Consider the following 56200-nt stretch of genomic DNA (forward strand, 5'->3'; position numbering starts at 1 on the left):
TTCGCGCTGGTGCCCAGTTCGAGGATGGGGAACAGGTCGGTGAGGTAGTCACGCAGCACGTTGCCGGTGACCGAGATGGTGTCCTCGCCGCGGCGGATGCGCTCCAGCGAGAAGGCCGTGGCCTCCTCCGGCGTACGGATGGAGATGTCCAGGCCGTCGGTGTCGTGCTCGGCCAGGTAGGTGTTGACCTTGGCGATGAGGTTGGCGTCGTGCGCGCGGCCCTCGTCCAGCCAGAACACGGCCGGGTTGCCGGTCGCGCGGGCGCGGGTGACGGCGAGCTTGACCCAGTCCTGGATCGGCAGGTCCTTGGTCTGGCACATCCGGAAGATGTCACCGGCGCCGACGGTCTGCTCCAGGACGACGGCGCCCTTGGTGTCGACGACCCGCACCGTGCCGGTGGCGGGGATCTCGAAGGTCTTGTCGTGGCTGCCGTACTCCTCGGCCTTCTGCGCCATCAGACCGACGTTGGGTACGGAGCCCATGGTGGACGGGTCGAAGGCGCCGTTGGCGCGGCAGTCGTCGATGACGACCTGGTAGACACCGGCGTAGCTGCTGTCGGGCAGGACCGCGATGGTGTCGGCCTCGCCGCCGTCCGGGCCCCACATGTGGCCCGACGTACGGATCATGGCGGGCATGGACGCGTCGACGATGACGTCGCTCGGCACGTGCAGGTTGGTGATGCCCTTGTCGGAGTCGACCATCGCCAGGGCGGGGCCGTCGGCGAGCTCGGCCTCGAAGGACGCCTTGATCTCGGCGCCCGTCTCCGGCAGTGCGTCGAGGCCCTTGAGGATGCCGCCGAGGCCGTCGTTCGGGGTCAGGCCGGCCGCCGCGAGCGCGTCGCCGTACTTGGCGAAGGTGTTCGGGAAGAAGGCGCGGACCGCGTGGCCGAAGATGATCGGGTCGGAGACCTTCATCATCGTGGCCTTCAGGTGCACGGAGAACAGGACGTCCTCGGCCTTGGCGCGCGCGACCTGGGCGGTGAAGAACTCACGCAGCGCGGCGACGCGCATGACGGCCGCGTCGACGACCTCACCCGCGAGGACCGGGACGGACTCGCGGAGCACGGTGGTGCTGCCGTCGTCGCCCGCGAGCTCGATGCGCAGGGAGCCGGCCTCTTCGATGACGACGGACTTCTCCGTCGAGCGGAAGTCGTCGACGCCCATGGTGGCGACGTTCGTCTTGGAGTCGGCGCTCCAGGCACCCATGCGGTGCGGGTGCGCCTTGGCGTAGTTCTTGACCGACGCGGGGGCGCGGCGGTCGGAGTTGCCCTCACGCAGGACGGGGTTGACCGCGCTGCCCTTGACCTTGTCGTACCGCGCGCGAACGTCCTTGTCCTCGTCGGTCCGCGGGTCGTCCGGGTAGTCGGGAAGCGCGTAGCCCTGTCCCTGGAGCTCTGCGATCGCGGCCTTCAGCTGCGGGATCGAGGCCGAGATGTTGGGCAGCTTGATGATGTTCGCGCCGGGAGTCGTGGCCAGCTCGCCGAGCTCGGCGAGCGCGTCATCGATACGCTGATCGGCCTTGAGACGCTCCGGGAAGCCGGCGATGATCCGCCCCGCCAGGGAGATGTCGCGGCGCTCCACCGTGACACCCGCGGTCGAGGCGTACGCCTCGATGACGGGCAGGAACGAGTACGTCGCCAGGGCAGGGGCCTCGTCGGTGTGCGTATAGATGATGGTCGAGTCAGTCACCGGGTGCTCCGCTCCACGTCTGCAACATTGCTTGACATCAAGATATCTCGTGACCGGCCCCCTCTCCACAGTGGCCCGCGCCCGGTCCGCCGCAACCGGTCACCGATGCCGTGCGGGGCCCGGCGTGCCGGTGGCCGGGGGGCGGTGCTCGTGCCAGCGGCGGTCGGCCTCCAGCTGTGCGGCGAGCGCGATGAGGCGGGTCTCGCTGCGGGAGGGGCCGAGGAGCTGGGCGCCCAGTGGCAGGCCCTCGGGGGTGAAGCCGGCCGGGACGTTGATGCCGGGCCAGCCCAGGACGTTCCAGGGCCAGGCGTAGGGGCAGGCCGAGGTCATCGCGAGCTCGGTGCGCCAGGCGCTGAGGCCGTCGAAGGCCCCCACCCGCGGTGGCGGGGCGGCCGTGGTCGGGGTGAGCAGCACGTCGTATCCGCCGCGCGCGGTGTCGAAGAAGGAGCCGATCCTGGCGTGCTGGCGCACCTCGCGCAGGCGGGCCGCCCGCACGACCCGGCCGCCGAGGCGGGTCCCGGTGCGCAGGGCGCTGCGGGTGCGCGGGTCCAGGAGCCAGGGCTCGGGGTGCAGCGCGGCGAGCTCGGCGATGCCGGCGGTGGCCCGGGGGACGAAGGAGAGGCCGATCAGCCCGTAGCGGGGGCGGGCCTCCTCGACGTGGTGGCCGAGCCCGGCGAGTGCTTCGGCGAGCGCGGTGACGGCGCGCCTGACGTCCGGGTGGGGCGCGTTGCGCGTGAGGGTGGTCGGGGGCCGCAGGGCGAGGCCGATACGCAGCCTGCCCGGATCGCGGCGGGCCGCGCCGGAGGCGTCGACGGCGGGCGGACGGTGCGGGTCACCGGGGTGCGGTCCCGCGGCGGCGTCCAGGAGGAGGGCGGCGTCCGCGACCGTACGGGCCAGGGGGCCGTTGACCGTGAGCCCCTGGAAGGCGTCGCTGTGCGGGTGGACGGAGATCCGGCCGCGCTGCGGCTTGATGCCGACGAGGTGGGTCCAGGCTGCGGGGATACGGACGGAGCCCGCACCGTCGGACCCCAGTGCGGCGGGGACGAGCCCTGCCGCGACCGCCGCGGCTGAGCCCCCGGATGAACCGCCGGGGGTGTGCGCGGTGTTCCAGGGGTTGCGGGTGGCGCCGAAGGCGCGCCCTTCCGTGAAGGCCCACTGTCCCAGCTCGCAGGAGTTGGTCTTGCCGACGACGACGGCCCCGGCGGCCCTGAGCCTGCGGACGGCCTCGCTGTCGGCGGTGGCGGGCGGCAGCGTGCCGTCGCAGCCGAAGTAGGTGGGCAGGCCGGCCACGTCGGTGTCGTCCTTGACCGCCACCGGCACCCCGAGCAGCGGGAGCCGCTCCCCCGCTGCGAGCCGCCGGTCGGCGTCGGCGGCCTCGGCGAGCGCGGCCTCATGACGCAGTTGACGGAAGGCGTTGAGGCGGTGGTGGCTCGCCTCGATGCGCGCGAACGCCTCGGTGACCAGCGCGGCGGAGGTCGTCCGGCCATCGGCGAGCTCCCTGGCGCAGTCCGCGAGCCCTGGCTGTACGGGCGGCTCCACCGGCCTGAGGGGCCCGGTCCGCTCCGTGGGGTCTGCTGAGTCCGTGGGGTCTGCTGAGGACATCACCACCGCCTCCTCGCGTCCGCCGGGACCACCGGGTCCCAGGGGGCGCCCCGGATCCGCCCGCACGGGTCTACTGGAGAGTAACGAGGCGCGGCGGCGCGCTCAAGCACGCCGCACGCGGATCGGGGCGCCACAGCGGTGTGCTGCTGTTACGGCCGCACCTGGATCTCGCCGATGCCCGTGCCGAGCCCGGCACAGTGGGCGGTCGACTGCCCGGACTCGCCGGGCCGCAGCGTGACGTGCTCACCGTCCACGTCGGGGGACCAGCCGCAGACGAGGTGGACCCAGAAGGTCTGCGTGGCCGAGCCGTTGTTCGCGCACAGCGCGTACCCGGTGTAGTCGTCGATCGCGTGCTTGCCCGTGTCGCACGACAGTCCCGGCGGGATGGCCGCGGGTGCGGCGGCGGGTGTGGCGGCCATCGCGGCGGTGGCCGGCACGGCGAGTGCGACGGTCAGACCGGCGACGGCCGCACCCCGCGCCAGCGTGCGGACGGCGTTCCCCTTGAACAGCTTGTTCATTTCTCCCCTTTTCTACGGCGAGTCCGTTGATCCCGGTCGACTTCCGGTGATCTCCGGGGGCACCCCTCCCCCACGTTCCGTAGCCGAAAACAGCGCCGAACCTCACCCTCCGTACACCCCGTCCGCCGGGCAGGCAACCGTGCGCGGGCGTACGCTCACCGGGAGGGTGAATCCCGCTCGAGAGGGCCCTGCGCAGGGCCGTTTTCCGAGGAGGCGCCGTGGCAGGACAGCGCATCGCCGCACGTGCCGCCGCCTGCGCGGCAGTGGCAGTGACCGCGCTCGCCGTGACCGGCGGTACGGCGGCCCAGGCGGACGACGACATCGAATCGCTCCCCGCCGAACAGATCGCCGACCGCTCCCGGGACGCCTTGCTGGACGTCCGGTCGCTGCACCTGCGGGCGCAGGGCGACCTCGGGAAGAACCGCCCGCCCATGACGATCGACCTCAGCCTGGACCGGAGCGGCAACTGCGCCGGTGACGTGGACCTGGGCAGGAACAAGGGCAAGGCGGAGATCATCAAACGGAGCGACTCGGTCTGGCTCAAACCCGATGCGGACTTCTGGGAGAACCAGGTCCCCGTCGGAGGCTCCGCCTTCGAGGCGATCCTGGCCGGGCGGTACATGAAGGCCTCCGCCTCGGACTCCCGGCTGCGTCCGATCGTGCAGGGGTGCGATCTGGACACCTTCCGCGACCTGGTCTCCGACAACGCCGGCACATCCGCGGGGACGTTCACCAAGGGGAAGGTGACCAGGGTCGACGGCACCCGTACCGTTCCGGTCACCCGGACCCTGCACGGGCAGGAGCTGACGGCGTACGTGGACACCGAAGGCGTGCACCACCCGGTGCGGATCACCGTGCGGGGCGACGGGGCGGACGCGGCCGTGGACTTCTCCCGTTTCGACGAGCCGGTACCCACGGCCACGCCGCCCGCGGACGAGACCGTGGACATCAGCGCGGTGCTCGGTAGGGCCCCCGCACAGTCCTGACGAGGAGGGTGTGGACGACGAGCGAGGAGACCAGGCCGACGGCCCAGCCGTAGTCGGCCAGCGGTCGGAGCACCGGGATCAGACCGTCGGCGGGGAAGGGGCCCTTGCCGGGTGCCGAGTGGGAGCCGCCCACCGCGAGGACTCCGCCGATCACGAAGGCGACGACGGCACGCCAGTTCCAGCCGCGTGTGTACCAGTAGCGGCCTCCGGGGCGGTAGAGGTCCGGCAGTTCGAGCACGGTGCGGTTGATGATCCAGTAGTCGGCGATGAGGATGCCGGCCACGGTGCCGAGCAGACCGCCCACCAGGCCGAGCCAGGTGAAGATGTACAGCTCGGGAGTCTCGGTGAGCTTCCACGGCATGATCAGGACGCCGACGACCCCGGTGACCAGCGCGCCCGTACGGAAGTTGATGAGCTTGGGTGCGAGGTTGGCCAGGTCGTAGGCGGGAGAGACGACGTTGGCCGCGATGTTCACGGAGACGGTCGCGATCAGCACGGTGATCAGTCCGAAGAGGAGCCCGAAGACGTTGTCCGTCTTCGCCACGAGCTCCACCGGATCCCAGATCGCCTCCCCGTACACGGCCTGGGAACCGGACGTGACGAAGACGGAGAGCAGCGCGAAGAACGTCATCGTGGTCGGAAGTCCGAGCGACTGGCCCCAGATCTGGGCGCGTTGGCCGGCGCCGAAGCGGGTGAAGTCGGGGATGTTCAGGGAGAGCGTGGACCAGAAGGCGATCATGCCCATCAGCGACGGGAAGAAGACCGGCCAGAAGTCCGCGCCCCAGCCCAGTGCGGACGGCTGGTCGAGGAGCGGGCCGAACCCGCCCGCCTTGACCGCGACCCACACCAGCAGGACCACCGCACCGACGATGACGAAGGGCGCAGCCCAGTTCTCGAAGCGGCGAAGGGTGTCCATGCCCCGGTAGATGATGGCGAGTTCAAGGGCCCAGAAGAGGACGAAACAGAGCCAGAGCGTCCAGGGCTGCCCGCCGATCTCGCCGGCGCGCGCCCAGCCGCCGAAGATCTTGCCGAGCAGTGTGAAGATCCCGACGCCGCCGATCCAGGTCTGGATGCCGAACCAGGCGCAGGCGACCGCGGCCCTGATCAGCGCCGGCAGGTTGGCGCCGCGCAGCCCGAAGGAGGCACGGGCCAGGACCGGGAAGGGGATGCCGTACTTGGGTCCCGCGTGCCCGGTGAGCAGCATCGGGGCCAGCACGATCAGGTTGGCCAGCGCGATCGTGAAGACGGCCTGCTTCCAGTCCATGCCGAGCGCGACGAGGCCTGAGGCCAGCAGCCAGGACGGGATGTTGTGGGCCATCCCGATCCACAGGGCGGCGAAGTTGTACGTCGTCCACCGGCGTCGCTCAAGGGGCACGGGCAGCAGGTCGTCGTTGACGAAGCGGGGGTCATCGGGGACGGCGCCCGGGGCGAGTTCGATCCGGCCCGTGGGGTCGGACATCCGCTCGCCGGGCGGGGGTGGTGGGACGGTCGCGGTCATGGTGGCGTGACCCTTCGCTCGGGAGGTGTGCCGTGCGGGGTGCGGGTGTGCCGTGCGGGTGCGGGTGCGGATGTGCCGTGCGGGGTGCGGGTGGGGGCTGCGTGGCGTGCCGGTGGGTGGTCCGGAGCCGCCGCGTGCGGGATCAGGCGGACAGTGCGGGGATGACCGTGGAGCCGTAGGCGTCGATGGTCGCCTCCCGCGCGTCATGCATGTTGTAGACGGCGAACTGGTCGACACCCAGGTCCCGCAGGGCCTGGAGCTTCTCGATGTGGGCCTCGGCCGGCCCCAGCAGACAGAACCGGTCCACGATCTCGTCGGGGACGAAGGCCGTGTCCGGGTTACCGGTGCGGCCGTGGTGGCTGTAGTCGTATCCCGAGCGGCCCGCGATGTACGCGGTGAGGGCATCGGGAACCAGGCCGGAGTGTTCCCCGTAGCGGGTGACGAGGTCGGCGACGTGGTTGCCGACCATCCCCCCGAACCAGCGGCACTGCTCGCGCGCGTGGTCCAGGTCCTCGCCCACATAGGCGGGCGCGGCGACACAGATGGTGACGGAGTCCGGGTCACGGCCGGCCGCCGCGGCCGCGTCGCGTACCGCCTTGACCATCCATTCGGTGAGGTAGGGATCGGCCAGCTGAAGGATGAAGCCGTCGGCCTTCTCGCCGGCCAGCGCGAGTGCCTTGGGGCCGTACGCGCCCATCCAGACGGGCAGCCTGCCGTCCTTCACCCAGGGGAGCTGGACCGGCTGTCCGTCGACGGTGGCCTCGCGGCCCTCCGCGAGGTCCCGGATCACCTCGATGGCCTCGCCGAGCCGGTCCAGCGTGTTCGGCCTGCGGCCGGCCACCCGCATCGCCGAGTCACCGCGGCCGATGCCGCAGACGGTGCGGTTGCCGTACATGTCGTTGAGCGTGGCGAACGTGGAGGCGGTGACCTCCCAGGTGCGGGTCCCCGGGTTCGTCACCATCGGCCCGACGATCAACCGCTCGGTGTGCTCCAGGATCCGGCTGTAGATGACGAAGGGCTCCTGCCAGAGCACCGCCGAGTCGAAGGTCCAGCCGTAGCGGAAGCCGTTGCGTTCCGCGCGGCGCATGAGTCCGACGACGGCCGATGCGGGCGGGTCGGTCTGGAGGACGAGTCCAAAATCCATGACAGATGCTCCTGTTCGAAGTACTGACACATGGCGCGGGAAGGGGACGATGCCGACCTCTTCCCCGGCTTCGGGAGGGGAGTCCGGACGACGGCGCGTGACGTTCCTGCTGCCGCACCGGGACGGCCGTGCTGCCAGAGAATGAGAGTTATGTCGGCTGAAGGTATCGTTTATGGCGTTCGGTCGCGGTATCGACCTCTTCGGCAGTGGCGAATCTCCTCCCGGTGAGGCCGGTGAATTCCCGCACGTCTCACCGCGTAAGCGATTCAAGCGGAAGGATCGACCATGGGCACGGTCACGACGATCGACGGCACGGACATCTACTACAAGGACTGGGGCCCTCGCGACGCCCAGCCGATCGTGTTCCACCACGGCTGGCCGCTCAGCGCGGACGACTGGGACAGCCAGATGCTCTTCTTCCTCGCCCAGGGCTACCGGGTGATCGCCCACGACCGGCGGGGGCACGGGCGCTCCTCCCAGAGCGCCGACGGGCACGACATGGACACCTACGCCTCCGACGTACGGGCGCTGGCCGAAGCGCTGGACCTGCGCGGCGCGGTCCACATCGGGCACTCCACCGGCGGCGGCGAGGTCGCCCGCTACGTCGCCAGGTCCGAGCCCGGGCGGGTGGCGAAGGCCGTGCTCGTCAGTGCGGTGCCACCGGTCATGCTGAAGTCCGCGTCGAATCCCGGCGGCCTGCCGATGGAGGTCTTCGACGGGTTCCGCGCCTCCCTGGCCGCCAATCGCGCACAGTTCTACATCGAGGTGGCGGCGGGGCCGTTCTTCGGATTCAACCGTCCCGGTGTCGAGGTGTCGCAGGGGCTGATCGACAACTGGTGGAGGCAGGGCATGCGGGGCGCGGCCAACGCCCACTACGAGTGCATCAAGGCCTTCTCGGAGACCGACTTCACCGAGGACCTCAAGAAGATCGAGGTGCCGGTCCTGGTCGCCCACGGCACCGACGACCAGATCGTGCCCTACGAGGACGCGGGGCCCCTGTCGGCGAAGCTGCTGCCGAACGGCAGGCTGAAGACCTACGAGGGCTATCCCCACGGGATGCTCTCGACGCATCCGGACGTCATCAACCCCGACCTCCTGGCGTTCGTGAAGGAGTAGGGAACCCGTCAGCGATGGCCGGTGCGGACTCCCCTTCCGACGCTGGCCCCTGACATCCCGTCGGCAGGCCGGCCGACACGTCCGGCGGCCGCTCACAGGTACTGGGACAAGCCCCGGGGCACGTACGCCCCATGCCCCGCACGCCCGACGTAACCACCCTCCTCGATGACCGGGACTCCGCGCGACAGGACCGTCTCGACCCGCCCGGTGACGCGCTTGCCCTCGTACGCCGAGTAGTCGACGTTCATATGGTGCGTCCCGGCGGAGATGGTCTGCTCGGCCGCCGGGTCGTACACGACGACGTCCGCGTCCGAACCCGGCGCGATCGTCCCCTTCCGCGGATGGAGACCGAACATCCGGGCCGGCGCCGCACAGGCGATCTCGATCCAGCGACGGCGCGAGATGTGTCCGTCCACCACGGCCTGGTGCAGCAGATCCATCCGGTTCTCCACGCCCGGCATGCCGTTGGGGATCTTCGAGAAGTCGCCCCTGCCCAGCTCCTTCTGGCCCGAGAAGCAGAACGGGCAGTGGTCGGTGGAGACCACTTGGAGCTCGTCGTTCCGCAGACCGCGCCAGAGCGCCTCCTGGTGCTCCCTGGGGCGCAGCGGGGTCGAGCAGACGTACTTGGCGCCGTCGAAGCCGGGTTCGGCGAGGTTGTCCGTGGAGAGGAAGAGGTACTGCGGACAGGTCTCGCCGAAGACCGGGAGCCCCTTGTGCCGGGCGGCGGCGATCTCGTCGAGTGCCTCGTCGGCCGAGACATGGACGATGTACAGCGGCGAGCCCGCCACCCGGGCGAGCTGGACCGCGCGGTGGGTGGCCTCGGCCTCCAGGGCCACCTTGCGTACGTCGCCGTGGTGGCGCGGATCGGTGCGGCCCTCCGCGAGCGCCTGCTCGACGAGCACGTCGATGGCGATGCCGTTCTCCGCGTGCATCATGATCAGCCCGCCGTTGCCCGCGGCGCGTTGCATGGCGCGCAGGATCTGTCCGTCGTCGGAGTAGAAGACCCCGGGATACGCCATGAACAGCTTGAACGAGGTGACACCCTCCGCCACCAGCCGGTCCATCTCCTTGAGCGTGGACTCGTTGACGTCCGAGAGGATCATGTGGAAGGCGTAGTCGATCGCGCAGTTGCCGTCGGCCTTCTCGTGCCAGGTGTTCAGCCCCTCCTGCAGCGAGCGGCCCATGGTCTGGATGGCGAAGTCGACGATCGTGGTGGTGCCGCCCCAGGCGGCGGCCCGGGTGCCGGTCTCGAAGGTGTCGCTGGCGAAGGTCCCGCCGAACGGCATCTCCATGTGCGTGTGCGCGTCGACGCCGCCCGGGATGACGTACTTCCCGGTGGCGTCGATCCTGCGGTCGGCGCTCCAGCCCGCCGCGGCGTCGGTGCCGTGGGCGGCGAGGGCGGCGACGCGTCCGCCCTCGATGAGTACATCGGCGTGGATCTCGTCCGACGCGGTGATGACGAGACCCCCGTGGATGACGGTGCGGCTCATGACCCCTCCTCGCGGTGGCGGAACCGGCCTACGGGCGTGGGCGCGGTGCGTGATGACGTACGGGGAGCGGCCCGCCCCGCGGCGAGGCGGGCCGCGGGGCTGCGGCGCTCAGGTCGCCGCGTGCAGTGCCTCGCCCAGGATCTCCGCGCCCTGCTCGGCCTCGGCGACGGTCAGCGACAGGGGTGGCGCGATCCGCAGGACGCTGGTGTCGTGGCCGCCGCCCTTCCCGATGAGCAGGCCGCCCTCGCGGGCCGCTTCGAGTACGGCCGCCGCGGCCTTCGGGTCGGCCTCGCCGGTGCCGGGTCGCACCAGCTCGATGCCGATCATGAGTCCTCGGCCGCGCACCTCCCGTACGGCCGGGGAGCCAGCGGCGACCGCCCGGAGCCGCTCGATGAGCAGCCCGCCGACCCGCCGGGCGTTGCCCTGGAGGTCGTGTTCGAGCAGATACGTGAGGTTGGCGAGCCCGGCGGCCATGGTGACCGGGGATCCGCCGAACGTCGAGATGGAGTTCGCGTCCAGGCTGTTCATGACGTCGGCCCTGGCGACGACACCGCCGATGGCCATGCCGTTGCCGATGCCCTTGGCGAAGGTGAGGATGTCGGGCGGCCCGTTCGACGCGTGCGCCTGCCAGCCCCAGAAGTGGTCGCCTGTGCGCCCCCAGCCGGTCTGCACCTCGTCGGAGATCCACAGGACGCCGTGCCGGTCGAGGACCTCACGGAAGGCCGCGTACAGACCGTCGGGCGGCGCGGTGAACCCGCCGACGCCCTGCACGGGTTCGGCGATCAGTGCCGCGGGCCCCCGGGTGTGGCCGAGCAGGTCCTCCAGATCGGCCACACAGGCCTCGATGAACCGTTCGTCGCTCAGCTCCGCGTACGGTCCCCTGCCGCGGACCCCGCCGTGGACGTACAGCGTCTGGAGCGGCGAGAGGCTGGTGGGCGACCAGGACCTGTTGCCCGTGATCGACACGGTCGAGAACGATCTGCCGTGGTAGCTGTTGCGCATCGCCAGGATCTGGTTCGACCCGCGGTGGGCGGTGGCGAGCAGCAGGGCCGCGTCGTTGGCCTCGGTGCCGGATGTGGTGAAGAAGACCCGGGCGTCGGGGATGCCGGACAGCGCTGCGACGCGTTCGGCGAGTTCGACCATCGGGCGGTTGAGGTAGAGGGTCGAGGAGTGGATGATCCGGCCGGCCTGCTCGGAGACGGCCTTGGTCACCTCGGGCAGGGCGTGCGCGGTCATCGTGGTGAGGATGCCGCCGAAGAAGTCGAGGTAGCGGTTGCCGTCCGCGTCCCAGACATGGCGGCCGTCACCGTGGGTGAGTTCCAGGGGGTTCCGGTAGTAGAGCGTCAGCCAGTCGGGGCTGACGGCGAGGTGGCGTTCATGGAGTCCGCTCACGGTTCCACCAGCCCCTCGTACGCCTCCGGCCTGCGGTCCCGGTAGAACGCCCACTGCTGGCGGACCTGGTCGATCAGCCCGAAGTCCAGGTCGCGTACGACGAGTTCCTCCTCCTTGTCGCTCGCCACGTCGCCGACGAACTGGCCGCGCGGGTCGACGAAGTAGCTCGTGCCGTAGAAGTCGTTGTCGCCGTACTCCTCCTGGCCGACCCGGTTGATCGCGGCGATGAAGTACTCGTTGGCGACGGCGGACGCGGGCTGTTCCAGCTGCCACAGATAGCCGGAGAGGCCGCGTGACGTGGCGGACGGGTTGTAGACCAACTGGGCGCCGTTGAGTCCGAGTTGCCGCCATCCCTCGGGGAAGTGCCGGTCGTAGCAGATGTAGACGCCGACCTTGCCCACGGCGGTGTCGAAGACCGGCCAGCCGGCGTTGCCCGGCCTGAAGTAGTACTTCTCCCAGAATCCCTTGACCTGCGGGATGTGGTGCTTGCGGTACTTGCCGAGGTACGAGCCGTCGGCGTCGATCACCGCCGCGGTGTTGTAGTAGAAGCCGGACTGTTCGACCTCGAAGACCGGCACGACGATCACCATGCCCGTCTCCCGGGCGAGGTCCCGCATCCGGCGGACCGTCGGCCCGTCAGGGACGGGCTCGGCCCAGCGGTAGTGCTCGGGCTCCTGGACCTGGCAGAAGTAGGGGGCGTTGAACACCTCCTGGAAACCGATGATCTTCGCGCCCTGCCGGGCAGCCTCCCGCGCGTGTTCCTCATGCTTGGCGATCATGGATTCGGTGTCGCCGGTCCAGGTCGCCTGGACGAGTGCGGCGCGTACGACATGGGACATGAGCTGCTCCTTCGACGCGGCGTCAGAGAGCCTCTTCGTTCTCTACGCCCGTAGACACGGTGCATAGGAGGAGAACGTAAGCCCCGTCACACAGCGGGGCAAGACCATCGCCGTGAACCGGCGGAGTCGATCATGTTTCATACCCGAGCGGTCCACACCGTCCCGAAGGGCCGCTCGTCCAGCGCCCGAAGGGCCCCGTAGGCGGACTGGACGAACGGTGCGAGCGGCGTGGGAGCCGTGTTCGTGAGGGCCACGAGACCGGTGCCGGAGCCGGGCAGGAAGCCCGCGAAGGCGGTGAAGCCCCGGGTGCCCCCCGAGTGGTGGAGCAGCGCGCCGCCGGGGCGCGGACGGAGGTTCCAGATGAGGCACAGCCGGGAGCCGGTGCGGGGCACGCTCAGCCGGGGCCGTTGCACCTCGGTCAGCGCGGTGCGCAGCACGGCGTCAGGGGCGGTGTCCGGGTCGAGGAGCGCGGCCAGGACGCGCAGCAGGTCCCGGGCGCTCGATCGTACGGCTCCTGCCGCGGTCAGCCCGGGCATCAGCAGGGCGGGACGCGGACGGCCGTGCCAATGCCCGGTGGCCTGGGGGCGGTTGGGATCGCAGTCGGTGTCGGTGAGACCGAGCGGGCCGGTCACGCGCTCGGCCAGCAGGGCGGGGTAGTCACTCCCGGTGCCGCCCGCGGCCCTGGCGAGTACGTGGCCCAGCAGGCCCCCGCCGAAGTTGGAGTACAGGACCCGGCTGCCCGGCCGGTTCCGCAGCCGGGTCCTGCGCAGCGAGGCGAGCAGGTCGTCCTCGCGGAAGCCGGCGTACGGGTTGCTGAGCCAGCCGCTGCGTACGGCTCGGCCCAGCAGCCCCGGGGGCAGCCGGGGCAGGCCCGAGGTGTGGGTGGCCAGGTGGAGGAGGGTGAGCGGGGGCCCGGGGAGCCGGAAGGGCAGATAGCGGTCGGCGCGGTCGCCGTAGCCGACCTCGCCCCTGGCGGCGAGCTCGGCGAGCAGCAGGGCGGTGAAGGTCTTCGTCAGCGAGCCCGTCTCGAACCGGGTGCTCTCCCCCACCGGGCCGCGGCAGAGCACCGCGCGCTCGGTGCCCCGCACCGCCGCGACCGCCGCCGCCGGCCCGTCGGCGGATGCCAGGAGGGGCTGGAGGCGGTCGGTCAGCGGCGTCCCGGTCACACGCTCACCGCTGCTCCGCGGACCGGGCGAGAGCGATGGATCCGGCGACGGCCGCGACGACGACCGTGTGCTGGTGGTCCGTGAAGCGCCGCTGCGGGTCGTCGTCCACCGGGTCGCTGTCCCGGGGCACGAGTCCGTCCTCGTGCTGGAGCGCGGCGACGGCCTCCCAGTCCTCCGCCCGGCAGTAGGGCTCTTCGATCGAGGCGCCCACCACGAGCAGTTCGGTGACGAGGTCCCACTGCCCCACCTCGCGCCAGATGTCGATCCAGACGGGGAGCCAGGTGTGGACGTAGTCGGAGAGTTCGGGCGGCAGTCCGCCCGGGTTGCCGCCCCAGTCGGTGAGGTGGAAGACCGTGTGGGTCATCGCGTAGGCCGTGATCCAGTTGATGGCCCACGGTTCGGGACGCGCACCGAGCCAGGTGGCTGCGGCCAGCGCCTTCAGGTCCTCGGCGTGGTCCAGGCCCACGACCCGGGCGGCGTTGGCGACGGCGAGCCGCCGGTTCGGCAGGACCTCGACACTGCTCACCGACCGCACCCGGGAGCGGTGGACGAGCAGCCGGTCCAGCGCCTCGTGACGGTAGCCGCAGCGCACGAAGGGGGCGTACATCTCCAGCGGGTCCGTCATCAGGGTGTGGCGGAGCTGGCGTTCATAGATCATGTCGCCACGCCTGAACTGTTCCCAGGTGAAGTCCATCAGGCTCTGGGCCGCGGCCAGCCGCCCGGGTCCCGCGACACCGTCGCGCAGGATCAGGGAGGCCGCGAGGGTGGTCTCCCCCAGCGGCTTGTAGACGCTGTCGGGGTCGGCCATGGTCTCGGTCGTGCCCGGCGGCAGGCCGCCGAGGTCCCGGTTGGCGTGCAGCCATGACAGCGCCCGGTCCGCCATGCCGCGAGCGGCCCGGGTGACCGGCTCGGAGATCGTCGTCGTCATCGGTGTGCCGCCTTCCTGGGGGCCGTACCGGGCCGCTGTTCGAGGAAGTGCCGGGCGATGGCCAGGTCAAGGGCCACGCGCGGGCCGCCCCCGCCCACCAGCCATACGTGCTCGGCCGCGACCTCCGGGTCCAGGGGCGGCTCCACGCCCTCGTACCGCAGCCAGGCCAGCCAGCGGACGAGCCGCACCGCGGTGGGGAAGTCACGGCGCAGGATCGAGCGGCTCATGCCGCGGCCCAGCGAGAGTGCCTCACGCCGGGCCGCCTCGTGGACCGGGCTGTCGAGGCCGAGCGTGGCGAGCGGGGAGAGCTGGGCCATCCGGACGGACCAGCCGCTCCAGTCGCCCGCGGGTCCCGGCATGGTGTCGTCCGCCGGAGCCGGCGCGAGTGCGCGCAGTGTGTCGTCACCGGAGAGCCGGGCGAGCAGGACCGCGGTGGCGTGGTCGCGGCGGGCGACCGTCGCGTCGTCCGGGGCGCCGGACGCGGGGAAGGCGTCGAAGGCCTTGGCCACGACGGCCGCGTCCTGTGCCGGAAGGGAGTGGCCCGCCAGAAGGTGGGGGCTGAAGACGTCGGCTCCCAGTACCCGTACGGCTGCCAGCGCCGCGAGGGTGTCGGGGGCGTCGTCGGCGTACCGCGCCAGCTGCACAGCGTCCCCGGTGCCGTCGAGGGCACCGAGGACACTGCCTGCCAGGGCGTCGGCCGCCTCGGCGAATGCGGAGTGGGAACTCACTTGCCCCGGGGCTCCTTCGGCTCCTTGGGAGACAGGAGGAGGAGCGCGAGCAGGAAGCCCGCGGCCTCGGGGGTGTAGAGCGGGGCGTCGCTGACGGCTGCCTCGGGCTCCGCCATCAGGGCGCTCAGCGTGGTGGTCTGGGCCGGTGTCGCGGTGAGGGTGATCTGCTGGGTAAGCATGATGCCTCCACATCATCGGGGTGACATGGACCACTTGTGTGGCTATGCCTCGAACGACGATAAAGGGTGAAATGGGATTTATCTCTCCAAGTCCGCCCGGACTGGCATGTGCATGGGCCACGAGGTCGGCAACCACCGGAAGAACCTCGTACGGGCGGTGGAGGCGAGCCTGGAGCGACTGCGTACCGACCGCCTGGACGTCCTGTGGGTGCACGCACGGGACCACTTCACCCCGGTCGATGAGGTCATGCGCGCCCTCGACGACCTCGTGCGCTCCGGCAAGGTGCTCTATGTCGGGGTACCCGACTGGCCCGCCTGGGAGATCGCCCAGGCCAACACACTCGCCGAGTTGCGCGGCTGGACCGCCTTCACCGGTTCGCAGCTGCGCTACAGCCTGCTGGATCGGACGCCGGAGCGTGAACTGCTGCCCCAGGCCTACGGTTTCGACCAGGCGGTCTTCGCCTGGAGCCCGCTCGCCCGGGGCGTGCTCACGGGCAAACACTTCGATGCCCATGCCGATACCCGTGCCGATGCCGCGGGCGGACCGGGCGGGGCGGCCGACGAGACACAGCGCCGCGAGCACGAGACGGTCGGCGCGGTGGTGGAGATCGCGGCCCTGGGCGGCTGGACGCCGGCGCAGGTGGCGCTGGCCTGGCTGCGCGGGCGGCCGGGCAACATCGTCCCGATCATCGGCGCATCGACACAGGGCCAGCTGACGGACAACCTCGGCTGTCTGGAGGTGGAGCTCGACGCCGGGGCGGTCGAGCGGCTCGACCGGGTGAGCGCGGTGCCGCTCGGCTTCCCGCACGACTTCCTGCGGGAGCCTGCGGTCACGGAGACGGTGTACGGGGCGCGCTGGGCCGACATCAGGGACCGCCGGACCGGCCACCGCCGTACGACGCACGGGATGCCGGGGTAGGGGCCCTCCCGCCCTACGGTGCCGCGATGCCCGCCACCCGTAGCGCGTGGACCACGTCCCACTCCCGGGCCTCCGACACCTCGCGTGCCGCCGCGAGCAGGCGGGGGACGAGATGGCGGGGCCCGCCCTCGGCGACGCGGGCCGCGTCCTCGGGCGTCCGTGCGCGGACGTACGCGCCCAGCAGCGCCCGCGCCTCCGGCTCCAGACCCGCCAGATCGAGGGCGACGACAGCATCCGCGATCTCGCCGGCCGGCCGGGCCACCCCCTGCCGGAGCAGTTGCCCGCAGTCGTCGGCGCGGCCCGCGGCGGCCAGCGCGCCCGCCGAGGCGGCGAGTTCGGCCGGCGGCAGGGAGGACACCTCCCACAGCAGGGTCGCCCAGTCGGCGTCGAGGCCGGCCCCGTGCAGGGCGACGGCGAGCACCGGCAGATGCCCGGGGGGCCACGCCGCGGCCTCGCAGAGCACGCCGTGCGCCTCACCGCTGCGGCCCTCGGCGCGCAGCCGTACGAGCAGCGCGACGGCGTCATCGGCGGCCCGGCGCGTGGCGGGGTCGGGTTCCGTCGCCCGCCGCGCGGCCGGGCCTGCGCCGTCCTGGGCCCGGAAGCCGCTGAAGCGGGCCCCGTGCGGCACGGCATCGGACCGCGCCGCGACCGGCAGTCCGGGCCCATCCGAGGGGTCGGGACCGACCTCGGCGTCCTCCTCGATCTCCAGGCCGGCGAAGCGCGCCCCGCTCGGCTTCCTGCGCTTCCTCACGGGAGTGGCAGCGGGAGCGGGAGGGGGTACGGGACCGGGAGCAGGTGCGGATACGGGCTCAGGGCCGGAGCCGGGGCCGGGAGCCGTCCGCGTACTCCTGGCAGCGCCGGGCGCGCTCGCGTCACCCCGGCCCCGGAACCAGCTGTCCGGCACCGTCCTCTCCACCGCCGCGAGCCGCCCGCGCAGCTCGGCGCAGCGCGCCGTGGCACGGGCGTGGTCGTCCCGCGCCCAGGCCAGGACCTCGGTGTCCCCGTCCGGCGCGGGCGCCCCGTCCGCACCGGCCGCCCGCATCCGCCGGGCCGCGTACGACTGCTCCTGGAGCATCACGCCCAGCCGGTCGACGAGGGCCTGCTGTCCGCCGGGGCGTCTGTCGTACGCGGCGGACGCGGCGGCACACAGCTGCGCGGCGGTCACGGACTCCTGTGCGGCGAACTCCGTGCCGTGCACCGCGGCGAGGTCCTGGAGCAGCGACTCGACCACGTCCCAGGGCGGGACCTCCGCGCCGTCGAAACAGGCGCGCATACCGTCGGGATCGCGTGCGCAGAAGACTCCGTACCAGCCCTGCCCGGGATCGAGCCGTGCGCACAGGCCTCGCAGGTACTGCGCGAACGCCCTTATTTCCCACGGATCCTGATGCACCGTCACCATCGCCTCACCGGTCGCCCGGGACTGGGACATTCCAGTCCGCCGGGCATTCGACCGCAGGCGTGTTACGGAAGGACTACGCGCGCTTTTCCGGCACGGTCACGGTGCGTCCAGATCCGTGGCAGCCGGACCCGTGGCGGCCGGACCCGTCAGAACGTGACGGCGATCCCCGTGTGGCGGCCCTTGCCGCGCCACAGGATCTGGGCGGGCCAGTCCAGGAACCTGAACTTCCAGGTGTACTTGCGGGCCAGCACCTTCCGCACCAGCACCAGCCCGTCACCCTCGATCAACCGCGCCGTCCCCTCGGCACTCGGCGCACCCTCGGCGACGCGGCCACGAACATCACAGACGGTGACGCGTACCCGGCTGTCGTTGCGCAGCCGCTTGATCTTCCAGGAGTCGGTCCGGGTCCAGACGTAGAGCACATCGCCCTCGGCCCCGGCCCAGACGGGCGTGGCGACGGGGGTGCCGTCCTTCCGGTACGTGGTGAGGCTGATGTACTCGCTGCGGGCGAAGTCCTGGAGAGTCACGGGCGCGAGCCTACGCGGCCCTACGCGGTGAGCGGCAGCACACCCGCCTCCGGCAGCGGATCCGCGGCGGGGGCGGGTTCCGGCACGCAGAGCGTGAGCAGCTCGTCCATCGACAGCCCGAGGGCCCCCGCGAGCGCCGCGACCGTGAAGAAGGCGGGGGTGGGGGCCCGGCCCGTCTCGATCTTACGGAGCGTCTCGGCCGAGATTCCCGCGCTCGCGGCGACCGCGACCATGCTGCGGGCGCCACGCGCCTCGCGCAGCACCTCGCCGAGCCGCTCGCCGCGCCGGCGCTCTTCCGGGGTCAGGGGGTTCCGTACCATGCCGTCATTCTAATACCGATCGGGTCGGTGCCGGAATGACGGTCCTGAGCCTCTCAGGCGCCGCCCCGGACGAACTTCCGCGCCGCCGCCGCACCCACCTCGGCCGCTGCGGCGGAGCTCTCGATCGGTGACACCACGGAGTTCCTGAAGAGGATGTACGTGACACCGGACGCCACGCCGCCGGTCTTCGGGTCGGGATCGATACCGAGCGCATCGGCCAGGGCGTACGACCCCTCGCCGATGATCCCGCTGGGCCCCGTGTCCCCGACGACGGCGTAGCGCACCTTGCCCCGGTGGATGACGGCAACCACGCCACCGCCGGCGATCCCCGACCTGCTGCGGTCCCACAGCCGGCCGGAACCGGGGACCACGACGTACGGCAGCCGGGCGGCGTCCAGCGGTTTGCCGTCCGACGCCCCGAATGCCGTGTCCGGCTGGAAGGCCGGATCCGTCCTGGTGTTGCAGACGGAGGTGACCTTGCCGTCGCAGTCGATGTCCATGTCGGCCTTCCAGAACACCGCCTGGTCCGTCCCGCAGACCGGCACGGTGGCCGGCGCCCCCTCGTCCGTCCGGTACCTGCCGTGGGAGATCCGGGTGCAGTTCTTCACCTTGGCCAGCAGCTCCGCCGCGCCCACCGGGCCTGCCCTGTCGCCGGTGGCCGCGGCGGGGAGCACCGAGGCCAGCAGGGAGGCGCCGGAGAGCGCGGAGAGGACCAGCATGCGCGTACGCACCGTCGTCGTGCCCTTTCACCGGGTGCGAGGAGCCCGTGCCGGGCCCCTCCTGACCAACCGCTACCGCCGACCGGTCATGAACGCCCGCTCGGCTGCACCACCATGGCCGAGCCACCGCCGCGCCGCACCTTTTCCGCGGCCGCGAGCCAGCGCCCGTCCGGGAGCCGCTGGACGCCGGTGGCGGCGCCGATCTCCGGGTTCTCCGTGAACGCGTGCCCGAGCGCCTCCAGCTTCCCGCGCACCGGGCTGTCCCACAGTCCGGGTTCGATCTCGGTGGTGGCCGCGTTGCGCTGGCTGGCGCGCGGCTCGGCGATGGCGTCGACCAGGGGCAGCCCCCGGTCCAGGTGTCCGACCAGCGACTGGAGGACGGTGGTGATGATCGTGGCACCGCCCGGCGAGCCGAGGGCCAGCACCGGCTTGCCGTGCTCCAGCACGATGGTCGGCGAGATCGACGAGCGCGGGCGCTTGGCCGGTCCCGGCAGGTTCGGGTCGTGGACCGCCGGGTCCGCCGGTGCGAACGAGAAGTCGGTCAGCTCGTTGTTGAGCAGGAAGCCCCGCCCCGGCACGGTGATGGCACTGCCACCCGTCTGCTCGATGGTGAGGGTGTAGGCGACGACATTGCCCCACTTGTCGGCGGTCGTGAGGTGGGTCGTGTTCTCACCCTCGTACGTCGTCGGGGCGGCCTTGCCCCCGGTGGCGCAGCGGGCGGGGTTCCGTGGGTCGCCCGGTGCGAGCGGGCTGGTGAGGACCGCGTCGTCCTTGATGAGGCAGGCACGCGAGTCGGCGAAGCGCTGGCCGGTCAGCCCCCGCGTCGGAACGTCCTCGAACGCGGGGTCACCGACCCAGCGGCCCCGGTCGGCGAACGCGATCCTGCTGGCCTCGATGAGGTGGTGCAGATACTGCGTCTCGCTCGCCTTCGAGAGGTCCGTCGACTCCAGGATGTTGAGGGCCTCGGCCACGCTCGTACCCCCGGACGAGGACGGCGCGATGCCGTACACGTCGAGGCCTCGGTAGGCGGTCTTCGTCGGGGCCTGGCTCAGCACGCGGTACGCCTTCAGGTCCTTGGCCGTCAGGTCCCCCGGGCGCACCTCGCGCGTCGCCGCCGGGTCCACGGGAGGCTTCCTGACCGTCGACACGATGTCCCGGGCCAGCTCACCCCGGTACAGCTCGTCGACGCCCTTGCGGCCCAGCGTCCGGTACGTACGGGCGAGGTCGGGGTTCTTGAGCACCGATCCGGTCTCCGGCGGCTTCCCGCCGGGCAGGAACAGCTCGGCGGTCGCGGGGAAATCGGCGAACCGCTCCTGGTTGTCGGCGGTCTGGGAGCGGAAGGTCTCGTCCACGACGAACCCGTCGCTCGCCAGCCGCTCGGCCGGTTCGAGCACCCGCCCCAGCGACTTGGTCCCCCAGCGGTCGAGCGCCTTCTGCCAAGTGGCCGCTGTGCCGGGGGTGCCGACCCCGAGTCCGCTGGTGACGGCCTCGTCGAAGGGGATCGGCTCTCCGTCCTCCTGGAAGAGGGAGGAGTCGGCGCTGCGGGGCGCGGTCTCGCGCCCGTCGATGGTGCCCACCCGGCCCGACCTGGCGTCGTAGTGCACGAAGTACCCGCCGCCTCCGACACCCGCCGAGTAGGGCTCGGTGACACCCAGCGCCGCGGCGGTGGCGACGGCCGCGTCGACGGCGTTGCCACCCTTGCGGAGCACCTCGATGCCTGCGGCCGAGGCATCCGCGTCGACGCTGGACACGGCTCCCCCGTAACCCACCGCCACCGGCGACTTGGGAGGCGGAACGGGTGGCGCGGACGCCGCCGGGGCTGCGGCGGCGAGCGAACCGATGACCGCGAGCACGATGGGAAACGACACATTCCGGCCGACGGAACGACGCATCCGTACCTCCTGTGAAGAATCGTCCGCGCAGGGTAACGCCGCATCACCTCCGCCGTCAGGACCGCCTCGGCCAACCGTTCCGCCGACGGTGTGACGCCGACGTGTCCGGCTCCTGTCGCGGGAGCATCACCCAGGCGGCCAACCCTCCGAGTTCGGCCGTCCTCCCCAGCTGAGGCCGGCCATGCCCGGTTTCACGAACCGCGCGCGCGGTCACCGATCCGGAACTGATCCCGCTGTGGACGGCCACGGGCGCCGGCGCTCGAGCCCGAGGGGTTCGCCACCACGGTCGGCACCACGTTCAAGTTCATCGCGAAACCGAAGCCCGGCTGGAGCGGCGTCGTGGTGTGCGAGGTGCTGGAGGTGCTGGAGCCTGCGCTACTGCGCTACTCGTGGCAGGACGAAGGTGGTGGCGAGGTGACCGAGGTCGCCCACCGGCTCGAACCGTGCGGCAGTGGAACGCGCTTCACCTACGACCACACCGGCTTCACCGGCGCCGCAGGCTTCTTCATGGCCAAGATCCTCGGCTCCGTCCGCACCAAGATGCTCACCACGGGCCTGCCTGCCGTGCTCGACGACCTCGACGGCCAAGGCGCCCTGCGCCCGGAAAGCCCCTGAGCCCCAAGCGGCTCTTCGGACAAGGCCGGTGCGAGAGCCCGCCGAACAGCAGGCACCCACGAACGCACCCTTCCAGGGCGTCCCCCCAGGCGGGAACCGTCTTGAGCAGTGCGCGGGTCCCGGCAAGGACCCGTGCGTTGAACGCTGGGTCATGCACCCGTACGGAACCCCGCATGGGACGCGCGGCGTCGCCTGCCGGCAGGAAGCCGGATGCCGTCCAGCCTCCTGGGGCCATCGGGACGCTACCCGGGGCTCGGGGGCAGGTGGACGGTCATGATCAGGTGGCAGGTCCGGGTGCCCGTGCCGCGGTAGGTGTGGGTGGTGTCGGCGTCGAAGGTGGCGGTCTGTCCGGCGGCGACGGTGTAGTCGACGCCGTCGGCGACGAGCACCATCTCGCCCCTGGTGACGCTGATGGTCTCGGTCACACCGGCCTGGTGGGGGTGGCTGGGGTATTCCTCGCCGGGTTCCAGTGTCCAGCGCCAGACCTCGGTGGCCGCCGGACCGCTGGTGGTCAGCATGAGCCGGGCCTCACTGCCGTGCTCGCCCTTCCACAGGGGCATGACGGTGCCGGCGTCCACCACCCGCACCCGCTGTTCGGGGCGGCCTTCCATCAGAGCGGAGACGGAGGCGCCGAGGGTGTCGGCGAGGCGGACCAGGGTGGCGAAGTTCGGATTGCCCTGCGCTTTCTCCAGGGCTACGAGGGCACCCTTGCTGACCTTGGCCCGGCGGCCGAGTTCGTCCAGGGAAAGCCCGGCGCGGGTGCGGGCCGCGCGGACGTTGTGCGCGAGCGTCCGCAGCGCCGCCTCGGTCTCCGTCATCGCTGTCACCCCTTCAAGCAGGTGGGTCACCGTACTGGTCCGTGCGGTCGTTCGGTTGACGACTCACGGTCGGTGCGTTGTACGGTGTAGTCGTTCCATTGATAGTAAGGGATGTACTACCTGTGATCGCTCTGCTGCTGGCCCTGGGCAGCTCTCTGGCTTACGGATGCGCCGACTTCCTCGGCGGCCTGGGTGCCCGCAAGGCCCATGTCCTGCGCACCGTGATGATCGCGGCCCCGGCCTCGCTGACCGTCGAGCTGCTGCTGTGGCCCGTCCTCGGCGCCTCCTTCGCCCCGGCGACCCTGGTCTGGGGCGCCGCGTCCGGCGTGGCGTCGGCCGCCGCGTTCGCCCTGCTCTACAAGACCCTGGCGATCGGGCCGATGAACGTGCTGTCCCCGGTCACCGCGCTGGTGTCGGCGATGCTGCCGGTCGGCGTCGGGCTGGTGCAAGGCGAGCACCTGGGGGTGGCCGGGCTGGTCGGCCTGCCGCTGGCGCTGGCGGCCGTGGTGCTGGTCAGCGCCGGGCACGGCGCGAAGTCGGCCCGCCCCTCGCGCACCGCGCTGCTGCTCGCCCCCGGAGCTGGCGCCGCGATCGCCTTGCAGCTGGTCTTCCTGCACCAGGCACCCTCCGACAGCGGCGTCGGCCCGCTGATCGTCGGCCGCGCCGTCTCCTCCGCCGCCACCCTGGTCGCCGCCGCGGTGATGTTCCGCCGCCTGGGCACGGAGAAGCCCGCCTACGGGATTTCCGCGGCGGCCGGCGTGCTGGATTCGCTGGCCAACCTGCTGTTCCTGCTCGCCGCCCGCAGCGGCGACCTGGCCGTCGTCGCCGTGATCACCGCCCTGTACCCGGCCGGCACCGTACTGCTCGCCCGCAGCGTCCTGGCTGAACGCATCCACCGCAACCAGCTGATCGGCCTGGGCACCGCCGCCGTCGCCGTCAGCCTCCTCGCCCTCACCTGACCCTCCACCCGTACGGAAGGAGCCCGGCATGTTCATCCAGCCCTGGGACGCAGCCCTCGACGACGCCGAGTGGCAGACCTGGATCGCGGAGGGCCACGACTTCGGCATCCTCAGCGTCAACGGCCCGCCCGGACACCCACCGGCCGTCGTGCCCACCCACTTCACCGTCGATGGCACGGCCCTGCTCGTGCATCTCGCCCGGCCCAACCCCGTCTGGAAGGCGATCGAGGCCGACCCGAACGTCACCTTCACCATCACCGGCGACTACGCCTTCATCCCCGGGCCCTGGCGCGCCAAACCCGGTACCGAGCCCACCGACGGCGTCCCCACCAGCTACTACGCCGCCGTCCAGTTCACCTGCCAGGCCGGCATCATCGACGACCCGGCGGCCAAGGCCGAGCTGCTGCGCCGGCAGATGGCCCACTTCCAGCCCGATGGCGACCACGCCCCCATCGATCCCGACCAGCCTCCCTACGGGCGGATGCTGCCCGGCATCCGCGGCCTGCGCCTCGACGTCGCCGACGTCCGGGCGAAGTTCAAGTACGACGACCACAAACCCGTCGAGCAGCGCACCGACACCGCCCGCCGGGTCACCGAACGAGGCACCGCCCTGGACGCACCCACTGCAGCCCAGCAGCTCCGCCGCCTGGACCGCATCGGCACCTGGAAGTCCTGACCACTGCCACCCCCGGCCCGCTCACCGAACGGAAAACGCTCCCACGATGACCGCCTTCCTCATCAGCCCCGACGTCGCCGACGCCTTCCCCGACACCCTCATCGCGGTCGTCACCGCCACCGGCCTGAACGGCCGCGAGCCCTGGCCCCACACCATCGAGGCTCTGGGGAACCTGGAGACCCAACTCGCCGACGGCACCTGGGCTCCCACCGACGAGAGCGACCCGCGCATCAAGACGTGGCACACCGCCTACCGCTCCTTCGGCACCAATCCACGCCGTATCCGCCCGAGCGTCGACGCACTCGGCCGCCGCATGGCGAAGAAGGGGACCCTGCCCCGGATCAACCCGGCCGTCGACTCCTACAACGCCGTGTCCGTCCGCCACGGCCTGCCCGCCGGCGCCTTCGACCTCGACCGCGTCACCGGTGACGTCGAGATCCGCTACGCCAACGGCAGCGAGACCTTCACCCCGCTCGGCGAACCCGACACCGTCGAGCACCCCAAGCCCGGCGAGATCATCTACACCGACACCACCGATGTTCTCACCCGACACTGGAACCACCGGGATGCCCACCGCACCCGCGTCACCGAGGACTCCACCCACGTCGCCTTTGTCCTGGAAACCCTGACCGCTACCCGCGACGGAGACCTCCTGACCACTGCCGTCGAGGAATTGCAGGACCTGCTCACCGAACACTCCGCCCGGAGCGCCGTCCACTACCTCAGCCCCGCCCACCTGCAGGTCACCCTCTGACTCCACGCCCCTGTCATCCCAGCGGCAGCACAGGTTGAGCAGCACCTCGTTCGGGCGTGGCTCCGGCCATACGCCGGGCGTCGCGGTTCAGATGGGACTGATCGACGTAACCGGCCATCGCGGATGCCTCGCCGAGTGGCCTACCAGACCGGGCGAGATGAAGCGCGTGCTGGAGACGGTGGATCGACGCGAGCGTCTTTGGGCCGTACTCGAACACCATGTCGCAGACACGGCGCAAACTCCGCTCTGGAGGCCGTGCAGGTCCGCAATGTCGGACACGCTCAGACCGGCTCTTGCGGGACGGTCCAACGACGCCGCACGACACAAGGCAGAACGTTCGGGCGCCGCCTGCTCCCAGAGCGTGACGAACAGGTGCTCCAGCGCGGCGGCCACGCCTGGCCCTGTAACTGCCCGCACCCATCACTGCCCGTTGAATTGTCAAGATTCTACGCCGCAGGGGCTGTGCACATCACGGCTGCGCCGGACACACATCCTGTCGTCGAACGATCGAATGACGACAGGCGCGGCGGGCGTCCAATGAACCCAGTGATTCCGGAGCCTGACACCAATATTCCGCCTCGTGGGCGGCAACCAGCACATCCTCGACGTGCTCGACGTCCTGCACCGTGACCATCTCGCGCTGCGCATCCACGAAGGCGCGTTCTCCGCGATGGGCCTCACCGCCCGTCATCCGCGCACCGGCGAGCTGCTGTCCACGGTGAAGTTCATGGTGCAGACCCTCGCCGCCGCCGGCGAACTCCAGCGCGAGCTGACGTACGACGGACTGCGCGCCGCCGAGGCCAAGGGCAGCAAGGGCGGACGCCGCCCCGCCGTCGCGGCCGCGCAGACCGCTGACGTACGCACCGCGTACCTGGAAGGCCGCGGCAAGACGGTGGTCCACGAAGACCGGCTGGTGGCACGGCGGTTGTTTCATACGGTGCGGATCACGTGGTCGGAAATACTGGACCTCGGCCCCGAAAGGGGCCCCTCGTCCAGCCGCACGATGGTCCTGACCCGGGACGGCGAGCTGCTGCCGCTGATGTATGTCGGCGCCGATCAGGCGGAAGTTTCGTCGCTGACCGAGCTGTGGCAGCGTGGTCGCGGCGACGACTGGGCCCCACCCACCGATCACCTGGTCTGGCTCACCGAGAGCCGCCACCGGGCTCGTACGGCAGCAACAGTCACCGCAATCTTCTGGTACATCGGCTCGATGCTGCTGCTTGTCTTCGGAGGGGGCGCCCACGGCACCCTGGCACAACCGGACGAAGTGCCTCTGGCCTTCCAGGTCGCCGGCTTCATCCCTCCGCTGGCATCCTGGGCCGGCTATCGCTTCACCCATCGCCGCCGACTGCACGCCCTCACCGCTGTCGAGCTGGCGGGAGTGTTTAGGAGCGCAGTGCTGTCGTGGATGATTGCGGGGTGTTGGTCCAGGTGGAAGCGGTGGGGCAGCTCGCAGACGGGCGCGCGACCGTTCGGGTCCGCTCGGAGGTGGCTGCCGCCGCGGCGTTGTGGTGCGGCGGTCCGACGGGAGTGGGCCGCGAATATCACGTGGAGTGGACTGTTGAAGAGGACGCGGCCTGGGGCGGTAACACTCGACCGGCCACTTCATTTTCCCCCGGGGTACATGAGAAGGAAGACGGTCGGATCGTCTTTCGGGGGCGGCTGGGCCTGACGGGCGATGGCAGGGCCACGTTGGAAGTAGCTGGAACCCATATCCTGTTTGACTTCGCCGACCCGCGTCCGTCGGCTGCTGTCGATGGAACGTGGGTCGAGATCAGTGTGGAGCGGAACAGCGTCAGCCTGTGGCCCTACCTGCTGTGATTCACAGGAGCCCGACGCTGCCGCCGTTCAGCTGTCGCGCCAGTGGTGGGTCGATTCGCGGGTGAGTCTGCGGCTCATGAGGTCGATCATGGCTTCGGAGCGGTGGGGGTCGGTTTCGTAGTCGCGGGCGAGGCGGCGGTGGTGCATGAGCCAGCCGAAGGTCCGCTCGACGACGCGGGGGTGGCCTTCGCCGATGTTCGAAAGCAGGCGGATTCCGTCGGCGTTGTCGGAGACGCTGGCGGCGGTGACCAGCACGGCCAGGAGGAGGCCGGCGGCGTCGACGCCGATATGGCGTTTGCGGCCCGCGATCTTCTTGCCCGCGTCGGTGCCCTGGCCGGCCATGGGCACGCTGACAGAGGTCTTGATGCTCTGGGTGTCGAGGATGCAGGCGCCGGGCTCGGCGTCTCGGCCCTCGTCCCTCCCGACAAGCCGTCGCAGAAGTCCGTTGGGCTGGTCGAAGACTCCGCGCCCTTCTGCCAGGCGGCGAAGTATCCGTAGACGGTTTCCCACGGGGCGAACTTGTTTTTGATCCTCGACCGTCGTGAATTGCCGATGATGCGAACCCGCGACGTTATGATCGCAAGCCCTGCCCCGGCGATGAGTCTCATTACTCAACAGCCGCCTGATCAAGCGCTTCTCCGGCTGTCGCGAGGTTGGCAGACGGCCTCGGTAGGACCCTGGGCTCCCGGCCCGTACAGGGGAATCCAGTCACACATCGCTAATCATGAGTAACAATGAGTTCCATGACGGCTTCCGGGCAGGCTCCCCTGCCGATGACACTCGTCCTGGCACGTCGTAACCCGGCGTCGCTCGCATGCGGCCTCGCATCAGCCGATGCGGCCCTGGGCAAACTAGTCGGCACACTGGGGGATGCACGGACCTACCGCAGTGGCAAGCGGACCGACGAAGCCCGCCATCAAGCGAAGACAGTCGCACGCCAACTGCGCCGCCTCAGCCGCCGCGTATATACAGGACCGTGCGGGCCTGCCCGAAGGCACAGTCGACTTGGCAGATACGTCAGCGTCCACGACCGGGTTACTCGCGATGACGGTGGCCTCAAGACCGTCGCCAAAGAGGTCTCCCACATCGCCCGGGCGTTACAAAGACTCGGGCCTTGGCCCGGCGCCTCCATACTGGTACGTGACAGCTCAGGGGAGAGCACCGCATCTCGCATGGGTGAAATCGGCCAGTCGCTTAAAGCCATACTCCGTATGATTGTCTTGGACGTAACTGCCGCCGATCTCACGAGCATCGGACATCTCGGGCTATACGGCGTCAGAGTCATCTGGTCATCCAGCACTGTTTGGCCCCCCGGTATCGCGCGCGGGATGCGGGCCTCCTCCCGGGAAGTCGGCCCCGGTGTCTTCTTGGCGTGAACCCGAGACAGCAAGCACACTCCTGGTACTCGTCGTCCATCATCGCTCCCCTCTGCGTTCACCGGCGGCTGGTCGCTGTGGTGTCCACTGACCCCTACCGGTTCCCGGCCTGCGGGGCGGGAGCAGCCCGGCGGCCGCCATAGTCCTGGTGGTGGTCGGTCACGCGACGGCGGGCTGCGGGGCGTCGGTCTGGGTCGACTGCGCCCAGACCTGCAGGAAACCCGTTGAGCGAGTCGCAGTTGCAGGCGGGCTCGGTGGGCACACATATGGATGGTCGGGCCAGGAACCGAACTACTGGAGCACACGTCTCCCGCATCATGACCTCAAGCGAGCGCCAAGATCACACGTTTTCCACCAGGCTGGTTTCACCGTCCTCGGTAACTGTGGATCCGTCGAAGACCAACGACTACAACAGCTTCGCCGAGGCGTACACGGCCGTGAACGAAACCAACCTGGTCAATGCCTACTACGAGCGTCCCGCGATGCTGGCCCTCGCTGGAGACGTGGCTGGCCGGCAGATCCTCGACGCCGGCTGCGGCTCGGGCGCCCTGTTTGCCGCGCTGCGCGACCGTGGCGCCCTTGTGAGTGGCTTAGATTCGAGTGCCGGGATGCTGGGGCTGGCCCGGCAGCGGCTCGGCGACGGTGCGGATCTGCAGGTGGCGGACCTGGGCAGCCCGCTTCCCTACCCTGATGACACGTTCGACGATGTAATGGCGTCCCTGGTGCTGCACTACCTGGAGGACTGGGGGCCGGCGCTGGCCGAGCTGCGACGCGTACTCAGGCCCGGCGGTCGGCTGATCGCGTCTGTCGACCATCCCTTTGCCGTCAACCTCATTCACCGTGAGGCCGGTCGCGAGGTCGAGTGCGACTACTTCGACACCGCCAAGTGGACCGTGGAGTGGACCATCGGCGGCCAGACCGCCCTGGTGAGTCGCTGGAACAGGCCGCTGCACGCGATGATCGAGGCGTTCACCGGGGCCGGTTTCCGGATTACGGTCATCAGCGAGCCGGAGCCTGATCCCGCCGCCCGCGAGATGTTCCCCGAGGCCATCGCGGCCGAGCCGCGCTTCCTGTGCTTCCTGTTCTTCGTCCTGCAAGCGGATTAGGGCCTGTCCGGCGGATCATGGACGCAGTGAGCGGCGGATCGGGGCGACGGTGACCGTGCCGCGGGGCACGTAGGCGCGTTCAACGGCCAGGATGTTCTTCAGACGCGTTGATCATCCCTTCCGCTTCGTTCCGGAGCTTGTGGACCGCCTGATCGAAGTCAGCCCCAACTCCGGTTCGTGGCCGATGGGCTGCGAGACTGGTTGTACCGTCAGTCGCGCGATGGTGGAGGAAACCGACGGGAGGGCAGGCACGTTGGATCAGGGCATAGCAACTCTGTGGGCTTCGTCGCTGGCGGTGTTGGGCACGCTCGGTGGCACCCTGGGCGGTGCCTGGGTGCAGAGGAAGGCGGCGGTGCTGCAGGTACGTGAGGAAGCCGGGGCGCAGAACCGTGCGCGACTGTGGGAGGAACGGCGTGCGGTGTATGCACGGGTACTGGACCGGTGCGACGACTCGCACGCAGCCTTCGCGCAGGTATGGGAACTGCACCAGGAAGCGGTGGGCGGGGCGCCCCTGACCGCGAGACCCGGCCCCGTCCGTGATGCCGCATCGCAGGAGCTGCAGCGGACACTTACAGAGTTGCGGCGAGCCGTGGCACATGTGCTGCCCCTCGGCCCGCAGGTGGTGGCACGGCAGGCGGAGACGCTGAGCAAGAAACAGCAGCAACGGGTGGAGCGGGTGCTCGGCCCCACCAACACGCTCGAAGAGATGCGTGCTGAACTGGCGGGCCTTGAAGAGCAGTACCACATGGCCTACGGGGCGTTCGCTACTGCCGCCCGGGGCGTATTGGCGCCGGACTAAGACGGGTGGAGAGCCCGTCCGGCGAATCATGGACGGAGCCAGAGCCGGATCGAGGCGACGGTGACCGTGCCGTGGAAGATGTAGGCCCGCTTGTCGTATCTCGTGGCGATGGCCCGGGAGTTCTTGAGGGCGTTGATCGTTCGCTCGACTTCGTTGCGGCGTTTGTAGATCGTCTTATCGAAGCCGATGGGCCGACCGCCTTGGCTGCCACGGCGCTTGCGGTTGGCCCGCTGATCCTTCGGCTCGGGGATGGTGTGCTTGATTCGGCGTCTTCGCAGGTAGCGGCGGTTGCGGCGGGATGAGTACGCCTTGTCGCCGCCGAGGTGATCGGGTCGGGTGCGTGGACGTCCTCCGTCCTGACGAGCAACGCGGACACGTTCCATCACAGGGATCAGCTGCGGGGCATCGCCCCATTGGCCCGGCGTGAGCAGGAACGCGAGCGGTCGCCGGCCTCCCTCGCCAACCAGGAGGATCTTGCAGGTCAGTCCGCCCCGGGACCGTCCGAGTCCCTCGTCGGGGCGGTGCTGCAGGGGCGTGCGTCTTTTCCCGGTACTCGTGGCGGATTCTTGCGCGCTCCGGCAGCGTGCTGGTGAGCACGGCATGAGGTCGAGTCCACGCTCACCATCGACCAGTCGATGCCGCCCGCTGCATCCGCATCGGCCAGGACAGCGGCCAGAATCCTGTCCCAGGTACCGTCCGCTGACCAGCGCCTATGCCGTTCGTAGACGGTCTTCCATGGACCGAAACGCGTAGGCAGATCCCGCCACGGCACCCCAGTCCGGTCCCGAAACAGGACCCCGTTGATCACCCTACGGTGGCTCGCCCAACGCCCGCCGCGCTGCCCGGCCTTGGGCAGGTGCGGCTTCAGCCGAGCCCACTCATCCGCCGTCAGATCTCCCCGCCCCATGCTCATGCCAACGAGCTGGAGTCGCAACAGTCACAAGATCCGCCGGACAGGCCCTAGTGACCTGAGTCAGAGGTTTGGCGTTAGTTGGTTATGAGTCGTCCAGGGCCGAAGATTCCGCCGTTGTCACTGACCGATGCTCAGCGGGCTGTGCTGGAGGGCTGGGTGCGCCGGCGGACGACCGCGCAGGCGCTGGCTCAGCGGTCACGGATCGTGCTGGAGTGCGCGGACGGTCACTCGATCATGGAGGTGTCCCGTCGGCTGCGGGTTGCACCGGACACTGTCCGCACCTGGCGGCGGCGCTTCCTGGAGAACGGCCTGGACGGCTTGTGTGACGAGCCCAGGCCGGGTGTCCCGCGGAAGATTACCGACGCGGATGTGGAACGAGTGATCGTCAGAACGCTCGAGGAGACGCCGAAGAACGCGACACACTGGTCGACGCGCTCGATGGCCGCCGCGACGGGCATGTCGCAGTCGACGGTATCCAGGATCTGGCGTGCGTTCGCTCTGGCCCCGCACCGCTCGCAGACCTTCAAGCTCTCCACCGATCCGTTCTTCATCGACAAGGTCCGCGACGTCGTCGGCCTCTATCTCGACCCGCCGGAGAAGGCTCTGGTTCTCTGCGTGGACGAGAAGTCGCAGATCCAGGCCCTGGACCGGTCCCAGCCGGTCCTGCCGATGATGCCCGGGGTTCCCGAGCGCCGCAGCCACGACTACATCCGCGCCGGCACCACCACTCTCTTCGCCGCCCTGGAAGTCGCGACGGGCAAGGTGATCGGATCGCTCCACCGCCGCCACCGGGCCGTCGAGTTCAAGAAGTTCCTGGCCAAGCTCGACAAGGAAGTCCCGGCCGGCCTTCAGGTCCACCTGATCCTCGACAACTACGCGACGCACAAGACACCGGCGGTCAAGAAGTGGCTGCTGGCACACCCGCGCTTCCACCTGCACTTCACACCTACCAGCGCGTCGTGGCTGAACCTGGTCGAGCGGTGGTTCGCCGAACTCACACAGAAGAAACTCAAGCGCGGAGTACACCGCTCCGTCCAAGCCCTCGAACGCGACGTCCGGGCCTGGCTGGCCGACTGGAACGACCAACCCAGGCCCTTCATCTGGACCAAGTCGGCCGACGAAATCCTCGACAAAGTCGCCGCCTACTGCCACCGAATCTCTGACTCAGGTCACTAGCCCTGGAGGGTAGATCTTGTCGATGCCACCGCCGGTGGTCAGGATGAAGACCTTTTACCCGGCGGCGTTCGCTGCGCCCTCGGTCATTGCTTGCCGCCTGCGCCCACGGCCGCGACGGCCTGGATCTCGACGGCGGCACCGTAGTGCAGGCTGCTCACGCCGGCGACCGCGCGGGCGGGCCGGTGCGAGCCGAGCCATTGGGCATAGATCGAGTCGAATTCGGTCCACTGGGCGATGTCGGTGACGTACACGGTCACGGAGATCAAGCGGTCGCGATCCGTGCCGATCGTGGCCAGGCAGTTGTCGAGGTTGTGCAGGACCATCCGGACCTGGGTGCCGAACGGCTCCGTCGCTGCGGGGGTGCCGTCCGCGTGGAGCGGGAGCTGACCGGATATATGGGCGACGCCGTTGTGGACCGCGACGTGCGAGTAGTGGCCGAGCGGGGTGATCATGGCGGTGCTGTCGGCCAGGCGGATGGTGCTGGAGCCGGTCGTCCGGTGGGTCGAGGAGGTGGTCATGGATGCTCTTCCAGGGGCATGTCGCGGCCGGTTCTGGGGCGTTCGTCGGTACGGCTACTACTTGGTGTAGTTGTAGACAGTCGCCCGGGAGACGCCGAGCTGGTCGGCGATGAGCTGTGCGGAACTGCGGCTCTCGAAGAAGCCCTCGCGATGCAGTCGCCGTACCAGCTCGCGCTTCTTGTCACGGCTGAGACCACGTGGAGTGCTGGAGCGCTCCGCCGCGAAGGAGTCGATGGCCGACCGGAGTTCGCGTCCGGTGCGGTCGCGCAGCGTCTCCAGGGCCTCACCTTGGTGTTCGATATCCGTGGCGACGAGGTTGGTCAGGGCCAGGGCCAGCGGCGACAGCGTACTGACGTCCAGGTTCAGACACAGGGCCGCGACATAGTGTCCCTCGGCGTTCTTGATGCCGATCGAGGTGCTCTTGGCCGGGCGTCCATCGGGGAATTGGTTGCTGTAGTTCTGGATGACGCTGGGGTAGTCGGGGTCCGCGATGCGGCGAAGGCCCAGTTCGGTGGCGGAGTCGCCGATCCGCCGTCCGGACAGGTTGTTCTCGATGACGCGGATGGCGTTGTCAGGCAGGCGCAGATCGTGCAGGACGACCTCGCACAGACCTGGGAACATGCGCCCGACGGCGACAGCGATGCGCTCGGCTTCCCGAATGAGGTGCTCGTCATCCTGCATGTGGCGCTTGCCTTCCGGTACGGCGGACTGATCCACGTGTTCGTCGTCCGCTCGGCCGGTGGGGAGGGTCATCGGGCGCTGCTCGATTCCTGCGCGCCCTCACCGTGCCCGGCGAACACTGCGGCCATCGTCTCGGCGGACTTCAGCCCCGCACCGGTGAGCACGACCACGGTCGTCTCGTCCGGGGCGATCTCTCCGGACGAGATGAAGTGATCGAGGGTCGCCGCTGCGACGCTGCTGGTCGGCTCGGCATACAGGCCCCGGGCGCTCAGAGCGCGGACCGCGGCGTGGATCTCCGCCTCGGGGACGGCGTAGGCGGCGCCGCCGGAGCGGCGGATGGCCTCCACCGCCTCGGGCAGCCGGACCGGGTGGGCGATGGACGCGCCCTCGGCGATCGTCGGCACACGCTCGCCGCGGCCGGCCGGGTCGATGCCGTTGAACGTGTCGGCGATGGTCGCCCAGTGCTCGGGCTGCCCGACGAACAGGCGCGGGAGCCTGTCGATCTGGCCGGTGTGGAGCAGTTCACCGAACGCGACGTCGCACCCGATGACGTTGCTGCCGGCCCGGCCACGAGGACCACGTTGTCGGGCGCGGTGAAGCCGAGGGACTCCCACATCTCGTAGGCGATGGTCTTGGTGCCCTGGATGAACATGGGGTGCCAGTTGTGGCTGGCGTAGGGGATCTGCTCCGACTGCCGGATCGCCTCGTCCGAGACCTCATCGCGGGTGCCGCCCACGAGCTCGATCTCAGCTCCGTAGGCGCGGGCCTGGAGGATCTTGGCCGCCGAGGTGGCGGCGGGAACGATGATCTTGGCGTGGATGCCGGCAGCGGCGGCGTAGGCGGCCACCGCGGAACCGCCGTTGCCCGAACTGTCCTCCAGCACGCGGTCGGCGCCGTGCGCCGCGAGGTGGGACATCATCACCGATACGCCCCGGTCCTTGAAGCTGGAGGTCGGGTTGAACCACTCCAGCTTGAAGTGGACGCGCCGGCCGGCCCAGTCGAGCGGGACCATCGGCGTGCATCCTTCGCCCAGGCTCACCCGGCGAGCGGCCGGAACGGGCAGGGCCGCACGATAGCGCCACAGGGACCGCTCGGCGGTATCGATCTGCTCGGGACGCAGACCTGGCAGTGCGCTGACGGCGAGGGGGCTGCCGTCCTCGCCCCGCCAGCGGGGCGCGTCCAGGGAGTAGCGCTTTCCCGACCGGTCGTACAGGTGGGGGGCGGTGACGGCTGAGTGCTGTTCGGGGTTCATGGGCGGTTCCGGCTTCTCCTCGCTCGACGCGCTGTCGCTGGGTCTCAGGCCCGGCGAGCATCCTGCCCCCCTCACCTTAGATGCATTTTCTAGATGTAGACAACAAATCCATCTGGAGTTTGTCCGTTTACTGCACTTACGGCAGCCCGTCTGGATGCACGGGAGCTGCGACAACGCACGAGCGGCGACACCTCCCGATGACCGGCATCCCGACAACCCGGGACCCGGCGAGCGGCACCCCGACCGCGCAGTGCACACCATCAGCTCATCCGCAAGTGGCCCGACCCGGCCAGGCGTCGGTGACCGGGGTCCGCCGCACCCGCACCGGTTCCACACCTTTTCCTCACGACCATGCCTCTGGCAGTTGCCCCGGCATACGATCAAGGGGATGATTCACCCGAAAAAGAGGCATCGCCCCGGTCACGCATCGCATCCCAGTCTCCCCCAACGCTCACCAAATACCTCAAATCAGCAACGGTGCTGATTAGCCGTCAGGTGACTGAAAAGCAACAGATCGGCACACGATCCAAACCCCACGCTGGTGATACGATCATCAAGCTTGCCAAGCGGCGGGGGACTCGCTGGCATCACTGAGAAGTCAGCGCATCGGCCCAGAAATCCGCCACCCCCGGGGGAGACCTTTGCCATCAGCCAAGCCCCTCAAGGCTGTCCGGCCAGGCGCACATGCGCAGCCGAGCCCACATATGCGCAGGCCCAAGACACCCGTGACCGGGGACGCACTCGACAGCACCCACCAGGCATTCAGTATCCGGTGGCCCAGTCGCCCGAAGAGAGCCTTATGACGCAATACCTCCAGGATCCAGCCTTTTGGGTTCTGATCGCTGGAATTCTTGTCGCAGTCCTCGTGATATTGCGCGGCAGGAAGAGGATATCCGAGCTACGCAGAGAGAAGGAGGATCTCAACACTCACTACGCCAATCTCGAAAATCACTACACCGAGTCCGTCGAAGAGGCCAAGGACCGGGCCGAGGAAGCGACGAAGACCGCGCTGAAGTCGGCCATGCGTACGCTTCAGGGCCTCGCCGGCGAACAGCAGTTGGCGATCACGAAGCTGCAGGAGAAGTACGGGGAACTCCATATTCTCCAGGACCTCCTCGACATCGACCACATGAACTCGCAGTTCGCCCGGCGCGCGCAGTCCATCGCCGTGCTCTGCGACGGCTGGCTCGGCAGGCAGCGCGCCGCCGCATCGCTCTACGACGTGGTCAGAAGCGCGAAGGGGCGCATCCGCTACTTCACCCGTGTGGAGATCCGGGCCCAGACGAACTTCGCGATCGCCAGCCGTGCCGTCGAACCGGTCGCGCTGACCCTGGCCGAGCTGCTGGACAACGCGACCAGTTACTCCGCGCCGGAAACGATGATCGAGATCAACATCCGCCCTGTTCCCAAGGGCGTCTGCATCATCGTCGACGACGCCGGTGTCGGCATGAACGAGGAGGAGAAGGAGCGGGCCGCGAAGCTCCTTTCGAGCGAGCGCTCCCCCGGAGTCTCGGGGCTGGGGAACCCGCCGCAGTTCGGGTTCACCGTGATCGGCGTCCTCGCCGCCAGGTACGGCTTCACCGTCTCCGTGGACTCGACCTCCCCCTACGGCGGTGTGCGAGCGGTCGTGCTGCTCCCCGAGGATCTCCTCACCACCATCCAGGCACCCGAGCCCGAGCCCGAGCCGGAGCCCGAGCCCAAGGAGTTCCCCACGGTGGCCGTACCCCCCTCGATGCCGCCCGAGGAGACCCCGCCGGTCTCCTCGACCACCTCCGGAGGTCTGCCCAAACGCCGGCGCAGAGGCGCGATTTCCATCGTGCCCTCCGTCGACTCGACGGAGGTACCGGCCCGTTCCAGCGAACAGGCCGCTTCCGTCATGGGCGCGTTCCAGCGCGGAACACAGTCCGGCCGCCGTTCCACCAACGCAAGCAGCGAAGGGCCTGAGACTCAGTGAATTACGACCTGTCATGGATGCTTGACAGTGCCCTGGAAGTGCCCGAGGCGCAGCACGCCCTTCTCGTGTCCGCCGACGGTCTTCTCATGGCGCGTTCGAAGGGCGTCGGTAAGGACCAGGCCGACACCGTCGCCGCCGCCATGAGCGGAATCCAGTCGCTGAGCCGGACGGTGGTCGACTTCTGCGGCACACCGGAAAGCCGGCACCGTCAGTGGCGCCAGACCCTGGTGGAGTTCGACCACGGCTGGGTCTTCCTCATCTCCGCCGGCGAGGGCGCCTATCTCGCGGTTTCCGCGACGCCCGACGTCGACATGGCCGAGATCACGTTCCGTATGCAGCAGCTCGTCGGACAGCTGGGCAAGGCCCTGTCCACGCCCCCTCGCGAGATTGCCGACACCAAGGCATGACGACACCGGACGAACCCGAGCAGGAACAGCCCCCGACCCCGTTAGTCCCGGCCTATGTCATCACCAACGGCCGCGGTCTGCCGGACGACGACACGTTCTCGCTGATCACTCTGGTGACGACCGCTCAGGACTCACCGGTCGTACAGCATCTCGATCCGGAGAAGCGGCGTCTTCTGGAGCTGTGCTCCGGCGGACATCTGTCGGTGGCCGAGATCGCCGGGCACACCCAGTTCCCCGTCGGCGTCGTCAAGATTCTGCTGTCCGACCTCACCCAGGGCGGGTACCTCGTCACGCGGGCCCCGATCCCCACCGCGAAGCTCGTCGACCGGAACATATTGGAGCAGGTGCTGCATGGCCTTCAAGCCCGATTTGGATGACGGTGTCTATCTCCGGGAATCGGTACAGACCGCGGCGAAGATCCTGGTGGTCGGGCACTTCGCCGTGGGCAAGACCACGTTCATCGGAACGATGTCCGAGATTCCGCCGCTGCGCACCGAAGAGGTCATGACGCGGGCGGGCGAGGGGATCGACGACCTCAAGGGCACGACCGGCAAGACCACGACCACGGTCGCGATGGACTTCGGCCGGCTGACGCTCAGCGAGGAGCTGGTGCTCTACCTTTTCGGAACACCGGGGCAGCAGCGGTTCGTACAGGTCTGGGAGGACATCTCGCGCGGTGCGCTCGGGGCACTGGTGCTGGTGGATCCGGAGCGCCTCGACGAGTCCTTCCCCGTGATGGACCTGGTCGAGCACTACGGGATTCCGTACACCATCGCCGTGAACCGCTTCGGCGACCAGCTCGATCACGCGAACGAGGAGATCCGGGAGGCACTCGACCTGCTGCCCGAGACGCCTCTCGTCAACTGCGACGCCCGCGATCAGCGTTCCTCCGCGAACGCGCTGATCACGCTCGTCCGTTACCTCCAGTCACGTCTCAACTAGGAGCTCGACCCCCATGCAATCCCCCTCGGACTTCCCCGCACCGCCACCGGGCTGCCCCGCACACGGCGGTGATGTCCCCCTGTACGGCCCCGAGTTCGCCGCCGATCCGCACGGTTTCTACGAGTACCTGCGGACGTTCGGCCCCGCCGCACCCGTCGAGCTGTCGCCCGGTGTGCACGCCTCACTGGTCACGGACTACGCGGCGGCGCTGCACGTCCTGCAGAATCCGGAGACCTTCGTCCGGGACGCGCGGCGCTGGCGCGCGCTCAACGCGGGCGAGGTCCCGCTGGACAGCCCGATGGTCCCCATGATGTTGTACCGGCCGAACTCGCTCTACTCCGACGGCGCCGCGCACATGAGGCACCGCCAGGTCGTGACCGAGACGTTCGCGCGGATCGACACGCACCGGCTGAGCCGGCACGTCGACCGGGTCGCCGACTACCTCATCAGCGAGTTCAACGGCCGGGGCCGGGTCGATCTGGTCGCCGACTACGCCCAGTTGGTGCCGCTGCTGGTCTTCAACGAGCTCTTCGGCTGCCCCGCGGAGCTGGGCGACCAGCTGGTCTTCAGCATCTCCAGCCTGATGGACGGCATCGAGGCGGACAAGGCCATCGCGCTGCTGACCGAGACGCTGATGGAGCTGATCGCCCTGAAGCGCGCCCAGCCCGGTGACGACATCACCTCCTGGCTGATGGAGCACCCGGGCCGCCTGACGGACGAGGAACTGATCTCCGAGATCATGACGCTGATCGGAGGCGGCGCCGAGCCCACCCAGAACCTCATCGGCAACGCCCTGCGGCTCCTGTTGTCCGACGACAAGTACGCGGGCGACCAGTACGGCGCGAGCCTGCTGGTCGAGGACGCCATCAACGACGTGCTCTGGAACAACCCGCCCATAGCCAACTGGGCCGGCCACTATCCGGTGCACGACGTCGAGCTCGCCGGGACGAAGCTGAACGCCGGTGACCCCGTCCTCATCAGCTTCGCGGCCGCCAACAGCGACCCGAACCTCTCGACGAGCCGTCAGACACTCAGCAAGCGAGCTCACCTGGCCTGGGGCGCGGGCCCGCACGCGTGCCCCGCCAAGGATCCGGCGCTGCTCATCTCGATCCTGACGATCGAGAAGCTCCTCAACAAGCTGCCGGACATCGAGCTGAGCGTCCCGGTCGAATCGCTGACGTGGCGGCCGGGTCCGCTGCACCGCGCGCTGACCTCGCTGCCCGCCCGGTTCACCCCGGTACGCAGGGAGAGTTCGGCCCGCTCACGCTTTTCGGCCGATGTCCGTTCCGCACCGGCAAATCCGGCGGGCGAACAACAGCCGCAGGCCCGAAAAGGGACTTTCTGGAGCAGCTTCCTCTCCTGGTGGAAAGAGTGACATGGCCCACACCATATAGGTGAGTGCGGTCGCATGGGTGTTCCACCCGAAGGGTAGTCAGGGCTGGAAACCATACGTGATCCTTTGAGAGAAAGATTCTCGTGGAACCCACCCTGCCGACCGCAACCGTCGACCGCCGCACGGTGGCCTCTCTTTTCTCCCGGCTGCGCACCGGGAAGGGCCAGTCGAATCCCCGGCCCCTCTACGCCGAACTGAGGGCGCTCGGGGATATCTTCCCCTCCCCCTGGGGCGGACACCTCGTCACCTCGTACGCTCTCTGCGACGAGGTCATACGGAGCAGAACATGGAAAGTGCCTGATACGGAATGGAGAGCCGGCCAGGCCAACGCCGCGCGCTGGAACACACCGGCCTCGCTCCAAACGGCGAAATCGCTTCCCATGCTCAATCCGCCCCGGCATACGAGAGTGCGGCGTTCGGCGGGCACCATGTTCGACCGGACGAAACTGGCGGAAATAGAGTCTTCGATAGCCAGGAATGTCGAGAAGGTGCTCGACGCCTTCGACGAAGCTCTGCTCAAGGGCCCTGCGGACTTAAATTCCCTGGTGGCCGACGAGCTGCCCGTCAGGTCGATCGGGGAATGGCTGAATCTTCCGGCAGCGGACTATCCATGGCTCAGGTCCCTGACCAATGACCAGACTCTCAGCCAGGAGTTCTTCCCCTCCCCCAGCCAACTCGCACGGGCGGACGCGGCGGCTCACGGGCTCCAGGAGTACGTCACCGCGCTGGTGCGGGAGCGTCGCGCGAGGCCGGGGGACGACCCGGTCTCCTCGTGGCTGGCGACCTGGGACACGCTGGAACCGGACCGTGAGAAGGCCGACGCCGAGGCGCACTCCATGACGGTCTTCGTGATCGTCGCCGCCCTGGAGACCACGGAGCACCTGCTGTCCAGCATGTTCCGGCTGCTGCTGCAACACCCCGAGCAGGTGGAGCGGCTGCGCACCCACCCCGAGTACATCCCGCACGTGGTCGACGAGACCCTGCGCTACGACCCGGCGATCCACGCGATCAGCAGGGTGGCGCCGCACGACATCACGCTGGGCGGCACCCTGGTCCACGAGGGCGAGATGGTGCAGTTGATGGTGGGAGCGGCCCAGCACGATCCTCGGCAGTACGAGGATCCCGAGACGTTCGACATCGGCCGTAAGCCGCCTCACTTCGGTTTCGGCAGCGGAATCCACTACTGCCTCGGTGCGCCCCTGGCGCGGCTGGAAGGCAGCCTGCTGCTGACCTCGATGCTGGATCGGCTGCCCCGGCTGCGGATCAGCGAACCGCCCGCCTGGGAGCCCCGGGTTTCGTTCCGCCGGCTCAACCACCTCATGGTGACACCGGCCTGAACCGTCCGCACCGAGAGGAACCGTTTCGTCGTGCCCAGTCCTCAGAAACCGTCCGTCAGAAACCGTCCGTCAGGAATCAAGAAATATGATCGATGATCTCAAGACCCTGCACGTCGAGCACGACAACGCGGTGGTGAGAGTCCGGTTGAACAGTCCGGAGACCGGAAACGCCATATCCGGACTGCTCCTGGACGAGCTCCTCGCCGTACTCGGCGCACTGGACGACCATCCCACCACCCGCGTCCTGGTCCTCTCCGGCGCCGGCTCCGACTTCTGTCTCGGCGGAGACCGCACCGAATTCCCCTCCCTGCTCTCGCCGGAGACCGGCAACGCGAGCATGCGCGCGCTCGCCAACAAGGCGCGCCGGATGTGCGACCTGCTGGCGAACACCGGGGTCGTCACCATCGCGCGGCTGCACGGCGGCGTCGTGGGGGCGGGACTCGGACTCGCGGTCTTCTGCGATCTGCGCGTCGGAGCGGACACCAGCCACTACCGGATCCCGGAGCTGGGACTCGGCGTGCCACCGGCCTGGGGCGGGATCACCGCCCGGATGCTGTACGAGACGGGTGCCGCCCGGATCCGGGAGCTGCTGCTCACCGCCGACAGGTTCGACGCCGGCCAGGCCGCCGAACTGGCCATCCTGCACAAGGTCGTTCCGGAGGACCAGCTCGATGCCACCGTCGAGCGCTGGACCAAGCCGCTGCTGCGTCGCTCCCCCACGGCGCTGCGCAGCACGAAGGCCATGCTGAACTCCTACGCCGGCGCCAACCGCCTCGGCGATGCCACGCTGTTCGACGCCGAGCTGCTGACCGCCGCGGTCACCGCGGCCGAGGCCGCCCGGCGCCGCTGATCCGGGCTGGTGCGGAGGCTACTGCTGAGGAAGCATGGGCAGGCGCGGGACCGAGGCCGTCCCCCGCAGCCGATGTGCGACGCGAGGAGGGCCGATGGCTGACGAGCAGGGCATTCGAATGGCGGCGGCGGATGAAATCGACACGGGCACGCCGCATTCGGCCAGGGTGTGGAACTACTGGCTCGGCGGCAAGGACAACTACGAGGTGGACCGCCGGCTCGGGGCAACGATGGCGGAGCTGTACCCGCAGATCATCGAGATAGCACGCGCCTCCCGGGCTTTCCAGGCGCGAGCGCTGCGCTTTCTCGCCGGTGAGGCCGGGGTACGGCAGTTCCTGGACCTCGGGACCGGGCTGCCGACGGCGAACGCGACGCACGAGGTCGCTCAGGGGGTCGAGCCGGCGGCGCGCGTCGTGTACGTGGACAACGACCCGATCGTCCTGGCGCACGCGCGTGCCTTGCTGACGAGTCACCCCGAAGGGGCGACGGACTATGTGCACGCGGACCTGACGGACGCGCCTACGGTGCTGCGTGAGGCCGCTCGGACGCTGGATCTCGACCGGCCGGTGGCCGTGATGGTGCTCTCGACGCTGGGACACGTCGCGGACGCCGGCGAGGCTTCGGCACTGCTCCGCACCTACATGGACGCGCTGCCCGAGGGGAGCCACCTGATGCTGTGCGACACCATCGAGACTCCGGAAACGCAGGCGGGATCCGACGAGTACGCCAGTGGCGGTGCCGCGGCGTACATCTCGCGTCCCAGGGAGGTCATGGCGACGTTCGCGGACGGCCTTGAGCTGGTCGAGCCCGGCTTCGGCTCGATCAGCCTGTGGCGCCCCGACGAGCCCCCCGTCGGGGCGCCGGTCGACCAGTGGGGGTTCGTGGCCGTCAAGCGGTAGCCGTCTCCGTTCCCCTGCGCCGTCAGGGCCGCCTCGGCCATACGTCCGAACGAACCGCTAACATGCCCGCCCATGAACGACGACGTACGCAACATCGTGCTCGGCCTGATAGCCGCCGGGATCAGCGCCGCCCTCGGCTGGCTCGCCCGCACCTACCTGTGGCGGCGCAGACTCCGCCGTAAACAGGCCTTCTTCGGGCTGCCCGGCAACTCCGAATGCCTGCTGGTCGTCAACCGCGACGCCGGGGGCGACGGCGCGGTCCACCGTTACGACGTCTTCGCCCTGCTCGAACTCTCGGCTCTGATCAAGGACTGCGCCGCACACGCGCAGATCGTGTCCCACGACACAGCCCACCAGGGCTTCGGCGAGCGCACGGAGTTCTGCGTCGGCGGCCCGGGGTCGAATCGCCGTATGGCCGCGCACCTGCAATCCCTGCTGCCGGGCGTGAAGATCAACACCGGCCCGGAACCCGGCCCCGACCGCGCGGCCTTCCAGGTCGGCTCGGAGCGCTACCGGCTGGAACCCGGGGTGTCCGAACACGTCCTGCTCGCACGACTGACGGGTGGTCAGGACGCCCGCCCCGTCTTCCTGTTCTGCGGACAGCGCGCCATCACCAACCAGGCCGCCTCCCGCTATCTGATGCGCAACTACGAGAAACTCCAGCGCAAGCACCGCGGCGGATCCTTCGTCCTGCTGCTGAAGGTGGTCAACTCCCAGGCCTACGGGCCCGATGTCGTCGAACTGGTCGGCGACGTCACACGCACCGCCCAGGCCCCACTCCCCGCCGCCCCACGCACCTCGCACCGCGCCACGAGCTGACCGGCACCGGCGTCGCTTCCTCGGACTGCGGCTGCCACCGGAGCACCCGGCGTGGCCGCACCCGAAGTGGACAACCACGTCGCACTGGTCGACGGCGACACGAGCACAGCTCCAGCTCCTCAGAACAGCCACCGCTTAAATCGATTCACTCGACCTGGCCGCCTCTCCTGTCGTACTGGTTGACTGAATTTCCGGGGAGCACCTAACCTCCGAAGCATCTGCGTGAAACCTTTCAATCATCCGGGGCTGCCCATGCCACGCCATCTGCCGCGCCGAACCGTCCTGCGGCTGGGGGCTGCCGCGTCCGCCTCCGTCGTGCTCACCGGATCCCCCGCGTTCGCCGCCCCGAAGGACGCGGGCAGGACCCCGGCACCCACCGGTCTGCTGACCGACCTGCTGCCGCGGGCACTCAGCACCACCGCCGGACAGCGGCCCCGGTTCAGCTGGCAGGTCCCCGATCTCGGCCCCGGCACCCGGCAGCGCGCGTACCAGTTGGAGGTAGCCGCCACCCCTGCCGGGTTCAAGGACCGTCAACTGGTCTGGGACAGCGGCAAGGTGACTGCCGCCGGGTCCACCGCCGTGGCCTACGACGGTCCGGCGCTCGAACCCCGTACCGCCTACTGGTGGCGGGTATGCAGCTGGGGGGACAAGCGGTCGTCGTGGTCGGAGCCGGTGCTGATGGCGACCGCGGTGGAGGACCGGTGGCAGGCAGAGCCCATCTGGGTCCCGGCCGGGCCCACTCTCACGGACGGCACCTTCACCACCCGGCTGAAGATCATCTCAGTGGCTGCGGGTCTGTGGTTCCGGGCCACCGACACCGCCAACAACTACATGTGGCAGCTGCGCGCCGACGACACAGCGGGAGTGCTCCGCAAGCACGTGTGCACGGACGGTACGTACAGCGTCATCGGTGAGGTGACGCTGCCCACTCCGATCGCCACCGGCGAGTGGGTGGACCTCTCCGTCACCATGAGCGGCTCCACCTTCACCACCTGCGTCAACGGCACCGTCGTCGACACCACCACACACACCCGCCACACCTCGGGCAACATCGGCCTGCGCAACGGCCGTACGGAGTCGCAGGTGTACGACAGCCTCCGCTTCACCACGTCTGACGGCACGGTGCTGCTCCAGGACGACTTCTCCTCCGACAGGGGCACCCTCTCCGCGGGCACCGTCGCGGACGGCGTTCTCACCTTCCCCGCCGACGCCTCCTCGCTCTCCTCCTACGGCACCGACGACACCTGGGCGCTGCTGCGGCACGAGTACCGGCTGGTGTCCGGCAGGACGGTCGCCGCCGCCGTGCTGCACGTCGCCGCCACCTCCCCAGGCCCGGCCCGCCAGTACGTGGCCAAGGTGTGGAGCAACGGCAGCCTGGTCGGCTATGCCTCCGTGCGCTCCGGCTCCGGGGTCGCCTACCAGTCCTTCGACATCACCGGCACGCTGCGCGCCGGCCGCGCCAATGCCCTGGCCGCGCTGTGCCACACCACCATGGAGCAGAAGTTCCTCGCCCAGTTGGAGATCACCTACAGCGACGGCAGCCGGGCCACCATCGGCTCGGGTGACGACTGGAAGGCCCGCGGCCAGGACGGTCTGCTCCCGCCCGGGGGCAGTGCGGGCAGCAGCTTCTTCGCCGTGCCCCAGGAGCACTGGGATCTGCGCAATGAGCCCGTCGGCTGGACCGAGCCCGGCTTCGACGACACTGCCTGGTCCTCCCCCGCCACCCGCCCGGCCGTCGGCGGGCTGGTCCCGGCGCTCATCGAGCCCGTACGGCTGCACGACGTCATCCCGGCCTCGGTGACCGAGGTGGCCGACGGCCGCTGGCTGGTGGACCTCGGCCGGGAGATCGCCGGCGGTCTGGCCCTGGAGGTCACCGGGGCCGCGGGCGACACCCTGGAGGTGCGCCTCGGCGAGGAGCTCAACGCTGACGGCACCGTGAAGTACGAGCTACGGGCCACCAACGTCTACCGCGAGGTGTGGACCCTGCGCGACGGCGCCCAGCGGTTCGAGCACTGGGGCTACCGCGGCTTCCGCTGGGCCGAGCTGCGTACCTCCGTCGACCTGTCCCTGGCGACCGTCAAGGGCCGCGCCTGGAAGCTCGACTGGGACGGATCCGACTCCTCCTTCCACAGTTCGGACCCCGGTCTCGACCGGGTCTGGGACCTGTGCCGCTACTCCATCGAGGCCACCCGCGGCGACCTCTACCAGGACACTCCGACCCGTGAGCGCGGCCCTTACGAGGGCGACGCGCTGATCAACCAGCTCTCCGAGTACGGTGTGCAGCGCTCGTTCGCGCTCGCCCGGTGGTCCAACGACTACCTTGTCCGCCAGGGCACCTGGCCCACCGAGTACCGGCTGATGTGCGCGATCTCCGCCTGGGAGGACTATCTCGCCACGGGCGACGACCGGCAGCTCGCCAAGGACTACGCCCTGCTCGCCGCCAAGAACCTCACCGCCTTCCTGGGTTCCGACGGACTGGTCCACAAGTCGCCCGGCAACAGCAGCGAGGACCTCGGCGACCTGGTCGACTGGCCTGCGACAAACCGCGACGGCTACGTCTTCACCGAGGTCAACACCGTGGTCAACGCCTTCCAGTACGCGGCCTTCGGCGCCCTCGCCAAGTGCGCCGCCGCCCTCGGCAGGAGGGATGAGGAGTCGTCGATGAGAAAGCGGGCCGACACTCTCGGCGCCGCGATGCGCGACACACTGCTCGACCCCTCCGGGAGCCGGTTCCTCGACGGCGCGGGCACCGCTCACAGCGCCCAGCACGCCACCGCCTTCCCGGTCGCGCTCGGCGTCGCCGCCGGCTTCGACGACCCGGTCCTGGCCAGGCTCGGCGACACACTCGCCGCGGGCGGCATGAAGATGAGCGTCTACGGGGCGCAGTTCCTGCTCGACGCACTGTTCCTGCTCGGCCGCGCCGACTCCGCGCTCGCCTTGCTGACCTCCAGCGGCACCAACTCCTGGCTGCACATGATCGACGAGCTGAAAGCCACCATCGTGGGCGAGGCGTGGGACCCCTCGCTGAAGTCGAACATGACCTTCTCCCACGCCTGGGCCTCCGCCCCGGCCAACGTCGTGGCCCGGCACGTACTGGGCGTCCAGGTGACGGAGGCGGGCGCGGCAGGGTTCCGTATCCGGCCCAGGACCGGGAGCCTGACCGAGGTCGACGGAACCGTCCCGTCGCTGCGCGGCCCGGTATCGGTCGCCCTGCGCCGTTCCCAGGACACGCACACCCTCGAGGTGAGCGTGCCGCCCAACGCCCGGGCAGTGGTGGAGCTGGAGATCGGCGGTGCCGACCCGGCGGCGTACCGGGTGGCGGGCGCGGACGGACGCGTCGGGGTGACGTCGTTCGACGACCTGACCGGCACCGTGCTGCGGGTGGGCCCGGTCGGCTCGGGCACCACGGTGATCGCGCTGCGTCAGTAGGCAACAGGGCGCGGTCCGGACCCCGCTGTCCGCCGCACCAGCTCCGGGACCCACTCGACGTACTCGACCTCCGAGCCGTCGGCGTGGCGGGCGTAGAGGAAGCGCCCCGTGGGGCCGCTCGCCATGGGGGTGGTGATGGTGGCGCCGGCGGCCTTCAGGGTCGCGGCCAGGGCGTCCAGGTCCTCGACGACCACGGTGGCCGAGGCGTGCGCGTACTTCGCACGCTCGTCGGCCGGTCCCGCGATCACGAGAAAGTCGCCGACGGCGGCCAGCTCCACGGACTCGAAGGCCAGCCGCAGTTCCGGCTGCGCGCCGGTGAGTTCCACCAGGAGCGGCAGCGCCTGGTCGAGGTCGTCGGTCCACAGGCGGGCGTATGTCTTCAGGATGCTCATGAGCTGCTCCAGTCCTCAGGTGCCGGTATCTTCTGGTTACCGAGGCACCGTAAGTGCGTAAGCTCTGACGTGGAAGAACGCACTTTGCGGTGAGAGGGGAACCTGGTGGTTACCGACCAGGTCAGGCGCACACCCGATGACGGGGACGTGACGCGGGCCGACTCGCTGGCCCGCGAGATCTTCTCCGGTGTGGCCAACAAGTGGGCGCTGCTGATCATCAATGTGCTGGCAGACCGGACCCTCCGGTTCACCGAACTGCTCAACGGGGTGGAAGGCATCAGCCACAAGATGCTCGCCCAGACACTGCGCGGGCTCGAACGGGACGGGTTGGTGCGCAGGACCGTGTACGCCGAGGTGCCGCCGCGCGTCGACTACCGCCTCACCGAACCGGGCGCAGCACTGCGCGACACGGTCAACGGCATGTGCGGATGGACCCGCCGGTACCTGGACGAGATCGAAGCGGCTCGACGGCGCTTCGACAGCGTGCGGACGTAGTCGAGGCGATCACAGGGGCTGCGCCGGCCGGGATGCCGGGGGGCGAAGGCCGGGTGCCGTCTCGTACGGGAGGCGGTACCCGGTCTCCGTTTCGGATCTGCCGCAGGAGTTACAGCGCGCCCGCGTACGTGCCCGCGGTCCCGGACCCCACCTGACCCTCGATGGGGACGGGTTCACCGATCCAGCCCGCGGCGTCCGCGGCTCGAATGCCGCTGTTGAAGGCGTCGGCCATCTTCTGGTAGCCGGCGTCGTCCGGGTGCAGTCCGTCGGCCAGGTCGTCGGCGGTCAGGGCGCCCATGTCGACGTAGCTGACATGCTTGCCCGCTGCCTGCTTCTCCTCGACCATCCCCGGGATCCGCTGGTTGTATCCGCCCCGGTTCGCCTCGATCGTGGGATTCGTGGAGATGGTCAGCGACGCGACCAGGACGGTAGCGTCCGGGGCGTCGGCCACCACCTGGTCGATGAGGGAGTCGAGCCGGTCGGGTGCGGTGGGCACCTCGTAGTCCTGGCCGAGGTCGTTGGTGCCGATCATCAGGGTCACGACATTGGGCCGGTAGCGGGACAGCGAAGCGTCCGTGATGGAGGCGATCTCGTCGATCCGCCAGCCGGAGTGACCCTCGTTGTCGGGGTCAGGCATGGACCCCGCGCGGGACGTCCCCACGAAGTCCAGCGAGTACCCCTGGGCGCTCAACTCGTCCCAGAGCGGGCCTCGGTAGCCGTTCCCGGTGCTGCTTCCGATGCCGTCGGTGATCGAGTCACCGAGTGGCATGACACGTAAGGCGGAGGCAGCGGCCGGGGCTGGGGGTCCTCCGGCTTCGGTGTCCGCCGCCGATGCGGGCAGCATGCCGGCCCAGAGCAGGCCGGTGACGGCAGCGGCCGTCAGGGCAAGGGTCGTCAAGGGTCTCTTCATCATCAGTCCTCTGCAGATGCGGATGTACCGGGATCGGTCGGGGACGCGCCCGGGCCGTGTGTCGGAACACGCCCCGGGCCACCGTCAGCCCGTGGCGGCGTTGAGGAGGTCGAGGGCGCTCTGCTGGCAGCCGTAGTCGGGGGCGCCGTCCCCGCCGCTCCAGTGCGGGCCGTACTGGTCGAGCTCGTTGCGGTCGTGGTCGTAGGCGCTGTCCGCCCACCGGGTGAGGGCCGAGGCGTAGGGATGGTCGGACAGTTGGCGGTCGAGCGTGCCGAGTCCGCGGACGTACGCGCCCTTGAAGCTCGGACCGTCCCCTGTGCAGTCGTCGCCCTCGCCCGGTTCGCGCAGCACCCCGTCGGTCTCGAGCCGGACGGTGGACGCGTCGGCCAGTTCACGCGCGGTCGTCAGGGGTGCGGAGTCACCGGTCGCCTGGTGGAACTCTGTCAACGCACCAAGGATCACACCCTGGTTGTACGTCCATGTGGGCTGGCCGTTGTTGGCGCAGGCGTCGTCGAGCCCGTCGTTGATCAGACGGTCACCGTTGATCATGCCGCTGCCCCGGAACCAGTTCCATTCGTCCGTCGCCCGCTCCAGATAGGCGGTGTCACCGGGGATCCGGTTGTGCAGGGCCGAAGTGAGCTGGAGGTACAGCTCGTTGGTGACGGCGTTCTTGTAGTTGCCCTCCGTGCTCCAGCGCACCCCGCCACCGCAGGTGTCGTTCCAGTTGTCGCTCATGTGGTCCGCGTCGGCCCGCGCGGTGTCGAGATACCGGCCGTCACCCGTCAGGTCGTAGGCGGCGATCCAGGCGAGGCCCCACCAGCCGGTGTCGTCGAGGTACTCGTTACGGAACTGTCCGCCCTGCGCGTCGATGTTCCGGTCGTACGTCTCGGCGATCGCGTAGGTGTAGCTGCCCGAGCCGCTGATCCGGCTGTTGTCGATGATCGCGGTCAGGGCATTGGCGGCGGTCCACCAGCCGTCGCCGCCGAAGAGCTTGCTGCCCCGGTCGTACGACATCATCAGGGCGGTGGCCGCCGCTGTGCTGCGGCTGCCCGCGTTCCAGGTGGTGCGGGCCCACGGCGTACACGCGATGCCGCCGTCGACCGGCTGCCCGCAGGCCCTGAGGGCGCCGACCCCCTTGGTGTTCCAGTCGTCGACGTTGTACATCTGTGTGCGCCAGCCCTGCCCGCCTTCGGGCACAGCGGTGTCACCGAGACGGCTGTCCCCGTCCCAGGTCCTGCCGCCGTCCATGGACCGGTCGAGCCACACGCTGTCGCCGGGCCCGCCGCCGTCGATGGACGCCCAGCCCATCGCGTCCGCGTCGTCGAAGTGCAGCTCGATCGAGCGCGCGTCGACCGTGGCGGTGACAGGAACGCGGTCCTGGTCGGTCAGCCCCGGATCGCGCGCGTCGCAGTAGGTGTTGCAGACGACCCCCGTCGGTGCCGCGCGGGCCGTCGGGGACGACACCCCGCCGACGACGGCGGCGGACAACGTCGCCAGCAGGGTGAACAGGACTGATGACATGGATCTTCGTGACTTCATGGAGAACTCCTCGGATGTCAGGTCCCGCCCCGGGTCAGGAGGACAGGATCCACTGTTGGACCTGCGCGCCGTCGCAGTCCCGGATCGCCGGCTGGATGCCGTCGTCGGTGCCCGCGTCGGGTATGCCGGGACAGCGGCCCGACGCGGAGTTCACCAGTGCGCCGGCCGAGTCCGTGCAGGTCCATTTCCGACTGTCGCCACCGTGGCAGTCCCACAGCTCGACCGGCGTGCCGTTGGCCGTCTCGGGACCCCCGAAAACAAAGGACAGATTCGGAACACCTGTCAACACAATCGACCGAACTCGCGAACAAAGCAACAGACCTCCGACCGAAGAGAGTTGGCCTTCCGGCGCGGACCGCCGACGACCCGGGACTACATCAACTACGCCCCTGCGCACGACTGTCCGGGGACCCCGCGATTGATCCGACCGCATGCACGGACCGTTGACGCGGCCATGCCGGGTAGCTAACTTCAGAGAGCGCTCTCCATCTTCGCCTGTGCACTCTTGCGTCCTGGGCCGGCAACGTTGCTACCGCCGACAACGTTGTCAGCTCCTTTCAGAAATGGAGCCTGCCCGAGTGAGCCCCCGCGCCGATGCTGCCGGGGTTCCCGACCGATCACTGTGAGAGGTGCCCGATGCCGATACCTGTCCGTACACCGCGCCCCCGGCCGCGTCACCTGCGGCTGCCGACCCTGGCGGGCGCACTGATCCTCGCCGTGTCCGCCGTCACCGGGGCAGGTGCGTCGGGCGCGGGGGCGGCGGCCGCGGCCGAGCCCTCCGACCGTCCGACGCTCACCTTCGCCGACTCCACCACCCAGGCGAAGCTCGGTGCGCCGTACGCCGAGGCACTGACGAACGTGCTCGACATCAACACCGTTCCGTACGACCCGGCGGTCTACAACTCCTCAGGTCTGATGACCGACGACCCGCAGGAGTTCATCCGTGCGGGTGGCGGCTACGAGCAGCCGTGGACCAGGGACGCGGCGGTGAACACCTGGAACGCAGCCAGCCTGCTGGAGCCGGCGCAGGCCGCGAACACCCTGTGGGCGGCCGTGGTCAAGCAGCCCGACGGGCAGCTGATCGTCCAGCAGGACAACCAGCAGTGGGACCAGGTCGTCTGGATGACCGGAGCCTGGAACCACTACCTGGTCACCGGTGACGAGACCTTCCTGTCCCACGCCTATCAGGTCGCCGTCAACACACTCGACCTCCGCAGGAGCCAGGACTTCAACAGCGCCTTCGGACTGTTCCAGGGGCCGTCGTTCTTCAACGACGGCATCGCCGGCTACCCGGCGCCGCCGGCCGACGACACCGAGAGCCACGGCAGTTTCGTCGGCGACTACCCCGACACCTCGTCGATCATGGCACTCAGCACCAACGCCCTGTACTTCTCCGCCTACCGCAGCGCCGCGCAGATGGCCGCCGCCCTGGGCAGGCCGGACAGCGAGGCCGACGCACTCGACGCCTCCGCCGACACACTCAAGGAGAAGATCAACCAGCATCTCTGGATCCCCGACAAGGGCATGTACGGCTACTTCATCCACGGCGACGACAGTCTGTCGGGGCAGCTGGATGTGACCGAGGAGGGCGCCGGACTGTCCTTCGCCGTACTCTTCGGCATCGCCGACGCGAGCCAGGCACGGTCGATCATGCGCAACGCGCACATCCAGCCGTACGGCATCGTGGACACCTACCCCGACTTCGCCCGCTACAGCGACGACCGACCGGGCCGCCACAACGGGGTCGTCTGGCCGATGGTGCAGGGCTACTGGGCCGACGCGGCCGCGCGGACCGGCGATCAGGCTCGCTTCGCCGACGAGGTGCGGGCGCTGGCCGGACTCGCCGACAGCAGCGGACAGTTCGCCGAGATCTACAACGCACGGACCGGCGAGGTGGACGGCGGCTGGCAGACCGGCAGCCACTGGGACGCCGCTCCCGACCAGGCCTGGTCGGCGACGGCCTATCTGCGGATGATCGACAACGGTCTGTTCGGCATGGAATTCGGCACCGACGGCATCGACTTCAGGCCGACGCTGCCCGCAGGCTGGGGCGACGTGACGCTGAACGGCGTCAGCTATCGGGACGCGGAGCTGGACATCTCGCTGCACGGCTCAGGCAACGTGATCAGCTCCTTCACGCTGGACGGCGCGGAGACCTCGGCGAACTCGGTGCCCGCCTCCCTGTCGGGGAAGCACGATGTGGAGATCACCCTGTCGGACGCGGAGCCACGGCCCCGCACCAGCGGTGGACGGTGACCGCAGGCCCCTGGTCACCCCGGGGCCCGGCCGGCCCGCAGGCTCCCTCGTCCTCGGCGCCCCGCAGGCTCCCCGGTCACCCCCGCGCCCCGCACCGCGGACCGGTCTCGGGGCGCCGGGCCTGCGGCTGAGGCCCGGACGCCCCGGGACCGGTACGGGCCGGGACCGGCGGCATGTCGCAGTGCGGCTCCCTCGCGCGTAAGGGCGTTCGCCGTTACCGCGCGGGGAGTCTGACGATCTCCCTCCCGGGGGTGTGACCTCCCCCTCGCCTTGCCTGGAACCCGGCGCCGGGACGGCCGTTCCCCCGTGGGCGTGGAGCCGTACTCCACGCCCACGGGTCCGGGCCGGTCACATGTCGCCCGGTGACCTCGCCGGTCCTCGTCGCATCGGCCGCGACCCGGCCGGCACACAGCTGACCTTCTCCCCCACCGGCATGTCCGCGGTGCGGGGAGTGATCACCGGCTGCTGCCGGGCGGGCTCGCCGATGGCTACTTGGGGCGGCCCGGCAGCACCGTCCCCGGTCCGGCGGCGGCGACGCCCGTGCCCTCCGTTTTCGGGTTGCGCCGCTGCCGTCTGGCCATCCAGGTCGCGAACCACGAGAGCAGCATGCACATCCCGATGTAGATGGGCGAGATCACCATGACCACCGGAATGAACGGCAGGTCGTAGTCGAGGTTCGACGCGATCAGCTTGCCCGCGTGGAGGAACTCCTCGTAGGTGATCAGATAGCCGAGCGAGGTGTCCTTCAGCGCCACCACGAGCTGGCTGATGATGGTGGGCATCATCGCGCGGACGGCCTGCGGGGCCAGGACATGGGTGGTGACCTGCGTCTTGCGCAGGCCCAGCGCGTACGCCGCCTCCCGCTGCCCGCGCTCCACGGACTTGATCCCCGTACGGAACACCTCCGCGAGCACGGATCCGTTGTAGAGGGTCAGCCCGGCCACCAGGGCCGGCAGCGGCTGGACCTTCAGCGCGACGAAGATGAAGAAGATCATCACCAGTACGGGCATGGCGCGGAAGAACTCGACCAGCACCGTGGCGATCCAGCGCACCGGTCTGTGGTCGGAGAGCCGTCCGACGGCGAGCACCGCCCCGAGCGCGAGGGAGAGCACCGCCGCGAAGGCGAAGGCCTTGAGCGTGTTGCCGAGCCCGCGCAGCAGCAGCTCCTGGATGCCCTTGTAGGTGAAGGGTGTCCATTTCGCGCTGGTGAACTGGTCCGTGTCGAAGAGGAGATAGAGGAGCCAGGCGAACAGCCCGAGGATCACGGCCGTCGACAGGATCCCGTAGAGGAAGTGCCGCTTGCGGGTGGCGGGCCCGGGGATGTCGTACAGGGCAGTGGCGGTGGCGGTGGAGTGGGTCATCGGGCGACTCCCCAGCGCTTCTCCAACACGTTGAAGATCGCACTGATCGCGAGGGTGATGATCAGGTATCCGACGGCGATCCAGACGAAGGACCAGATGATGCTGTAGCCGAGTTCGTTGAGGGTCTTGTAGGTGCCGAGCAGCTCGGTGACGCTGAAGGCCCCGGCGATGGCGGAGTTCTTCGCGAGGGCGATGAGCGTCGAGCCGACCGGCGGGATCACCGACCTGAAGGCCTGGGGCAGCACCACGTTGTTCAGGGTCTGTCCGAAGGACATCCCGAGGCTCCGGGCCGCTTCGCCCTGCCCCGTCGGCACGGTGTTGATGCCGGCGCGCAGGGCCTCGCAGATGAAGGCCGAGGTGTAGCAGCCGAGCGCCAGGACAGCGAACAGCTGGAAGGGCAGGACGAGTCCGAAGCGCGGCAGGCCCAGCAGTACGGCGAAGAACAGCAGGGTCAGCGGGGTGTTGCGGAGGACAGCGACCCACACGGTGCCGATCGCCCGGAGCGAGCCCACGGGCGCGACCCGGAAGGACGCCATGACGAAGCCGAGCGCCAGCGCCAGCAGCGAGGCGTACACGGTGAGCTCGACGGTGCCGAGGAAACCCTTGCCGTAGAGCGAGAAGTTGTCTGTCAGTACATCCATGGTGGTGGCCGGCCCCTCAGTTCGCCGGGTAGCGGTCGATGGGCGGCGGTTTCGGCGCGGGCGCCCCGGAGAGGCCCAGCGTCGCTTCGTACGCCTTCTTCCAGTTGCCGTTCTTCTCGTTGGCCTCCAGCGCGTCGTTGAGCGCGGCGCGCAGCGCGTTGTCGCTGCGCGGGACCCCGATGCCGTACGGCTCCTCGGAGAACGGCTTGCCGACCACCTTCATCTCGTCCGGCGCCTTGGCCGCGAAGCCCAGCAGGATGGCGTCGTCCGTGGTGACGGCGTCGACCTGGAAGGTCAGCAGGTTGTCGACGCAGATCGAGTAGGTGTCGTACGCGACGAGGTCCGCCTTGGGGTAGTCGGCGGCGATGCGCTGGTACGGCGTGGACCCGGCGGCCGAGCAGACGGTCTTGCCCGCCAGGTCCTGGGGGCCGTGGATGTCGTTCTCGTCGGTACGCACCAGCAGTCCCTGGCCCGCCATGTAGTACGGCCCGGCGAACCCGACGAGCTTCTTGCGCATGTCGTTGATCGTGTAGGTGCCGACGTAGTAGTCGATCTGCCCGTTCTGCAGGGCCGTCTCGCGGTTGGCCGAGGCGATGGTGCGGAAGCGGATCTTGCCCGGTTCGAAGCCGATCGAGGCGGCCAGCATGCGGGCGATCTCCATGTCGAAGCCGTAGTAGACCCCGGTGGCCGGGTCCTTCTCGCCGAGGTAGGGCTGATCCTCCTTGGCGCCCACGACCAGATAGCCGCGCTTCTTCGCCTTCGTCCACGTCTTCGACTTCGGCAGCCGGAATCCGGTGTCGACCTTGTACGTGGGCAGCGCCCCTGCCTTGGGCCCCTTGACCGGCGGACTGCCCTCCCTGCCGCAGCCCGCACTGAGCACGGCGATCAGGAGGCAGACCAGCGCGGCCGCGGTGTTCCTCGTACGCAACACGGTGCCTCCTGTCAGTGCTTGAGGATCTTGGACAGGAAGTCCTTGGCGCGGTCGCTCTCCGGGGAGGTGAAGAAGTCCTCCGGAGTGCGGTCCTCGATGATGCATCCGTCGGACATGAAGACCACGCGGTTGGCTGCGGACCGGGCGAAGCCCATCTCATGCGTGACGACGACCATGGTCATGCCCTCACGGGCGAGTTGCTGCATGACCTCCAGGACCTCGTTGATCATCTCCGGGTCCAGTGCGGAGGTCGGCTCGTCGAAGAGCAGCGCCTTGGGGTCCATGGCGAGGGCGCGGGCGATGGCGACGCGCTGCTGCTGGCCGCCGGAGAGCTGGGCGGGCAGCTTGTCCGCCTGCGAGGCGAGCCCGACCCGCTCCAGGAGTTCCCGGGACCGCCGGTCGGCCTCGTCCTTCCTGCGCTTGCGGACCTTCAGCTGGGCGAGCGAGACGTTCGCCAGCACGGTCTTGTGGGCGAACAGGTTGAACGACTGGAAGACCATGCCCACTTCGGCCCGGAGTTCCGCGAGCCCCTTCCCCTCTTCGGGGAGCGGCTTGCCGTCGATCGCGATGCGACCTGACTCGATCGTCTCAAGTCTGTTGATGGTTCGGCAGAGCGTTGATTTACCCGACCCGGAGGGGCCGATGACCACCACCACCTCCCCGCGGCCGACGGTGAGATTGATGTTCTGCAGGACATGCAACTTCCCGAAGTACTTGTTGACGTCCCGCAGCTCGATCAACGGATCGACGGCCATACGCTGCCCTACCCACTTATCGCTTGTGTCGAGGTCAGCGCAAACTATCCGGGGTGGACACGCGCTTCGGAGCCGACACGCACCGACGGCGCATAAGGCTGTTTATCGCGTTTTGGCCTCGGGACCGCTCTCCGCCGACTCCGCGTACATCTCGGAGAGCTCGGGGCTGCCCGACATCGCCCAGTCCAGACCGGCGGAGACCACATCGATCTCACGTCCGGATCCCAGCCGCACCACGGGCTTTCCGCCCGCCAGGATGTCCCAGACGGCAGCGGGCACGGTCCGCACCAGTACGGTGCCGAGGTAGAGGCCCGCGTCGTTGCCCACCCAGGGCAGCTCCTCCGGGTCGTCACGCCAGATGGGCGGCAGTTGATCGA

The 56200-nt window shown here is 69.5% G+C and carries 54 protein-coding genes and 3 pseudogenes (2 of these 57 only partly in view); 24 read left to right on the forward strand and 33 right to left on the reverse strand.

From position 1 onward, the window contains the following. The 3 genes from OG623_RS04860 to OG623_RS04870 all read right to left on the reverse strand — a co-directional run. Window positions 1–1688, reverse strand: the 5' portion of a protein-coding gene (locus OG623_RS04860; RefSeq protein WP_406144586.1) for an NADP-dependent isocitrate dehydrogenase. Its footprint begins 535 nt before the window's first position; 1688 of the gene's 2223 nt are visible here — the first part of the coding sequence; its start codon is at window positions 1686–1688; its stop codon lies beyond the left edge, outside the window. Between the two features lie 99 nt (window positions 1689–1787). Continuing rightward, on the reverse strand, window positions 1788–3290 hold the full coding sequence (locus OG623_RS04865; protein WP_406144587.1) for an amidase: 1503 nt from the start codon (window positions 3288–3290) through the stop codon (window positions 1788–1790). A 149-nt stretch (window positions 3291–3439) separates the two neighbouring features. Beyond that, the gene (locus OG623_RS04870; RefSeq protein WP_406144589.1) at window positions 3440–3808 is read right to left on the reverse strand and encodes a hypothetical protein; all 369 of its coding nucleotides are present in this window, start codon (window positions 3806–3808) and stop codon (window positions 3440–3442) included. Window positions 3809–4026: 218 nt separating this feature from the next. Here OG623_RS04870 and OG623_RS04875 point away from each other — a divergent pair, with 218 nt between their 5' ends. Continuing rightward, window positions 4027–4794: a hypothetical protein gene (locus tag OG623_RS04875; RefSeq protein WP_406144591.1), complete on the forward strand. Its 768-nt coding sequence runs from the start codon at window positions 4027–4029 to the stop codon at window positions 4792–4794. Here OG623_RS04875 and OG623_RS04880 read toward each other — a convergent pair. After that, window positions 4757–6292 carry an NCS1 family nucleobase:cation symporter-1 gene (locus OG623_RS04880; RefSeq protein WP_406144593.1) on the reverse strand — a complete coding sequence of 512 codons (1536 nt, stop codon included), beginning with the start codon at window positions 6290–6292 and terminating at the stop codon, window positions 4757–4759. The genes OG623_RS04875 and OG623_RS04880 overlap by 38 nt on opposite strands. 142 nt (window positions 6293–6434) lie before the next feature. Next, window positions 6435–7436 carry a TIGR03842 family LLM class F420-dependent oxidoreductase gene (locus OG623_RS04885; protein ID WP_406144595.1) on the reverse strand — a complete coding sequence of 334 codons (1002 nt, stop codon included), beginning with the start codon at window positions 7434–7436 and terminating at the stop codon, window positions 6435–6437. 285 nt (window positions 7437–7721) lie between these two features. On the opposite strand from OG623_RS04885, the gene OG623_RS04890 reads away from it, so the two are divergent. Beyond that, window positions 7722–8552: an alpha/beta fold hydrolase gene (locus tag OG623_RS04890; RefSeq protein ID WP_406144596.1), complete on the forward strand. Its 831-nt coding sequence runs from the start codon at window positions 7722–7724 to the stop codon at window positions 8550–8552. A 92-nt stretch (window positions 8553–8644) separates the two neighbouring features. On the opposite strand, the gene hydA is transcribed toward OG623_RS04890, so the two are convergent. The 7 genes from hydA to OG623_RS04925 all read right to left on the reverse strand — a co-directional run bounded on the left by hydA (window position 8645) and on the right by OG623_RS04925 (window position 15274). Beyond that, a complete protein-coding gene (hydA, locus tag OG623_RS04895; RefSeq protein ID WP_406144598.1) occupies window positions 8645–10042 on the reverse strand; it encodes a dihydropyrimidinase in 1398 nt (465 codons plus the stop codon). Window positions 10043–10150: 108 nt separating this feature from the next. Continuing rightward, a complete protein-coding gene (locus OG623_RS04900; RefSeq protein ID WP_406144600.1) occupies window positions 10151–11434 on the reverse strand; it encodes an aspartate aminotransferase family protein in 1284 nt (427 codons plus the stop codon). Beyond that, on the reverse strand, window positions 11431–12273 hold the full coding sequence (locus tag OG623_RS04905; RefSeq protein WP_406144601.1) for a nitrilase-related carbon-nitrogen hydrolase: 843 nt from the start codon (window positions 12271–12273) through the stop codon (window positions 11431–11433). The genes OG623_RS04900 and OG623_RS04905 overlap by 4 nt, the downstream gene beginning before the upstream one ends. Before the next feature lie 137 nt (window positions 12274–12410). After that, window positions 12411–13439, reverse strand: a complete 1029-nt coding sequence (locus tag OG623_RS04910) for a serine hydrolase domain-containing protein (RefSeq protein WP_406144603.1) — start codon at window positions 13437–13439, stop codon at window positions 12411–12413. A gap of 4 nt (window positions 13440–13443) precedes the next feature. Further along, window positions 13444–14367 carry a DUF6895 family protein gene (locus OG623_RS04915; protein ID WP_406144604.1) on the reverse strand — a complete coding sequence of 308 codons (924 nt, stop codon included), beginning with the start codon at window positions 14365–14367 and terminating at the stop codon, window positions 13444–13446. Beyond that, entirely contained in the window at window positions 14364–15095 is a 732-nt protein-coding gene (locus tag OG623_RS04920) for a hypothetical protein (RefSeq protein ID WP_406144605.1), read from the reverse strand. Before OG623_RS04920 ends, OG623_RS04915 begins: the two co-directional genes overlap by 4 nt. Then, window positions 15092–15274, reverse strand: a complete 183-nt coding sequence (locus OG623_RS04925; protein ID WP_362894672.1) for a hypothetical protein — start codon at window positions 15272–15274, stop codon at window positions 15092–15094. The genes OG623_RS04920 and OG623_RS04925 overlap by 4 nt, the downstream gene beginning before the upstream one ends. Window positions 15275–15401: 127 nt before the next feature. Between OG623_RS04925 and OG623_RS04930 the strand changes: the two are divergent. Next, window positions 15402–16193, forward strand: a pseudogene (locus OG623_RS04930) (aldo/keto reductase); the annotation flags it as partial. Window positions 16194–16206: 13 nt separating this feature from the next. Here OG623_RS04930 and OG623_RS04935 read toward each other — a convergent pair. From OG623_RS04935 to ggt, 5 genes are all read right to left on the reverse strand, one after another. Then, the gene (locus OG623_RS04935; protein ID WP_406144607.1) at window positions 16207–17622 is read right to left on the reverse strand and encodes a hypothetical protein; all 1416 of its coding nucleotides are present in this window, start codon (window positions 17620–17622) and stop codon (window positions 16207–16209) included. Window positions 17623–17738: 116 nt separating this feature from the next. Beyond that, window positions 17739–18119: a PPOX class F420-dependent oxidoreductase gene (locus tag OG623_RS04940; RefSeq protein ID WP_406144608.1), complete on the reverse strand. Its 381-nt coding sequence runs from the start codon at window positions 18117–18119 to the stop codon at window positions 17739–17741. Between the two features lie 20 nt (window positions 18120–18139). Continuing rightward, window positions 18140–18439, reverse strand: a complete 300-nt coding sequence (locus OG623_RS04945; protein WP_406144610.1) for a helix-turn-helix domain-containing protein — start codon at window positions 18437–18439, stop codon at window positions 18140–18142. 53 nt (window positions 18440–18492) lie between these two features. Then, window positions 18493–19170 (reverse strand): glycoside hydrolase family 75 protein, encoded by a 678-nt coding sequence (locus OG623_RS04950; RefSeq protein ID WP_406144612.1) that lies wholly within the window; start codon window positions 19168–19170, stop codon window positions 18493–18495. A 74-nt stretch (window positions 19171–19244) separates the two neighbouring features. Beyond that, window positions 19245–21050, reverse strand: coding sequence for a gamma-glutamyltransferase (gene ggt, locus OG623_RS04955; RefSeq protein ID WP_406144614.1), 1806 nt, complete (start codon window positions 21048–21050; stop codon window positions 19245–19247). A gap of 342 nt (window positions 21051–21392) precedes the next feature. Between ggt and OG623_RS04960 the strand changes: the two genes are divergently transcribed. Beyond that, the gene (locus tag OG623_RS04960; protein WP_406151679.1) at window positions 21393–21665 is read left to right on the forward strand and encodes an SRPBCC domain-containing protein; all 273 of its coding nucleotides are present in this window, start codon (window positions 21393–21395) and stop codon (window positions 21663–21665) included. Window positions 21666–21907: 242 nt separating this feature from the next. Here the strand turns inward: OG623_RS04960 and OG623_RS04965 are convergent, their stop codons facing one another. Next, a complete protein-coding gene (locus tag OG623_RS04965; protein WP_406144615.1) occupies window positions 21908–22483 on the reverse strand; it encodes a helix-turn-helix domain-containing protein in 576 nt (191 codons plus the stop codon). Window positions 22484–22605: 122 nt separating this feature from the next. Here OG623_RS04965 and OG623_RS04970 point away from each other — a divergent pair, with 122 nt between their 5' ends. The 3 genes from OG623_RS04970 to OG623_RS04980 are packed head-to-tail and all read left to right on the forward strand — an operon-like array spanning window position 22606 to window position 24872. After that, window positions 22606–23442, forward strand: coding sequence for an EamA family transporter (locus OG623_RS04970; RefSeq protein ID WP_406144617.1), 837 nt, complete (start codon window positions 22606–22608; stop codon window positions 23440–23442). 28 nt (window positions 23443–23470) lie between these two features. Beyond that, window positions 23471–24118 (forward strand): FMN-binding negative transcriptional regulator, encoded by a 648-nt coding sequence (locus OG623_RS04975; protein ID WP_406144618.1) that lies wholly within the window; start codon window positions 23471–23473, stop codon window positions 24116–24118. A gap of 46 nt (window positions 24119–24164) precedes the next feature. Beyond that, on the forward strand, window positions 24165–24872 hold the full coding sequence (locus tag OG623_RS04980) for a B3/4 domain-containing protein (protein WP_406144620.1): 708 nt from the start codon (window positions 24165–24167) through the stop codon (window positions 24870–24872). A 13-nt stretch (window positions 24873–24885) separates the two neighbouring features. On the opposite strand, the gene OG623_RS04985 is transcribed toward OG623_RS04980, so the two are convergent. Then, on the reverse strand, window positions 24886–25293 hold the full coding sequence (locus OG623_RS04985) for a helix-turn-helix domain-containing protein (RefSeq protein WP_406144622.1): 408 nt from the start codon (window positions 25291–25293) through the stop codon (window positions 24886–24888). Window positions 25294–25452: 159 nt separating this feature from the next. Here OG623_RS04985 and OG623_RS04990 point away from each other — a divergent pair, with 159 nt between their 5' ends. Continuing rightward, window positions 25453–26544, forward strand: a complete 1092-nt coding sequence (locus OG623_RS04990) for a PH domain-containing protein (RefSeq protein ID WP_406144624.1) — start codon at window positions 25453–25455, stop codon at window positions 26542–26544. 176 nt (window positions 26545–26720) lie between these two features. Here the strand turns inward: OG623_RS04990 and OG623_RS04995 are convergent. Next, window positions 26721–27223: pseudogene (locus OG623_RS04995) on the reverse strand (transposase); the annotation flags it as partial. Window positions 27224–28386: 1163 nt separating this feature from the next. Here OG623_RS04995 and OG623_RS05000 point away from each other — a divergent pair. Next, window positions 28387–29175 (forward strand): class I SAM-dependent methyltransferase, encoded by a 789-nt coding sequence (locus OG623_RS05000; protein ID WP_406144625.1) that lies wholly within the window; start codon window positions 28387–28389, stop codon window positions 29173–29175. 91 nt (window positions 29176–29266) lie between these two features. Then, a complete protein-coding gene (locus tag OG623_RS05005; RefSeq protein WP_406144627.1) occupies window positions 29267–29974 on the forward strand; it encodes a hypothetical protein in 708 nt (235 codons plus the stop codon). Window positions 29975–30000: 26 nt separating this feature from the next. On the opposite strand, the gene OG623_RS05010 is transcribed toward OG623_RS05005, so the two are convergent. After that, a protein-coding gene (locus OG623_RS05010; RefSeq protein ID WP_406151680.1) for an IS5 family transposase occupies window positions 30001–30881 on the reverse strand; the annotation gives its coding sequence in 2 pieces (ribosomal slippage) (window positions 30001–30518 and window positions 30518–30881; 882 coding nt in all). Window positions 30882–30971: 90 nt separating this feature from the next. Between OG623_RS05010 and OG623_RS05015 the strand changes: the two genes are divergently transcribed. After that, complete coding sequence (locus tag OG623_RS05015; RefSeq protein WP_406144628.1) at window positions 30972–32063, forward strand: IS630 family transposase; 1092 nt, start codon at window positions 30972–30974, stop codon at window positions 32061–32063. An 83-nt stretch (window positions 32064–32146) separates the two neighbouring features. Here OG623_RS05015 and OG623_RS05020 read toward each other — a convergent pair whose 3' ends face one another. Together OG623_RS05020 and OG623_RS05025 are read right to left on the reverse strand one after the other, a co-directional pair. After that, complete coding sequence (locus tag OG623_RS05020) at window positions 32147–32581, reverse strand: RidA family protein (RefSeq protein WP_406144630.1); 435 nt, start codon at window positions 32579–32581, stop codon at window positions 32147–32149. A 57-nt stretch (window positions 32582–32638) separates the two neighbouring features. Continuing rightward, entirely contained in the window at window positions 32639–33262 is a 624-nt protein-coding gene (locus OG623_RS05025; RefSeq protein ID WP_406151682.1) for a transcriptional regulator, read from the reverse strand. On the opposite strand from OG623_RS05025, the gene OG623_RS05030 reads away from it, so the two are divergent. Beyond that, window positions 33170–33475 (forward strand): hypothetical protein, encoded by a 306-nt coding sequence (locus OG623_RS05030; RefSeq protein WP_406152133.1) that lies wholly within the window; start codon window positions 33170–33172, stop codon window positions 33473–33475. The two genes, OG623_RS05025 and OG623_RS05030, sit on opposite strands and share 93 nt — an antisense overlap. On the opposite strand, the pseudogene OG623_RS05035 reads toward OG623_RS05030, so the two are convergent. Continuing rightward, window positions 33475–34775: pseudogene (locus OG623_RS05035) on the reverse strand (pyridoxal-phosphate dependent enzyme); the annotation flags it as partial. The gene OG623_RS05030 and the pseudogene OG623_RS05035 sit on opposite strands and share 1 nt — an antisense overlap. 538 nt (window positions 34776–35313) lie before the next feature. On the opposite strand from OG623_RS05035, the gene OG623_RS05040 reads away from it, so the two are divergent. The 10 genes from OG623_RS05040 to OG623_RS05085 all read left to right on the forward strand — a co-directional run bounded on the left by OG623_RS05040 (window position 35314) and on the right by OG623_RS05085 (window position 46543). Continuing rightward, window positions 35314–36468, forward strand: coding sequence for an ATP-binding protein (locus OG623_RS05040; RefSeq protein WP_406144632.1), 1155 nt, complete (start codon window positions 35314–35316; stop codon window positions 36466–36468). Continuing rightward, window positions 36465–36875: a roadblock/LC7 domain-containing protein gene (locus OG623_RS05045; RefSeq protein WP_406144633.1), complete on the forward strand. Its 411-nt coding sequence runs from the start codon at window positions 36465–36467 to the stop codon at window positions 36873–36875. The genes OG623_RS05040 and OG623_RS05045 overlap by 4 nt, the downstream gene beginning before the upstream one ends. Then, window positions 36872–37252, forward strand: a complete 381-nt coding sequence (locus OG623_RS05050; RefSeq protein WP_406144635.1) for a DUF742 domain-containing protein — start codon at window positions 36872–36874, stop codon at window positions 37250–37252. The genes OG623_RS05045 and OG623_RS05050 overlap by 4 nt, the downstream gene beginning before the upstream one ends. Beyond that, window positions 37227–37817 (forward strand): GTP-binding protein, encoded by a 591-nt coding sequence (locus OG623_RS05055; protein WP_406144636.1) that lies wholly within the window; start codon window positions 37227–37229, stop codon window positions 37815–37817. The genes OG623_RS05050 and OG623_RS05055 overlap by 26 nt, the downstream gene beginning before the upstream one ends. Before the next feature lie 13 nt (window positions 37818–37830). Next, window positions 37831–39192 carry a cytochrome P450 gene (locus OG623_RS05060; RefSeq protein WP_406144638.1) on the forward strand — a complete coding sequence of 454 codons (1362 nt, stop codon included), beginning with the start codon at window positions 37831–37833 and terminating at the stop codon, window positions 39190–39192. Between the two features lie 101 nt (window positions 39193–39293). After that, window positions 39294–40547 carry a cytochrome P450 gene (locus tag OG623_RS05065; RefSeq protein WP_406144639.1) on the forward strand — a complete coding sequence of 418 codons (1254 nt, stop codon included), beginning with the start codon at window positions 39294–39296 and terminating at the stop codon, window positions 40545–40547. 85 nt (window positions 40548–40632) lie between these two features. Then, entirely contained in the window at window positions 40633–41397 is a 765-nt protein-coding gene (locus OG623_RS05070; RefSeq protein WP_406144641.1) for an enoyl-CoA hydratase/isomerase family protein, read from the forward strand. Window positions 41398–41491: 94 nt separating this feature from the next. Continuing rightward, window positions 41492–42295, forward strand: a complete 804-nt coding sequence (locus tag OG623_RS05075; protein ID WP_406144643.1) for an SAM-dependent methyltransferase — start codon at window positions 41492–41494, stop codon at window positions 42293–42295. Window positions 42296–42367: 72 nt separating this feature from the next. After that, on the forward strand, window positions 42368–43114 hold the full coding sequence (locus OG623_RS05080; protein WP_406144644.1) for a hypothetical protein: 747 nt from the start codon (window positions 42368–42370) through the stop codon (window positions 43112–43114). 222 nt (window positions 43115–43336) lie between these two features. After that, window positions 43337–46543 (forward strand): family 78 glycoside hydrolase catalytic domain, encoded by a 3207-nt coding sequence (locus tag OG623_RS05085; RefSeq protein ID WP_406144646.1) that lies wholly within the window; start codon window positions 43337–43339, stop codon window positions 46541–46543. Here the strand turns inward: OG623_RS05085 and OG623_RS05090 are convergent. After that, on the reverse strand, window positions 46537–46935 hold the full coding sequence (locus OG623_RS05090) for a VOC family protein (protein ID WP_406144648.1): 399 nt from the start codon (window positions 46933–46935) through the stop codon (window positions 46537–46539). The two genes, OG623_RS05085 and OG623_RS05090, sit on opposite strands and share 7 nt — an antisense overlap. A gap of 105 nt (window positions 46936–47040) precedes the next feature. Here OG623_RS05090 and OG623_RS05095 point away from each other — a divergent pair, with 105 nt between their 5' ends. Further along, window positions 47041–47430: a winged helix-turn-helix transcriptional regulator gene (locus OG623_RS05095; protein ID WP_406144650.1), complete on the forward strand. Its 390-nt coding sequence runs from the start codon at window positions 47041–47043 to the stop codon at window positions 47428–47430. 109 nt (window positions 47431–47539) lie between these two features. Here OG623_RS05095 and OG623_RS05100 read toward each other — a convergent pair whose 3' ends face one another. The 3 genes from OG623_RS05100 to OG623_RS05110 form a co-directional block, all read right to left on the reverse strand. After that, the gene (locus tag OG623_RS05100; protein WP_406144651.1) at window positions 47540–48328 is read right to left on the reverse strand and encodes an SGNH/GDSL hydrolase family protein; all 789 of its coding nucleotides are present in this window, start codon (window positions 48326–48328) and stop codon (window positions 47540–47542) included. 96 nt (window positions 48329–48424) lie between these two features. Then, window positions 48425–49879: a glycoside hydrolase family 76 protein gene (locus OG623_RS05105; protein WP_406144652.1), complete on the reverse strand. Its 1455-nt coding sequence runs from the start codon at window positions 49877–49879 to the stop codon at window positions 48425–48427. A 34-nt stretch (window positions 49880–49913) separates the two neighbouring features. Next, the gene (locus tag OG623_RS05110) at window positions 49914–50165 is read right to left on the reverse strand and encodes a ricin-type beta-trefoil lectin domain protein (protein ID WP_406144654.1); all 252 of its coding nucleotides are present in this window, start codon (window positions 50163–50165) and stop codon (window positions 49914–49916) included. 350 nt (window positions 50166–50515) lie between these two features. On the opposite strand from OG623_RS05110, the gene OG623_RS05115 reads away from it, so the two are divergent. Next, a complete protein-coding gene (locus OG623_RS05115; RefSeq protein ID WP_406144656.1) occupies window positions 50516–52135 on the forward strand; it encodes an MGH1-like glycoside hydrolase domain-containing protein in 1620 nt (539 codons plus the stop codon). Window positions 52136–52623: 488 nt separating this feature from the next. Here the strand turns inward: OG623_RS05115 and OG623_RS05120 are convergent, their stop codons facing one another. The 5 genes from OG623_RS05120 to OG623_RS05140 form a co-directional block, all read right to left on the reverse strand. After that, the gene (locus OG623_RS05120; protein WP_406144657.1) at window positions 52624–53496 is read right to left on the reverse strand and encodes an amino acid ABC transporter permease; all 873 of its coding nucleotides are present in this window, start codon (window positions 53494–53496) and stop codon (window positions 52624–52626) included. Beyond that, window positions 53493–54137 (reverse strand): amino acid ABC transporter permease, encoded by a 645-nt coding sequence (locus tag OG623_RS05125; RefSeq protein ID WP_406144659.1) that lies wholly within the window; start codon window positions 54135–54137, stop codon window positions 53493–53495. The genes OG623_RS05120 and OG623_RS05125 overlap by 4 nt, the downstream gene beginning before the upstream one ends. A 16-nt stretch (window positions 54138–54153) precedes the next feature. Further along, complete coding sequence (locus OG623_RS05130; protein ID WP_406144660.1) at window positions 54154–55068, reverse strand: glutamate ABC transporter substrate-binding protein; 915 nt, start codon at window positions 55066–55068, stop codon at window positions 54154–54156. Window positions 55069–55079: 11 nt separating this feature from the next. Continuing rightward, window positions 55080–55823, reverse strand: a complete 744-nt coding sequence (locus tag OG623_RS05135; RefSeq protein ID WP_406144662.1) for an amino acid ABC transporter ATP-binding protein — start codon at window positions 55821–55823, stop codon at window positions 55080–55082. A 102-nt stretch (window positions 55824–55925) separates the two neighbouring features. Further along, window positions 55926–56200, reverse strand: partial view of a DUF6278 family protein gene (locus OG623_RS05140; RefSeq protein WP_406144664.1) — the 3' portion only. Its footprint extends 187 nt past the window's final position; only the last 275 of its 462 coding nucleotides appear in the window; its start codon lies off the right edge, out of view — the gene reads right to left on this strand; it ends in the stop codon at window positions 55926–55928.

The sequence above is a fragment of the Streptomyces sp. NBC_01012 genome, from assembly GCF_045162755.1.
GTDB lineage: Bacteria > Actinomycetota > Actinomycetes > Streptomycetales > Streptomycetaceae > Streptomyces.

Excerpts from the sequence above, each read along its gene's own strand:
- OG623_RS04865 (WP_406144587.1), bottom strand. The coding sequence starts at position 3,290 with ATGTCCTCAGCAGACCCCACGGACTCAGCAGACCCCACGGAGCGGACC.
- OG623_RS04870 (WP_406144589.1), bottom strand. The coding sequence starts at position 3,808 with ATGAACAAGCTGTTCAAGGGGAACGCCGTCCGCACGCTGGCGCGGGGT.
- OG623_RS04880 (WP_406144593.1), bottom strand. The coding sequence starts at position 6,292 with ATGACCGCGACCGTCCCACCACCCCCGCCCGGCGAGCGGATGTCCGAC.
- OG623_RS04885 (WP_406144595.1), bottom strand. The coding sequence starts at position 7,436 with ATGGATTTTGGACTCGTCCTCCAGACCGACCCGCCCGCATCGGCCGTC.
- OG623_RS04890 (WP_406144596.1), top strand. The coding sequence starts at position 7,722 with ATGGGCACGGTCACGACGATCGACGGCACGGACATCTACTACAAGGAC.
- hydA (WP_406144598.1), bottom strand. The coding sequence starts at position 10,042 with ATGAGCCGCACCGTCATCCACGGGGGTCTCGTCATCACCGCGTCGGAC.
- OG623_RS04905 (WP_406144601.1), bottom strand. The coding sequence starts at position 12,273 with ATGTCCCATGTCGTACGCGCCGCACTCGTCCAGGCGACCTGGACCGGC.
- OG623_RS04915 (WP_406144604.1), bottom strand. The coding sequence starts at position 14,367 with ATGACGACGACGATCTCCGAGCCGGTCACCCGGGCCGCTCGCGGCATG.
- OG623_RS04925 (WP_362894672.1), bottom strand. The coding sequence starts at position 15,274 with ATGCTTACCCAGCAGATCACCCTCACCGCGACACCGGCCCAGACCACC.
- OG623_RS04935 (WP_406144607.1), bottom strand. The coding sequence starts at position 17,622 with ATGTCCCAGTCCCGGGCGACCGGTGAGGCGATGGTGACGGTGCATCAG.
- OG623_RS04945 (WP_406144610.1), bottom strand. The coding sequence starts at position 18,439 with ATGGTACGGAACCCCCTGACCCCGGAAGAGCGCCGGCGCGGCGAGCGG.
- ggt (WP_406144614.1), bottom strand. The coding sequence starts at position 21,050 with ATGCGTCGTTCCGTCGGCCGGAATGTGTCGTTTCCCATCGTGCTCGCG.
- OG623_RS04965 (WP_406144615.1), bottom strand. The coding sequence starts at position 22,483 with ATGACGGAGACCGAGGCGGCGCTGCGGACGCTCGCGCACAACGTCCGC.
- OG623_RS04975 (WP_406144618.1), top strand. The coding sequence starts at position 23,471 with ATGTTCATCCAGCCCTGGGACGCAGCCCTCGACGACGCCGAGTGGCAG.
- OG623_RS04980 (WP_406144620.1), top strand. The coding sequence starts at position 24,165 with ATGACCGCCTTCCTCATCAGCCCCGACGTCGCCGACGCCTTCCCCGAC.
- OG623_RS04985 (WP_406144622.1), bottom strand. The coding sequence starts at position 25,293 with ATGGGTGCGGGCAGTTACAGGGCCAGGCGTGGCCGCCGCGCTGGAGCA.
- OG623_RS05000 (WP_406144625.1), top strand. The coding sequence starts at position 28,387 with ATGACCTCAAGCGAGCGCCAAGATCACACGTTTTCCACCAGGCTGGTT.
- OG623_RS05005 (WP_406144627.1), top strand. The coding sequence starts at position 29,267 with ATGTTCTTCAGACGCGTTGATCATCCCTTCCGCTTCGTTCCGGAGCTT.
- OG623_RS05015 (WP_406144628.1), top strand. The coding sequence starts at position 30,972 with ATGAGTCGTCCAGGGCCGAAGATTCCGCCGTTGTCACTGACCGATGCT.
- OG623_RS05020 (WP_406144630.1), bottom strand. The coding sequence starts at position 32,581 with ATGACCACCTCCTCGACCCACCGGACGACCGGCTCCAGCACCATCCGC.
- OG623_RS05025 (WP_406151682.1), bottom strand. The coding sequence starts at position 33,262 with ATGCAGGATGACGAGCACCTCATTCGGGAAGCCGAGCGCATCGCTGTC.
- OG623_RS05040 (WP_406144632.1), top strand. The coding sequence starts at position 35,314 with ATGACGCAATACCTCCAGGATCCAGCCTTTTGGGTTCTGATCGCTGGA.
- OG623_RS05050 (WP_406144635.1), top strand. The coding sequence starts at position 36,872 with ATGACGACACCGGACGAACCCGAGCAGGAACAGCCCCCGACCCCGTTA.
- OG623_RS05055 (WP_406144636.1), top strand. The coding sequence starts at position 37,227 with ATGGCCTTCAAGCCCGATTTGGATGACGGTGTCTATCTCCGGGAATCG.
- OG623_RS05060 (WP_406144638.1), top strand. The coding sequence starts at position 37,831 with ATGCAATCCCCCTCGGACTTCCCCGCACCGCCACCGGGCTGCCCCGCA.
- OG623_RS05070 (WP_406144641.1), top strand. The coding sequence starts at position 40,633 with ATGATCGATGATCTCAAGACCCTGCACGTCGAGCACGACAACGCGGTG.
- OG623_RS05075 (WP_406144643.1), top strand. The coding sequence starts at position 41,492 with ATGGCTGACGAGCAGGGCATTCGAATGGCGGCGGCGGATGAAATCGAC.
- OG623_RS05080 (WP_406144644.1), top strand. The coding sequence starts at position 42,368 with ATGAACGACGACGTACGCAACATCGTGCTCGGCCTGATAGCCGCCGGG.
- OG623_RS05090 (WP_406144648.1), bottom strand. The coding sequence starts at position 46,935 with ATGAGCATCCTGAAGACATACGCCCGCCTGTGGACCGACGACCTCGAC.
- OG623_RS05105 (WP_406144652.1), bottom strand. The coding sequence starts at position 49,879 with ATGAAGTCACGAAGATCCATGTCATCAGTCCTGTTCACCCTGCTGGCG.
- OG623_RS05115 (WP_406144656.1), top strand. The coding sequence starts at position 50,516 with ATGCCGATACCTGTCCGTACACCGCGCCCCCGGCCGCGTCACCTGCGG.
- OG623_RS05120 (WP_406144657.1), bottom strand. The coding sequence starts at position 53,496 with ATGACCCACTCCACCGCCACCGCCACTGCCCTGTACGACATCCCCGGG.
- OG623_RS05125 (WP_406144659.1), bottom strand. The coding sequence starts at position 54,137 with ATGGATGTACTGACAGACAACTTCTCGCTCTACGGCAAGGGTTTCCTC.
- OG623_RS05135 (WP_406144662.1), bottom strand. The coding sequence starts at position 55,823 with ATGGCCGTCGATCCGTTGATCGAGCTGCGGGACGTCAACAAGTACTTC.